Origin of the sequence: Bradyrhizobium sp. 154, from assembly GCF_023073875.1 — a bacterium.
Taxonomy (GTDB): Bacteria; Pseudomonadota; Alphaproteobacteria; order Rhizobiales; family Xanthobacteraceae; genus Bradyrhizobium.
In genome coordinates this window covers 173,014-230,684 of record NZ_JADPKG010000117.1, presented here as the reverse complement: position 1 = coordinate 230,684, position 57,671 = coordinate 173,014, and the positions used below count along the sequence as shown (strand labels likewise).

General features: G+C 64.0%; 49 protein-coding genes and 1 pseudogene (2 of these 50 only partly in view). 12 read left to right on the top strand and 38 right to left on the bottom strand.

The genetic code is table 11. The features are described from left to right. Positions 1-1,376 carry the 3' portion of a hypothetical protein gene (locus IVA92_RS32025; RefSeq protein ID WP_247278713.1) on the top strand. Its footprint begins 46 nt before the window's first position, so only the last 1,376 of its 1,422 coding nucleotides appear in the window; the start codon falls outside the window, past its left edge; it ends in the stop codon at positions 1,374-1,376. A 720-nt stretch (positions 1,377-2,096) separates the two neighbouring features. Next, a complete protein-coding gene (locus IVA92_RS32020; RefSeq protein WP_247278714.1) occupies positions 2,097-2,873 on the top strand; it encodes a Crp/Fnr family transcriptional regulator in 777 nt (258 codons plus the stop codon). Between the two features lie 132 nt (positions 2,874-3,005). On the opposite strand, the gene IVA92_RS32015 is transcribed toward IVA92_RS32020, so the two are convergent. The 4 genes from IVA92_RS32015 to IVA92_RS31995 all read right to left on the bottom strand — a co-directional run bounded on the left by IVA92_RS32015 (position 3,006) and on the right by IVA92_RS31995 (position 5,825). Continuing rightward, entirely contained in the window at positions 3,006-3,203 is a 198-nt protein-coding gene (locus tag IVA92_RS32015; protein ID WP_247278715.1) for a hypothetical protein, read from the bottom strand. Positions 3,204-3,648: 445 nt separating this feature from the next. Beyond that, complete coding sequence (locus tag IVA92_RS32005) at positions 3,649-4,116, bottom strand: phasin family protein (RefSeq protein ID WP_247278717.1); 468 nt, start codon at positions 4,114-4,116, stop codon at positions 3,649-3,651. An 822-nt stretch (positions 4,117-4,938) separates the two neighbouring features. Next, positions 4,939-5,334 carry a hypothetical protein gene (locus IVA92_RS32000; protein ID WP_247278718.1) on the bottom strand — a complete coding sequence of 132 codons (396 nt, stop codon included), beginning with the start codon at positions 5,332-5,334 and terminating at the stop codon, positions 4,939-4,941. 47 nt (positions 5,335-5,381) lie between these two features. Then, positions 5,382-5,825, bottom strand: a complete 444-nt coding sequence (locus IVA92_RS31995) for an RbsD/FucU domain-containing protein (protein ID WP_247278719.1) — start codon at positions 5,823-5,825, stop codon at positions 5,382-5,384. Positions 5,826-5,990: 165 nt separating this feature from the next. Between IVA92_RS31995 and IVA92_RS31990 the strand changes: the two genes are divergently transcribed. Then, the gene (locus tag IVA92_RS31990; protein ID WP_247278720.1) at positions 5,991-7,754 is read left to right on the top strand and encodes a caspase family protein; all 1,764 of its coding nucleotides are present in this window, start codon (positions 5,991-5,993) and stop codon (positions 7,752-7,754) included. Positions 7,755-8,043: 289 nt separating this feature from the next. On the opposite strand, the gene IVA92_RS31985 is transcribed toward IVA92_RS31990, so the two are convergent. The 4 genes from IVA92_RS31985 to thiD form a co-directional block, all read right to left on the bottom strand. Beyond that, positions 8,044-9,027, bottom strand: a complete 984-nt coding sequence (locus IVA92_RS31985; RefSeq protein WP_247278721.1) for a threonine/serine dehydratase — start codon at positions 9,025-9,027, stop codon at positions 8,044-8,046. Positions 9,028-9,091: 64 nt separating this feature from the next. Next, on the bottom strand, positions 9,092-10,135 hold the full coding sequence (locus IVA92_RS31980) for a glycosyltransferase family 1 protein (protein WP_247278722.1): 1,044 nt from the start codon (positions 10,133-10,135) through the stop codon (positions 9,092-9,094). Further along, positions 10,135-10,947: a UDP-2,3-diacylglucosamine diphosphatase gene (locus IVA92_RS31975; RefSeq protein ID WP_247278723.1), complete on the bottom strand. Its 813-nt coding sequence runs from the start codon at positions 10,945-10,947 to the stop codon at positions 10,135-10,137. Before IVA92_RS31975 ends, IVA92_RS31980 begins: the two co-directional genes overlap by 1 nt. Before the next feature lie 215 nt (positions 10,948-11,162). Next, positions 11,163-11,963 carry a bifunctional hydroxymethylpyrimidine kinase/phosphomethylpyrimidine kinase gene (gene thiD, locus IVA92_RS31970; RefSeq protein WP_247278724.1) on the bottom strand — a complete coding sequence of 267 codons (801 nt, stop codon included), beginning with the start codon at positions 11,961-11,963 and terminating at the stop codon, positions 11,163-11,165. Positions 11,964-12,405: 442 nt separating this feature from the next. Between thiD and IVA92_RS31965 the strand changes: the two genes are divergently transcribed. Next, positions 12,406-12,651, top strand: coding sequence for an Lrp/AsnC family transcriptional regulator (locus IVA92_RS31965; protein WP_061878884.1), 246 nt, complete (start codon positions 12,406-12,408; stop codon positions 12,649-12,651). Positions 12,652-12,798: 147 nt separating this feature from the next. On the opposite strand, the gene IVA92_RS31960 is transcribed toward IVA92_RS31965, so the two are convergent. After that, on the bottom strand, positions 12,799-13,725 hold the full coding sequence (locus IVA92_RS31960; protein ID WP_247278725.1) for a cytochrome c: 927 nt from the start codon (positions 13,723-13,725) through the stop codon (positions 12,799-12,801). A 154-nt stretch (positions 13,726-13,879) separates the two neighbouring features. Here IVA92_RS31960 and IVA92_RS31955 point away from each other — a divergent pair, with 154 nt between their 5' ends. Then, positions 13,880-14,296: a CHRD domain-containing protein gene (locus tag IVA92_RS31955; RefSeq protein WP_247278726.1), complete on the top strand. Its 417-nt coding sequence runs from the start codon at positions 13,880-13,882 to the stop codon at positions 14,294-14,296. 72 nt (positions 14,297-14,368) lie between these two features. Here IVA92_RS31955 and IVA92_RS31950 read toward each other — a convergent pair whose 3' ends face one another. The 8 genes from IVA92_RS31950 to IVA92_RS31915 all read right to left on the bottom strand — a co-directional run bounded on the left by IVA92_RS31950 (position 14,369) and on the right by IVA92_RS31915 (position 25,390). After that, a complete protein-coding gene (locus IVA92_RS31950) occupies positions 14,369-15,652 on the bottom strand; it encodes a cystathionine gamma-synthase family protein (RefSeq protein WP_247278727.1) in 1,284 nt (427 codons plus the stop codon). 248 nt (positions 15,653-15,900) lie between these two features. Then, positions 15,901-16,347: a cytochrome c gene (locus IVA92_RS31945; protein ID WP_247278728.1), complete on the bottom strand. Its 447-nt coding sequence runs from the start codon at positions 16,345-16,347 to the stop codon at positions 15,901-15,903. Between the two features lie 87 nt (positions 16,348-16,434). Beyond that, a complete protein-coding gene (locus IVA92_RS31940) occupies positions 16,435-18,744 on the bottom strand; it encodes a xanthine dehydrogenase family protein molybdopterin-binding subunit (RefSeq protein WP_247278729.1) in 2,310 nt (769 codons plus the stop codon). An 81-nt stretch (positions 18,745-18,825) separates the two neighbouring features. Then, the gene (gene murJ / locus IVA92_RS31935) at positions 18,826-20,355 is read right to left on the bottom strand and encodes a murein biosynthesis integral membrane protein MurJ (protein WP_247278730.1); all 1,530 of its coding nucleotides are present in this window, start codon (positions 20,353-20,355) and stop codon (positions 18,826-18,828) included. Positions 20,356-20,591: 236 nt separating this feature from the next. Next, positions 20,592-21,743, bottom strand: coding sequence for a DegT/DnrJ/EryC1/StrS family aminotransferase (locus IVA92_RS31930; protein WP_247278731.1), 1,152 nt, complete (start codon positions 21,741-21,743; stop codon positions 20,592-20,594). Positions 21,744-21,792: 49 nt separating this feature from the next. Then, the gene (locus tag IVA92_RS31925) at positions 21,793-22,797 is read right to left on the bottom strand and encodes a Gfo/Idh/MocA family oxidoreductase (RefSeq protein WP_247278732.1); all 1,005 of its coding nucleotides are present in this window, start codon (positions 22,795-22,797) and stop codon (positions 21,793-21,795) included. A gap of 183 nt (positions 22,798-22,980) precedes the next feature. After that, positions 22,981-24,393, bottom strand: coding sequence for a mannose-1-phosphate guanylyltransferase/mannose-6-phosphate isomerase (locus IVA92_RS31920; RefSeq protein WP_247278733.1), 1,413 nt, complete (start codon positions 24,391-24,393; stop codon positions 22,981-22,983). A gap of 7 nt (positions 24,394-24,400) precedes the next feature. Further along, positions 24,401-25,390, bottom strand: a complete 990-nt coding sequence (locus IVA92_RS31915; RefSeq protein WP_247278734.1) for an NAD-dependent epimerase — start codon at positions 25,388-25,390, stop codon at positions 24,401-24,403. A 222-nt stretch (positions 25,391-25,612) separates the two neighbouring features. Between IVA92_RS31915 and IVA92_RS31910 the strand changes: the two genes are divergently transcribed. Continuing rightward, positions 25,613-26,572: a lysylphosphatidylglycerol synthase transmembrane domain-containing protein gene (locus IVA92_RS31910; RefSeq protein ID WP_247278735.1), complete on the top strand. Its 960-nt coding sequence runs from the start codon at positions 25,613-25,615 to the stop codon at positions 26,570-26,572. Further along, positions 26,569-27,588 carry a glycosyltransferase family 4 protein gene (locus tag IVA92_RS31905; RefSeq protein ID WP_247278736.1) on the top strand — a complete coding sequence of 340 codons (1,020 nt, stop codon included), beginning with the start codon at positions 26,569-26,571 and terminating at the stop codon, positions 27,586-27,588. The genes IVA92_RS31910 and IVA92_RS31905 overlap by 4 nt, the downstream gene beginning before the upstream one ends. On the opposite strand, the gene IVA92_RS31900 is transcribed toward IVA92_RS31905, so the two are convergent. The 6 genes from IVA92_RS31900 to rfaD all read right to left on the bottom strand — a co-directional run bounded on the left by IVA92_RS31900 (position 27,576) and on the right by rfaD (position 35,508). Continuing rightward, the gene (locus IVA92_RS31900; RefSeq protein ID WP_247278737.1) at positions 27,576-28,523 is read right to left on the bottom strand and encodes an NAD-dependent epimerase/dehydratase family protein; all 948 of its coding nucleotides are present in this window, start codon (positions 28,521-28,523) and stop codon (positions 27,576-27,578) included. The two genes, IVA92_RS31905 and IVA92_RS31900, sit on opposite strands and share 13 nt — an antisense overlap. Positions 28,524-28,525: 2 nt before the next feature. Then, positions 28,526-29,740, bottom strand: a complete 1,215-nt coding sequence (locus tag IVA92_RS31895; RefSeq protein ID WP_247278738.1) for a glycosyltransferase family 4 protein — start codon at positions 29,738-29,740, stop codon at positions 28,526-28,528. Between the two features lie 2 nt (positions 29,741-29,742). Then, the gene (locus tag IVA92_RS31890) at positions 29,743-31,656 is read right to left on the bottom strand and encodes an SDR family NAD(P)-dependent oxidoreductase (RefSeq protein WP_247278739.1); all 1,914 of its coding nucleotides are present in this window, start codon (positions 31,654-31,656) and stop codon (positions 29,743-29,745) included. A gap of 84 nt (positions 31,657-31,740) precedes the next feature. After that, positions 31,741-33,018 carry an O-antigen ligase family protein gene (locus tag IVA92_RS31885; protein WP_247278740.1) on the bottom strand — a complete coding sequence of 426 codons (1,278 nt, stop codon included), beginning with the start codon at positions 33,016-33,018 and terminating at the stop codon, positions 31,741-31,743. Then, a complete protein-coding gene (rfaE1, locus tag IVA92_RS31880) occupies positions 33,015-34,499 on the bottom strand; it encodes a D-glycero-beta-D-manno-heptose-7-phosphate kinase (RefSeq protein WP_247278741.1) in 1,485 nt (494 codons plus the stop codon). Before rfaE1 ends, IVA92_RS31885 begins: the two co-directional genes overlap by 4 nt. Positions 34,500-34,527: 28 nt before the next feature. Then, complete coding sequence (gene rfaD, locus IVA92_RS31875; protein WP_247278742.1) at positions 34,528-35,508, bottom strand: ADP-glyceromanno-heptose 6-epimerase; 981 nt, start codon at positions 35,506-35,508, stop codon at positions 34,528-34,530. Positions 35,509-35,665: 157 nt separating this feature from the next. On the opposite strand from rfaD, the gene waaF reads away from it, so the two are divergent. Beyond that, positions 35,666-36,736: a lipopolysaccharide heptosyltransferase II gene (gene waaF, locus IVA92_RS31870; RefSeq protein WP_247278743.1), complete on the top strand. Its 1,071-nt coding sequence runs from the start codon at positions 35,666-35,668 to the stop codon at positions 36,734-36,736. Between the two features lie 72 nt (positions 36,737-36,808). On the opposite strand, the gene IVA92_RS31865 is transcribed toward waaF, so the two are convergent. Continuing rightward, positions 36,809-38,590, bottom strand: coding sequence for an IS1182 family transposase (locus IVA92_RS31865; RefSeq protein WP_247278744.1), 1,782 nt, complete (start codon positions 38,588-38,590; stop codon positions 36,809-36,811). Positions 38,591-38,602: 12 nt separating this feature from the next. Next, a complete protein-coding gene (locus tag IVA92_RS31860; protein ID WP_247278745.1) occupies positions 38,603-39,640 on the bottom strand; it encodes a glycosyltransferase family 4 protein in 1,038 nt (345 codons plus the stop codon). Positions 39,641-39,766: 126 nt separating this feature from the next. Here IVA92_RS31860 and galE point away from each other — a divergent pair, with 126 nt between their 5' ends. The 3 genes from galE (at position 39,767) to IVA92_RS31845 (ending at position 43,441) form a co-directional block, all read left to right on the top strand. Then, complete coding sequence (galE, locus tag IVA92_RS31855) at positions 39,767-40,780, top strand: UDP-glucose 4-epimerase GalE (RefSeq protein ID WP_247278746.1); 1,014 nt, start codon at positions 39,767-39,769, stop codon at positions 40,778-40,780. Between the two features lie 118 nt (positions 40,781-40,898). Further along, positions 40,899-42,701: an ABC transporter ATP-binding protein gene (locus IVA92_RS31850; RefSeq protein WP_247278747.1), complete on the top strand. Its 1,803-nt coding sequence runs from the start codon at positions 40,899-40,901 to the stop codon at positions 42,699-42,701. 38 nt (positions 42,702-42,739) lie between these two features. Beyond that, positions 42,740-43,441: a fumarylacetoacetate hydrolase family protein gene (locus tag IVA92_RS31845; protein WP_247278748.1), complete on the top strand. Its 702-nt coding sequence runs from the start codon at positions 42,740-42,742 to the stop codon at positions 43,439-43,441. A gap of 61 nt (positions 43,442-43,502) precedes the next feature. On the opposite strand, the gene IVA92_RS31840 is transcribed toward IVA92_RS31845, so the two are convergent. The 9 genes from IVA92_RS31840 to IVA92_RS31800 all read right to left on the bottom strand — a co-directional run bounded on the left by IVA92_RS31840 (position 43,503) and on the right by IVA92_RS31800 (position 53,114). After that, positions 43,503-44,843, bottom strand: coding sequence for an MFS transporter (locus IVA92_RS31840; RefSeq protein WP_247278749.1), 1,341 nt, complete (start codon positions 44,841-44,843; stop codon positions 43,503-43,505). 163 nt (positions 44,844-45,006) lie between these two features. Continuing rightward, positions 45,007-45,465 (bottom strand): nuclear transport factor 2 family protein, encoded by a 459-nt coding sequence (locus tag IVA92_RS31835; RefSeq protein WP_247278750.1) that lies wholly within the window; start codon positions 45,463-45,465, stop codon positions 45,007-45,009. A gap of 13 nt (positions 45,466-45,478) precedes the next feature. Then, complete coding sequence (locus tag IVA92_RS31830) at positions 45,479-46,408, bottom strand: aspartyl/asparaginyl beta-hydroxylase domain-containing protein (RefSeq protein ID WP_247278751.1); 930 nt, start codon at positions 46,406-46,408, stop codon at positions 45,479-45,481. 127 nt (positions 46,409-46,535) lie between these two features. Beyond that, positions 46,536-46,691 carry a hypothetical protein gene (locus IVA92_RS31825; RefSeq protein WP_007612486.1) on the bottom strand — a complete coding sequence of 52 codons (156 nt, stop codon included), beginning with the start codon at positions 46,689-46,691 and terminating at the stop codon, positions 46,536-46,538. A 159-nt stretch (positions 46,692-46,850) separates the two neighbouring features. After that, entirely contained in the window at positions 46,851-48,290 is a 1,440-nt protein-coding gene (locus IVA92_RS31820) for an NAD(P)/FAD-dependent oxidoreductase (RefSeq protein ID WP_247278881.1), read from the bottom strand. 77 nt (positions 48,291-48,367) lie between these two features. Continuing rightward, the gene (locus IVA92_RS31815) at positions 48,368-48,784 is read right to left on the bottom strand and encodes a nuclear transport factor 2 family protein (protein ID WP_247278752.1); all 417 of its coding nucleotides are present in this window, start codon (positions 48,782-48,784) and stop codon (positions 48,368-48,370) included. A 167-nt stretch (positions 48,785-48,951) separates the two neighbouring features. Beyond that, positions 48,952-50,373, bottom strand: a complete 1,422-nt coding sequence (ahcY, locus tag IVA92_RS31810; RefSeq protein WP_247278753.1) for an adenosylhomocysteinase — start codon at positions 50,371-50,373, stop codon at positions 48,952-48,954. Between the two features lie 128 nt (positions 50,374-50,501). Then, entirely contained in the window at positions 50,502-51,698 is a 1,197-nt protein-coding gene (gene metK, locus IVA92_RS31805; protein WP_247278754.1) for a methionine adenosyltransferase, read from the bottom strand. Between the two features lie 60 nt (positions 51,699-51,758). Next, positions 51,759-53,114 carry a hypothetical protein gene (locus tag IVA92_RS31800; protein WP_247278755.1) on the bottom strand — a complete coding sequence of 452 codons (1,356 nt, stop codon included), beginning with the start codon at positions 53,112-53,114 and terminating at the stop codon, positions 51,759-51,761. 175 nt (positions 53,115-53,289) lie between these two features. Between IVA92_RS31800 and IVA92_RS31795 the strand changes: the two are divergent. Continuing rightward, positions 53,290-53,767: pseudogene (locus IVA92_RS31795) on the top strand (peptidase C14, caspase catalytic subunit p20); the annotation flags it as partial. Between the two features lie 227 nt (positions 53,768-53,994). Here IVA92_RS31795 and IVA92_RS31790 read toward each other — a convergent pair. From IVA92_RS31790 to IVA92_RS31775, 4 genes are all read right to left on the bottom strand, one after another. Then, a complete protein-coding gene (locus IVA92_RS31790) occupies positions 53,995-55,113 on the bottom strand; it encodes a cobalamin-independent methionine synthase II family protein (protein ID WP_247278756.1) in 1,119 nt (372 codons plus the stop codon). A 79-nt stretch (positions 55,114-55,192) separates the two neighbouring features. After that, positions 55,193-55,909: an ABC transporter ATP-binding protein gene (locus IVA92_RS31785; RefSeq protein WP_247278757.1), complete on the bottom strand. Its 717-nt coding sequence runs from the start codon at positions 55,907-55,909 to the stop codon at positions 55,193-55,195. Next, positions 55,902-56,657, bottom strand: a complete 756-nt coding sequence (locus IVA92_RS31780; RefSeq protein WP_247278758.1) for an ABC transporter ATP-binding protein — start codon at positions 56,655-56,657, stop codon at positions 55,902-55,904. Before IVA92_RS31780 ends, IVA92_RS31785 begins: the two co-directional genes overlap by 8 nt. Next, on the bottom strand, positions 56,654-57,671 hold the 3' portion of the coding sequence (locus tag IVA92_RS31775) for a branched-chain amino acid ABC transporter permease (RefSeq protein WP_247278759.1). 11 nt of this gene lie beyond the right edge of the window; the window shows 1,018 of its 1,029 coding nt (coding positions 12-1,029); its start codon lies off the right edge, out of view — the gene reads right to left on this strand; it ends in the stop codon at positions 56,654-56,656. The genes IVA92_RS31780 and IVA92_RS31775 overlap by 4 nt, the downstream gene beginning before the upstream one ends.

The window sequence follows — 57,671 nt, the reverse complement described above, 5'->3', positions numbered from 1 at the left end:
CCGAGCCGAACGAGCAGGATTACGACGCGATCCGCGAAGCCTTCATGGAGACCGCGCGCGGCCGTTGGTTCCTCGGCGAATATGCCAAGCGCAACCGCAATGCCGACACCCGCATGGTGCTCGATGCGGTTGCGAAGATCGAAGAAACCCTTGCGGCACAGCGACAACCCGTCGTCGAGGACCGCCTGCCCGAGGCGCTGGTCGAGATCCGCCGCGCCATCCGCGAGGCCGAGACGATTGCGATCGCAGCGTTCGATCCCGCCGCGATCGAGGCGAGCCTCGCGCCGATCCCGCGCGGGGTGCGTATCATCAAGGAGATCTCCTGGCGCTGGCGCGAGATCGGCGCGGACGGGCGAATCTGCGACCTCATTGATTCGCAGCTCGCCTCGATCGAGGCGGCCTGCGGACAGATTTCGACCATCGACACCCGCGTCGAGCTCAAGGCTGCCTTCGATCTGCTGAGGGATCGGGTCGAGCAGCTCGACGGCGGCGCAACGCCGCAAGCGGCGCCTTACGAGCCGGCTCCGACGCAGGAGGCGCCGTCGTCTGCTGACGTGCCGCCTGCCGAGGTCGCACCTGGCGCGATGGCCAGCGAAGCCCCCGTGGCTTCTACGGAGGCGCCGCAGGACATCGCAGCCATTCCTGAGGTCGAAGCACCTGGCGTCACTGAGACGTCTGCCGTTGCCGAGCGGGCCATGGACGCCGCAGTCGCGCCGGAGATCGTCGCCGAAAGCCAGATCGCTCCCGAAAGCGCTGCGCTCGACAATGTCGTGCCTGATGATGCCGAGCTTGAAGGCGCCTCGTTTGAAGAGCCGGCCACTGAACCGGCCGCCTTGACGGAAGCGACCGACGCGTTCGCGCTCGATGCCGCCGCGGAAGCCGAGGACGAAGCCATCCTCGACGCCATCGCGCTGGAGATGGCGGCGCCCGACTCTGACTTCGACGAGATCATCGAGCCGGTGGAGAATGAAGCGGTCGCTCCGGAGCCGGCAGCTGCGGAGGTCGCAGCTCCCGTTGCGGCGGACTTGCCGGAGCCGATCGCGCCAGAGCCGGTCGTCGCAGCAGTCGATGAAGAGCCCGCAGACGCGCCGATCGCGATGGACTCGCTCGCGCGCCTCACCGACGCCATCGCGGAAGCTGCTGCCGAAGTGATGGAGCAGCAGGCCCCGGCCATGGCGGCCACGGCAACATTCGCCGCAGCGCCAACCGCGCCGCTGCCGATGCCCTCGCCCCTCTCCGCGTCCTTGCCGGAGCCCTCGCTCGGCGCCACCATCCTCGCCAGCGGCATCTTGCAGAAGCCCCGCGCGCCGGCGAACGACCCGCTCGCGCCCATCCGCCGCATGACCCAGGCCGAGAAGATCGCGTTCTTCTCGTAAACCTCAGCACCCCCCTCCGTGTCCCGGAAAAGCAGCAACGCCCTTTGCGTTGATGCGCAGAGCCGGGACCCAGAAGCCACGTTCCCTGCTGCTACATGGGCGCCAACTTCGCGATTTTGTACGATGTCGTCTGCCGATTGCGCGCAAGCGTCGCGTCAGGTTGCCACGGCCGTACTTGGAACAAGCCGCAATCAACGCGTCCACATCGGTCGAAGCGTAGGTAGCTCCGCGACAAACCGTTTCGCTGTTGATGAGCTCTCGGCTTGCGAGGTCAGTGCACATCTTGGCGGCAGCGCAATGCCATCTCCTGGTGCGAGGAGATTGAGCTTGTGACCATCCAGCGCGTGAGTGCGTTTGCGGCGTAGGACAGCAATTCGCAGACACATTCGATAAGTTGATCTGTTCCATCTCGAGCGAAACTGGGATTGCTCAATGCGCAACAGTAAACGAAGCATGTGGAACTCTGGGATTCCGTCTGGCCGTAGGGTTTTACCCATGCGCATTTTGCAATTGCATTGCTGCCCGCGGTGCACTTGCATCGAAATCGTGGAGTTGCGCGGTTGAGCGTTGAGATTGTTGTTGAGAGCGAAGGCGTCTGGAAAATGAATTGGATATCAGTGCGCGTAGAGAAAGCAGACTTAAACAAATGTTGAGATCGCTGTTCGGCGCCGCTTCGAATGGAGGAAGCGGTGCAAGCGTTACCGCGGCTTCGCTGTGGTAATGGCTCCCGGCGGATTTGGTAACCGCCTTCTTGCGACACTTCCGCGATCAGACTTCGATCTGCTGGCGCCCGAGCTGGAGACGGTCGTCCTCGATCACAACGCGGTGCTCTCGCGAGCGGGCGAGCAGGTCGATTACGTCTTCTTTCCTCATGCCGGCGCCATCTCGCTGATGGTCGACATGGCGGATGGCCGGACGGTCGCAACCGCAGTGATCGGGCGTGACGGGGTCGTAGGCAGTCTTTCGGTGCTGGGCCCGTCGCCTTCGGCCATTACCGCCATCGTTCGGGTGGCGGGCACCGCCTCTCGGATTTCCGCGTCGCGATTTCACGCCGCTTTTGCCCGGAGCCCTGCGATCCGCCACGCAATCCAGAGCCACGTTAGAGCGATGCTCATACAGTTTCAGCTCGGCTCGGCCTGCCATGCGCTGCATCCGGTCGAAGCCCGCATGTCGCGTTGGCTGCTTCAGTTGCGCGACTGCGTCGACCAAGACGTCCTTCCGCTCACCCAGCAGGAGCTGTCGCAAATACTCGGTGTCCGACGAACGACGGTGACGCTCTTGATGCGCAATCTGCGCGCGTCCGCTGCGATCATCTCTGATCGAAGAGGCCAGATCGAAATCGACCGGTCCCGACTGGCGGCGGCCGCCTGCGAGTGCCACGACACCATGCGGCGCGAAATCGAGGAGGTGTTCTCGATGGGGATGGGCCGATCACGCGAAACGGCCCTTTCGCGAGATCGGCGAATCCTGACCAGCGAACCTGGCGGCGCAGGGTAAGCTGCTTTCAATTGGGTCGAGACACGCCGCAACCTTGCACGATTGCCTCCTCGTCCTTCCGGGGAAGTCAGGAGGCCGCTGGTGAACTAAAAGCCAGTTGCCGGAGAGAGAAGGACGGTGCGTCGAACCTGATCACGTTCTCTCGGGTCGATCACTGTCCCCTGCAGATTTGCATTGCGCCTCGATTTTCGCAAGCTCGCGCAGCACCGCCGCCACCTCGCGCAGTTCGTTGCGCGCGGGGCCCGGCTTCAGTCGTCGTGCTTCGTCAAGAAATTCTCTGGCCTGCATCAAGAAGACGGAGCGTGCATTGGTTGTTTGCGCCCGCGCCATCGTGTCCCTCCAGATTACGATCCACGCGCTGTGGGGACGGTCAGGCCGTGTGCCACGGCTGCGGCGCTGCGCGAGCGCTCGGCTCATCCACCCAGCCTTCCTGTGCAAACCAGGCGTGATCGGCCTGACAGATCGGACAATGGGTGCGCCTGAAAAACACAATGCTGCGCAAAAAACTCTCGCGATCGGCCTTGATGCCGGTGGGGATAGCGCGGCCGCTTCGCGGGCATTTGATCATGACCATTCCCATGTGACCTCCCTTTGCACGTCAGCTTGCATTCCGAAACAAAGGCCGGCCCGTCAGATTGCGCCTCTTATTGGTGCGGCTACTTGGGGGGCATCGCGCACCTGGCCATTATCGGTCGAGCATGTGGGGGCATGTTCGTGGCGAGGCTTGTTCCGACGGGCCGGTTTCCCTCCTGAAGGACTCCTGGACGAGAGCTTTTTAGCTGGGCGGATGCAGGACCTTGGCGAAGTACTTCTTGATCGGCTCGCCGGTTTCTTTCGCAAGCTTCTCCCCAAGCCCCCACAATTCCTTGTTCTGGGCGGACGCGGTGTCGAAGGTCTTGCGCGCTTGCGCAACGGACAAGGTGAAAACATCCGGGACTGACTTGCTACCCAGGGCCTGCGCGAAGAAGTCGATCGCGGACACCGTATTCGCGTTCGACATTTCGATCAGCTTGGCCGCGTAGTCGGTTGCGCCCTTGGCATTGCTCGAATACGTCTCACGCAGCGCTTCCGCCATCTCCGCCGACGCGACCTTGATCTTCTCGCAGCCTTGCTGTGCGCTGGCGACCCCCTGCTCGGCGAAACCGCCGATCGCGCTAGGCAGCGGGATATTCGGGAACCCGAACAACGGAATTGCGTAACCATTCGTCCCGTTCAGTCCAACTTTCACTTCGCTTTCACTCACGGCACCATCCTCGTTCTCAAGCGGCATCATTTCCCGAGAGGTTGACTTGCCTCATGGGACTGGAGGCGAGGACATGTCCCCGCTTCCGTGTTCGATCAGATTCAAAGGAGCTCTTAACCCCGGCCCTGAGATGCCATCATGCGCGAAGCAAGCGGACGCTGTCGGTTCGATGTGCGACTCTCGGTGAAATTTTTCTCTCAGATGTCAAGACACGCAGTCGTCATATCTACAGGAATTGTGCTGTGCGGTGGGAGCCTCGTCAGGGGTGTGAGGCACTCCGCGCGAGCGCGCTCTGAATCGTTCCTGCGTCGGTCGCGGGGCGCCGCGCCATTTCGGAGTATGCTATCGCCGCCAAAACCGGCCAGCTCTCCGACCCAGTCCAGTTGAAGCACTGTCGCCGTAATGCAAATCGCCGTGGCGAAGGAACTAGCGGCGCGCCATTCTACCCTCGAGCACGTGTCTCGCTACGACGCGACCCGGCCTTGGCGCGACCTGACCTTTTCATAACGCGCAGGCCATCGGGGTGCGGCTCTGAGATTCGGGTCGAACTGCTCTCGCCGCCAAAGGCAAAGGCCATCCACACGCAGCCGACTGTGAACAGTAGTCCATGCGCCACGCGGAGGGGCTGCGCGCCAAAGAATTGCGGAATGTATAAAGGACATCCCGATGGCAAAAGGGCACGCCGCTTGCCTTCGGATAGCGACAGGAGCGCCAAAGCGCCGTTGCGGTCCCATCTGCATCGGCCGCGGTGCCCCGGCTCTGCAGCGCTTCGCTGAAGGAGCGCTGCGCTGCCTCCGGGGCGCGAGAGCGCCGCGCGAGCAATCACCCGCAATTCCAGATCGGGCCAATCGGCGTTCGCGTCCAGCACGGCCCGAAACTGCCGCCATTGTAGCGGCCGCCGCCGAAGCCGGGGCGGCCGAAATAGTGCCACTCGCCATCCCAACGGTAATACTGAGGAACCGGGTCGATGTACCAGTGGCGCCGGCCGGCGCGCGACAGGCGACGCATCGCGTCCTTCTGCTTGTAGAGCGGGATGCTGTTGCTGAGCGGCTGCCGATAGCCCGGCAGGAAGCCGTAGCCTTGCCAGACCGGCTTGGGCCGCTTTTGAATTGACGCAGCCGGCGCGACGGCGGGGAGCAGCGACAAGATGACAGCAACAGATAGACACACAAGGCGAGACATGAATCGACCATAGTCGGTCGGTTGCGCGGAGGCCATTCAAATTCGGGTGCAGAGTTCTGCGCCACCTTGCGCAGAATTATTCCCTAGCTGATCACGCCCTTGCGGATCAGGAAGCAGCCATAACCTCGGCTGTCGCCCACCTTCACGACGCCGAAGCCCGCCGCCGCCGCGCGATAGAAATGCGCCCGTGAGAGTTTGCCGGGAGCAACGGGGCCACCGGCCGCGCTTTCGATCTCCGCCAACACGGCGCGCTGCACCTCCGGGACTCGATCGGAATCGTCCACCGGCATCATCACGCGCACCGGATCGGGATCGAAATCATCGAGCGGATAGAGCGTCATGATGGCACGGACGGCCGTCTCCATGCGCATGCCAGGCAAATGGATCAGGCGCTGCGACGAGGTCGCCGCGGCAATGCGGGTTGCGGGATGGTTGGCGTCGACGACCACGAGATCGTCGCCGTGGCCCATCGAGGCGAGCAGCCAGAGCAGGTCCGGCGTCAGGATCGGATCGATCGATTTCAGCATGTGACGGACTGTCCTCCCAAGCGATGGCTAACCATAGCAGGTTCCAAACGTGATTCAGATCACGGAGCCTACCATCGTGATCGTGATCACGGACGTCGAACTCGAACGCGGTCAGGCTTCTTCGCAACCAATCTCGCATCGAGATGAGTGCCAAAGGAGCACGCCATGTTCCGCTTAAAGCATTTCCTGATGACTGCGGGTCTCCTGGGAAGCCTGTTCGGCTTCGCCTGCGGGCCCGCTTCCGCGCAAGTCGCCCCGGTTGCACCGGCTCCCACTGCGCTGCAAGGCCCGGAACAGCGGGTGGCGCTGGTGATCGGTAATGCGAACTACCAGAACGCGCCGCACCTTGCGAACCCCGACGATGACGCGCAATCGATGGCGCAGTTCTTGAACTCGGCCGGCTTCGAAGTAGTCGCCGCGACCGACTTGACCCAGAATGACATGCTGCGCGTCGTCCAGGACTTTTCCGCCAAGGTCGCTTCGCGCGGTCCGAACACGGTGGCGATGGTCTACTACGCCGGGCACGGCGTGCAGCTCGCCGGCGAAAATTATCTCGTTCCCGTCGACGCCAAGGTGTCGAGCCCGACCGAGCTCGTCAACAATTCGGTGCGCCTGGTCGACGTGATGTCGACGCTGGAGACGATCCCGAGCCGCATGCGCATCGTCATCCTGGATGCCTGCCGCAACAACCCCTTCCCCCAGGTCAACGACGCCGGCCGCGGCCTTGCCATTGTCGATGCGCCGAACGGCTCGATCGTCGGCTACTCGACCGCGCCGGGGGCCGAAGCGCTCGACGGCACCAACGGCCACAGCCCCTACACGCAGGCCTTCCTGAACGTCGCGCGCGAGCCCAACGTGCCGATCGAGCAGCTGTTCAAGCGCGTGCGCCTGCAAGTGAACCAGACCACCAGCGGTGCGCAGATCCCGTGGGAAAGCTCGTCGCTGACCTCGGATTTCACCTTCTTCGGCGACACCGCCGTTGCCGCCAACCGCGCGCCGGTGAAAGCGCCGGTGGTGCAGATGGCCTCCAACCTGCCGAGCCGCTCGACCCGCCAGGCCTATGACTACGTCGTGTCCGAGGGACGGTCGGAATATTATCAGGAGTTCATCCAGATGTACCCGCATGACCCGCTTTGCGACCACGTCCGCTGGCTGCTCAACAATCTCCTGATCTCGCAGGCCTGGCACAAGGCTGTGCTCGCGAATTCGCCTGTTGGCTACAAGAGCTTCCATGACAGCTTCAGCAACAGCCCCTATGCGCATGTCGCGCTGAAGCTGCAGGCGCAGCCGAAGGAGATCCCGTTGATGCAGGCGACCAAATTCCTGGCGCCGCAGAACATCGCCCCGACGCTCAAGATCGGCAATCTCGGTCAGCCCAAATACATACCGATGATGCAGCAGGGCAATGGCGGCGCGCATGTGAACGGCGACCTGCCGGTCGTGCAGAAGCCGCTCGACGGCAATGTGATCGGCAAGCTCGGCAATGGCGGCCACATCGTCAACCTGCCGGCAGGCAACAACCAGTCGAACCAGCAGAACGGCACGCCGTCACAGACCCCGGGCAAGATCGTCACCCTGCCTGCGCCGACTAACACGATGCCGAATGGCGGCAACGCCATCGGCAAACCCGGCAAGATCGTGAGCATGCCGGTGAATGTCGGCAAGGGTGGCCCGAACGTCGAGCCGAAGCCGGTCAACGTTCAGACCCAGAACCACCCGATCCGCATCAACAACGGCAACACCGGCATCGTGAAGCTCAACAACAATCCGGTGAACAAGGTGCAGGTCCAGAACAAGGTGGAGAACAATCGTCCGCAGCTCAACACGATGCCGCCCCGCATGGTCAACAGCGGCAACAACTTTCGCCAGTCGATGAACCAGGCGCCGAGCATGAATGCCGGCAACCATCGCGGCGGCTTCATGCACTGATCGCGCGGAGAAGGTGCGCGCCCTCCCCCCGCTTGCGGGGGAGGGTTGGGGAGAGGGTGCTTCCACAGTCGAGGACCCCAAGAGGAAAGAGCCCCACCCGGCGCTTCGCGCCGACCTCCCCCGCAAGCGGAAGAGGTTGCACCGAGCAAGGGGCAAGCTGAATCCGCCAAGCACAAATGCAAAAGGGGTAGAGCGGCAACGCTCTGCCCTTCTCCATGTCAGTTCTGGTCATTCCAGGTTGTGCCATGAGGCGCAGGCCGCGCTCATGCGCGCCCCGGAATGATGCTAGCTAAGCCACCAGCTCGGCGAACAGATCCGCATCGACATTGCCGCCGGAGAGCACGATGACGACGTTCTTGCCGGCGACGTCGAGACGTCCCGCCAGCAGCGCGGCAAGGCCCACGGCGCCGCCCGGCTCCACCACGAGCTTGAGCTCGCGATAGGCAAACGCCACGGCAGCACCGACTTCGGCATCGGACGCGGTGACACCGCGCGCGAGCAGCTTGCTGTTGATCGCAAACGTCATCTCGCCGGGCATCAGGGCCATCAGCGCATCGCAAATGGTGCGGCCTGCCGGCGGATGCGGCTCGCGGTGACCCGCGGTCAGCGAAATGCCGTGATCGTCGAACGCCTCGGGCTCCGCGACCACGATTTCGGCCAGCGGATAGCGCGCCTTCACGGCCGTCGCGACGCCCGCGATCAAGCCGCCGCCGGAAGCCGGTGCCACCACGATGTCGGGGGCAAGGCCGAGGCCCGCCATGTCCTCGGCGATCTCGCGGCCGGCGGTGCCCTGCCCCGCAATCACGAAGGGATCATCATACGGCTTGACCAGCGTCGCACCGCGCTTCTCGGCAATGCCGCGCGAGATCGCCTCGCGGTCGTCGCGGTCGCGATCGTACAGCACGACCTCGGCGCCGTAGGATTTGGTGCGCTCGCGCTTGGACAGCGGCGCATCCGCCGGCATCACGATGGTCGCCTGCATGTCGAGGATCTTCGCCGCGGCCGCCACGCCCTGGGCGTGGTTGCCGGAGGAGAACGCGACGACGCCGCCGGCGCGCTTGTCCTGCGGGATCGAGAATACCTTGTTGAAGGCGCCGCGGAACTTGAACGAGCCGGTGCGCTGGAGCATCTCCGGCTTCAGGAAGACCTTTGCGCCGACGCGCTCGTTGAGCACGGGGAAAGACAACAGCGGGGTGCGGATGGCGTAATGCGCGATCACGCGCGCTGCGGCGTCGATGTCGGCGGGGCCGACCGGGAGGAGCTGTTCAGTCATATCAGACCTTATCGCGGCCTGGGAGCTGCGAGCAAGACACCTCCCCGCGAGGATTTTTGGTCGATTAGGCCACGAAGCGCGGCTGTTCCGCCTCTTTCCGGCAGGGCAGCACCGCGCCCAGCGCCTCGATGCTGGCCACGAAAGCCCGGGCCGAAGCCTCCCAGGTGTAATTGGCGGCGAACGCGACGCAGCCCTGCCTGGAGATGTCGAGCGCGGCGAAGCAGGCGTTGCGCAGATCATGATCGAGCGCGCCGACCGGCGCATTGCCGATCACGTCGCGGGGCCCCTTCACCGGAAAGGCCGCCACCGGCAGGCCACTCGCGAGCGCCTCCAGCAGGACCAGGCCGAACGTGTCGGTCTTGCTCGGGAACACGAAGACGTCGGCCGCAGCATAGATTTCCGCCAGCGCCTCGCCATGCTTCTCGCCGAGGAAGATCGCATCGGGATAGGCCTCTTCGAGCGAGGCACGCGCCGGACCGTCACCGACGATCACCTTGGTGCCGGGCAGGTCGAGGTCAAGAAAGGCCTCCAGGTTCTTCTCCACCGCGACCCGGCCGACCGAAAGGAACACCGGCGCCGGCAGACAGAGGTCGATCGCGCGGGGATGGAACAAATGGGTGTCGACGCCGCGCGGCCACAGCACGACATTGTCGAAGCCGCGCTCGGCGAGCTCGCGCGCGAGCGCAGGCGTCGCTGCCATCACGGCGCGGCTGGGCGCATGAAAGCGGCGCAGCGCGCGCCAGATCAGCGAGCCCGGCACTGGCACGCGAGCCCGGACATATTCTGGAAAGCGGGTATGGAAGCTGGTCGTGAACGGTAGCTTGCGCTGGCGGCAATAGCGGCGGACGATCAGGCCGATCGGCCCCTCCGTCGCGATGTGGATGCTGTCCGGGCGTGCTTCTTCGATCAGCTTTGCAATTCGCGCCGGGCGCGGCATGGCGAGGCGCACGTCGCGATAGCTCGGCATCGCAAAGGTGCGGAACGATTGCGGCGTCAGGAACGTGAACGCGACGCCGAGCCCCTCTGCGGCGTCGGCCAGCTTGGTCAGCGTCCGAACCACACCGTTGACTTGCGGGTGCCAGGCGTCGGTCGCGACCAGGATGAGCATCAGGCAGCTCTTGCCGCGACCTGCGGGACGGTTGCCGGCTTCTGCAAATGATCCGCCCAGGTGATGATCTCGAAACGGCCGTCGTCGTGCTCGACCAGCGCGGTGCAGCTCTCGACCCAGTCGCCGCAATTCATGTAGCGAATGCCGGCCTCGTCGCGGATCACGGCGTAATGGATGTGGCCACAGATCACGCCGTGCGCGTCGTGACGTCGCGCTTCGGCGGCGAGAGCCTGTTCGAACGCGCCGATATAGTTGACGGCATTCTTGACCTTCTGCTTGGCCCATTGCGACAGCGACCAATAGGGCACGCCGAACAAGCGGCGGAAGAAGTTGACGAGGCGGTTCATCTGGATCGCGAAATCGTAGGCCTTGTCACCGAGATGAGCGAGCCAGCGCGCGTTCTGCACCACGAGGTCGAAGATGTCGCCGTGAATGACGAGATAGCGCTTGCCGTCGACGCCGGTATGAACGGTGTTCTCGACCACGTCGATGCCGCCGAAATGCGTGCCGTAATAGTTGCGCAGGAACTCGTCGTGATTGCCGGGAATGTAGATGACCTTGGCGCCCTTGCGCGCCTTGCGCAGCAGCTTCTGGACGAGGTCGTTATGGGATTGCGGCCAGTGCCAGCTCGATTTCAGCGCCCAGCCGTCGACGATGTCGCCGACGAGATAGATGGTGTCGGCATCGTGGTAGCGCAGGAAGTCCAGCAGAAGATCGGCTTGAGAACCGCGGGCTCCGAGATGGACGTCGGAGATGAACAACGTGCGAAAGCGCCGCTCCGGGCTCTCGTCACTCACATCGTAACTTCCCATGCGCCAGCCTGTAACAATGTCCCGTGACAGGGGGATGACCGATTGAACTTTTGAGGCACCTTCCGATACGAATCACGCCTTGCCTCGCCTGCCCTGCGAATATCAGTCGCATGCGACAATCAGGCGACATGGCGCGCAGCGCCTCGTCCAGGATCAGGTTCGCACTGGAAGCACGGAGGGCAGGCCGCTCCCTCTCCCGCTTGAGCTAGCGGTCGTCAGTAGAACTTGTGGAAATGATGGATCGGCCCGTGGCCGTGGCCGACGCTGAAGCGGTCGGCGGCGCCAATCGCAGCGCTGATCCAGGCCTTGGCGCTGCGGACCGCCTGCTCGAGCGCCTCGCCTCTGGCGAGACCCGCCGCGACGGCCGAGGACAGCGAGCAGCCGGTACCATGGGTGTTCTTGGTGGCAAGGCGGGGCGCCGCGAGCGCGATGGCGTTGTCGGCATCAACCAGATAGTCGACGCTCTCCGCGCCCTCGCCGTGTCCTCCCTTGATCAGGACCGCGCGGCAGCCGAGCGCCAGCAGACGGCGCCCCTGGCTTTCGATCTCGGCCTGGTTGGCCGCGACCGGTGCATCGAGCAGCGCAGCGGCCTCGGGCAGGTTCGGCGTGATCACCGAGGCCAGCGGTATCAGTCTCGTGCGCAACGCCTTGACGGCGTCGGAGGCCAGCAGCCGGTCGCCGGATGTTGCCACCATCACGGGATCGAGCACCACGTGCCGGGGCGCCCAGCGCGACAGCGCGGCCGCGATCGCGTCAATGCTGGCGGCCTGGGCCACCATGCCGATTTTCACAGCGCCGACATCGAAATCGGAAAACACCGCATCGATCTGCGCGGTGACGAACTCGGCCGGCACCGCATGAATACCCGTGACGCCGCGCGTGTTCTGCGCCGTCAACGCCGTGATGGCGGAGGCGCCATAGACGCCGAGCGCGGCAAAAGTCTTCAGGTCCGCCTGGATGCCGGCGCCCCCGCTCGAATCGGAGCCGGCGATAGTGAGCGCCACGGGCGTCGTCATCGCCGGAGACATCTGCTTGATCCGGACACAGCCATGGCCTGTCCTAGCGCGACCGTGGAACACCAGCAAGCGCGACCAGCGGCAAGCCACGCCGATTCGCGACACAGCCGTGCTCCAGCTAAGGCCCGCCCGGACCCGAAAAGCCATTTGGCGGGAGCCTTGCGCGCAAATGTCGAGATCAGGACGAGCTCGGGCTCCGGCATGATCATGGCCTTTGCGGATCGCGCCCAGCTTGAATCCGGGCCGCGTGCATGCGCAAGCGATCGTGCTGACCAAGCCGTATCGCAAGATCGAGCTCGCGCAGCGGCTCAGGGATGCATTCGCCGCCGTGGCCGTCACCTGCTGAGCGCCGGACCCGCATCTGGCGGCAGGCAAGTTCGCTTGCTAAATCCGGCCGGTTTTGGCCTATTAGCCGGCTAGATGTGCTTTCGGAGTGACCGCGATGGTTCCCTTTTTCGTCCAGATCAAATGCAAGCTCGGCCAGTCCTATGTGGTCGCCAATGCGCTCGCCGAAGCCGAGATCGCCTCTGAGATCTACTCCACGGCCGGTCAATACGACCTCCTGGTGAAGTTCTACGTCGACAAGGACACCGACATCGGCCATTTCGTCAACGAGAAGGTGCAAGTGCTGCCAGGCATCCAGGACACCCTCACCATCATCACCTTCAAGGCGTTCGGCACCGGCTAACGGTGCGTCATCGATGCGGGATAAGTTTGGTTTATATCGTACGAGCCAACGGTTCACCTCTCTCGAAGGGAGAGGTCGGATCGCATCGATAGATGCGATCCGGGTGAGGGGTTACAGTCTCACGATCGAGCTAACCTTCATCACGCACTAGCTGCCCTGCTTGCGCTTGGGCGGCGTCGGGCCGTCCACCGGCGGCAGCGATTTGACGTAGTCCGCCATGGCCGCGAGATCCGCTTCCGGCAGTTGCGAGGTGTTCTTGATCACACGCGTCATCGCGCCGCCGACGCTGTCGCCATCGGGCAGTTCGCCAGTCTTGAGGAAATAGGCGATGTCCTTCGCGCTCCATTCGCCAAGGCGCTTCTGGGTGATGTTGGGGACCCAGCCCTCGCCTTCCGGATTGGGCCCGCCGGCAAACCGCTCGCTCCCGATGATGCCGCCAAGCGCGTTGCGCGGGCTGTGGCATTCGGCGCAATGGCCCAAACTGTTCACGAGATAGGCGCCGCGATTCCATGCCGGCGACTTCGCGCCGTCGGCGACGAACGGCTTGCCGTCCAGAAACAAGAACTTCCAGATGCCGACATTGCGCCGGATGTTGAAGGGAAAACTGACATCATGGTCGCGCACCTTGCCCGCAACAGGCGGTAGCGTTTTCAGATAGGCGAAGAGGTCGAGCACATCCTCACGCCCGGCGTGCCGATAGGACGTATACGGAAACGCCGGAAAATAGTGCTGCCCGGCCGGCGAGACCCCGTGCATCACGGCGTTGACGAAATCGGCGTCGGTCCATTTGCCGATGCCGTCATTGGGATCGGGCGAGATGTTCGGCGCGTGAAACGTTCCGAACGGCGACTTGATCGCGACGCCGCCACCGAGCCTGAGACGATCAGGCTGATTGGGAACGGCATGGCAGGACGCGCAGCCGCCAGCGTTGAACATCACCTCGCCATTGGCAAGATCAGGCGCGTGCGGCGGCGTGGTGCTCGCGGCTGCCACTACGGGCGCGCTGAGCCACCAATAGACGCCACCTGCGGCAAGCGCAGCGAGCAGCGCCACGAGAATTGTTCGTTGCAACATGCACGTCCATTCGTTCTGGCGGCGAACCTACGACCGATCTGCGCGCGGCTCCAGCCACGAAGAATTTAGCCTGCCCCGGCTGGAGACGGGAATAAACTGAAACATCGGCTGTTGGAAGTTTAGCAGCCCAAACGGGTTCAGCAGGGAGAATGTTATGAACAAGACCGTCATCGCCGTGTCAGTGCTCGCGGCCGCTGCTTTCGCAGGGCCGGCCAGCGCCGAAAAGCTGAAAGCAACGCTCGATGCCAAGTCCGAGGTGCCGGCAACGACCAGCAGCGGCACCGGAACGGCCGATCTGGACTACGATGCCGCCAGCAAGAAATTGTCCTGGACTGTCACCTATTCCGGGCTCTCTGGCCCTGCCACAGCCGCTCATTTTCATGGCCCGGCCGAAGCGGGCAAGAACGCCGGCGTTGCGGTCGCGATCCCGAATGCGACATCGAGCCCGGTCAAAGGCGAAGCGACGCTCACCGAGGCGCAGGCCGCCGATCTGCTCGGCGGCAAGTACTACATCAACATCCACACGGCGGCGAACCCCGGCGGCGAGATCCGCGGCCAAGTGACGAAGTAAGCGCAAACGCTGCGTCGTCGCGGAAGGGCCGGGCGCAGGAGGGGCGCCCGGCCTGTTCGATTCTCGCCACGCTCAAGCCGCGTTCAGTGCCTGCGTGAGATCTGCGATCAGGTCCGACGGATGTTCGATGCCGATCGACAGCCGGATCGTGGAATCGAGGACACCGATTTTCCGGCGGATGTCGGCGGGAACGCCGGAATGGGTCATCGTCGCGGGGAGGCTGGCAAGCGATTCCGTTCCGCCGAGGCTCACCGCGAGCTTGAAGATCTGGAGCGCGTCGAGAAATTTGACCGCCGCGTCCTTGCCGCCGACGATGTCGAACGAGAACGTGGAGCCGGCCCCCGAGCATTGCTGTGCGAACACGCGTCCGGCCGGCGACGTATCCTCGTGGTGACCGAGATAATGGACCTTCGCCACCTTGGCGTGACCGCGCAAAAAGTCGGCCACGAGGCGCGCATTCGCATCGGCCTTCTCCATGCGCAGGCTCAGCGTCTCCAGCGACCGGTTGATCATCCAGCAGGAATGCGGATCGAGCTGGGTACCGATAGCGCCGCGCAGCGCCTTGATGCCCTTCATGATTGCTTTGGAGCCGAGCGCGGCGCCGGCGATCAGGTCGGAATGACCGCCGACATATTTCGTCAGCGAGTACAAGGAAATGTCCGCGCCATGCTCGATCGGCCGCTGAAACACCGGTCCGAGCAGCGTGTTGTCGCAGGCGATGATGGGTGTGTGCCCCTGGCTCTTCCCGATGGCCTCGGCGACACGGCGCATCATCGCAATATCGACCAGCCCGTTGGTGGGGTTGGCGGGAGTTTCGATCAGAATCATGGACACCCGGCCCTTACGCATCGCCTCCTCCGAGGCCTGGCTGACCGCAGCTTCGTCAACGCCATCGGCGAAGCCGACGGCGCCGATCGACAGACGCGCAAGCGTGTTCGTCAGCAGGGTTTCCGTCCCGCCATAGAGCGGCTGCGAGTGCAGAATGACGTCGCCGGGGCGGACGAAGGCAAGGATCGTCGTCGCGATGGCCGCCATGCCGGATGAGAACAGGGCGCAGCTCTCGGTGCGTTCGTAGATCGAGAGCCGGTCTTCGACGATCTCGCTGTTGGGGTGATTGAAGCGCGAATAGACCAGGCCCGCGCCCATCCCTTCCGGCGGCTCGCGCCGGCCGGCGACAAAATCGAAGAAGTCCTGGCCGTCATCGGCCGTCTTGAAGACGAAGGTCGAGGTCAGGAACACCGGCGGCTTGATGGCGCCTTCCGACAGTTGCGGATCATAGCCATAGGTCAGCATCAAGGTTTCCGGATGCAGCATATGGTTGCCTATGTGCGTCTTCGACGGGAACGGTTTTGCCATGGCCTGTCTCGCTGTTGCTTCAGTTCCTCGCCGGGCGTTGGAACCCTGATGTCATGAGGCAGTCAGGCGCGAGATGCGCCAGCATGCAACAGCTCACATCAATGCCGCCGCGGCTGGAGCAAAGATAACCGCTCTCACGGCGATCCGTCAGGCCTTGCGGACGGGATTTCCTGCTGGGCGGTGCGCCAACGCAAAAAAGGCGGCTGCTTGCCAACCGCCCTTTTCCCGTACCCCGGATGATGTTGGCGTCAGCCGTTCTTTACGCGGTAGGTCTCGTGGCAGCCGCCGCATTCCTTGCCGATTGCAGGCATCGTCGCCTTGAGCGAGTCGAGGTCCTTGATCTTGGCCTTGGCCTCGCCGACGAGCTTGGCAAAGTTCGCGACCTTCGCGTCGAAGCCGGCCTTGTCCTCCCAGACCTTCGGCGAGATGCTATAGTCGCCGTCGAGCTTCACACCCTTGGCGCTGGCCGGAAACAGGGTCGGCAGCTTCTTGGCGGTATCCTCGAACTGCGCCAGCGCGCTGTTCACCGTAGCCTGATCATAGGGCTTCTCGCCCTTGACCATCGCCGACATCGCGCCGGCGTTCTTGCCGTTGCCCTTCATGAGGGTTTGGACTTCCTTGGCGGAGTCCTGCTGCGCCCAAACCGCGCCCATACCGAACAGGAACGCGCCCCCGACAACCAACGCTCGCTTCATTTCGCAAAGTCCTTTTTCCATGATGCAGGATCGTGCCGACCCTCCTGAGGCCAACACCGGTCGGCAGGGTTCATTCCATCGCGTGAATCACAGGCTGTGGCGCCGGTGGTGCTCGTTGATCGCGATCCACACCCGCTCGGGCGTTGCCGGCATGTCGATATGGTCGATCTTGTATTCGCGCCAGAGCGCATCGACGATGGCGTTGACGACGGCCGGACAAGAGCCGATCGCGCCGGCCTCGCCGGCACCCTTGACGCCCAGCGGGTTGGTCTTGCAGGGGACGTTGTTGGTCTCGAACACGAAGGCCGGCCCGTCCGCCGCGCGCGGCACCGCGTAGTCCATGAAGGTCGCGGTGATGAGCTGGCCGTCGCCCGCGCCATAGACCACCTGCTCCATCAAGGCCTGGCCGATGCCCTGCATGGCGCCGCCATGCACCTGCCCCGCCAAGAGCAGCGGATTGAGCGTCTTGCCGAAATCGTCGACGATCACATAGTTGACGATTCTGATGATGCCGGTGGCCGGATCGATCTCGACCTCCGCCAGATGCGTGCCGTTGGGATAGGTGCCGTCGGCGCTGGCAAAGGTCGCGCTGCCGTTCAAGTTCGACGGATCGGCGCCGGGCCGCTTGGCGAGGTCGGCGAAGGAGATCGAGCGGTCGGTGCCGGCAATCCGGATCACGCCGTCGGTAATCTCGAGATCGCCCGCGCTCGCTTCCAGCGCCTGCGCTGCGAACTCCTTCAGCTTCTTGCCCAGCTCGCCCGCAGCACGCTCCACGCAGACGCCGCCGGTGGGTATCGAGGCTGAACCGCCGGTGCCGAGACCTGTCGCGATCTCGTCGGTGTCGCCCTGGCGGATGTGCACACGCTCCGGCGGCAGGCCGAACTGTTCGGCGACGATCTGCGCATAGGCCGTCTGATGGCCCTGCCCGCTCGATTGCGTGCCGATCAGGACGGTGACGTCGCCATTGGGATCGAGACGGACATTGGCGGTCTCCTCGCCCATCACGCCACAGATCTCGACATAGCTGGCAAGCCCGATGCCGCGGATCAGCCCCTGCTTCTTGGCCGCCTTGGCGCGCTTTCCGAACTCCTTCCATTCCGCGATCTCCATCGCGCGCTTGAGATGCGCGGCGAAGTCGCCGGAATCGTAGATCTTGCCGGTCGCGGTCTTGTAGGGCAGCGCTTTCGGCGGGATGAAATTCTTGCGGCGGACGGCGTCCGGCGTCATGTCAAGCTTTCGCGCGCAAGCGTCGACGAGACGTTCGATGACATAGGCCGCCTCCGGACGCCCGGCGCCGCGATAGGCATCGACCGGCACGCTGTGGGTGAAGATGGTGCGCACCCGGCAGTGGAAGGCCTGGATGTCGTAGAGGCCAGGCAGCATGCCGGCCCCGCCATGCGGGATGTAGGGCCCGAAGGTCGACAGATACGCCCCCATGTCGCCCATCAGGTCGCAATCCATCGCAAGGAACTTGCCGTCCTCGGCCAGCGCCATCTTCGCGGTGGTGACGTTGTCGCGGCCCTGCGCGTCGCCCATGAAATGCTCGGTGCGGTCGGCCGCCCACTTCACCGCCTTCTTCAGCTGTCGCGCGGCGACTGCCATCAGGGCGTATTCCCGATAGGGAAACAGTTTTGTGCCGAAGCCGCCGCCGACGTCGGGGCAGATCACCCGCATCTTGTCGGTGGGAATATTGAGCACGTTCTGGCAGAGGATGTCGCGCAGGCGATGGCTGCCCTGGCTGCCGACGGTGAGCGTCAGATGATCGCGCTTGGCGTCGTATTCGCACACGGCGGCGCGCGTCTCCATGAAGCTCGCGACCACGCGCGGATTGACGATGGAGATTTCGGCGACTGCATGCGCCTTGGCGAAGGCGGCTTCGGTCGCTTTCTTGTCGCCGATCGAGACGTCGAACAGCACGTTGCCGGGCTTGTCCGGCCAAACCTGCGGGGCCCCGGGCTTCACGGCGTTCACGACACCGGTCACCGCCGGCAGCGGGCTCCATTTGACCCCGATCGCCTCGATCGCGTCGCGAGCCTGGTCGATGGTCTCGGCGACGACGAAGGCGACGGCATCGCCGACATGGCGCACCTCATCCTTGGCCAGGATCGGGTAAGGCGGGCCGGTGAAGGGATCCGTCTCGAGGTTGAACAGGCAGGGCAGATTGCCGAGATCCGCAACGTCATCTGCGGTCAGGATGAGCGCGACGCCCGGCAAGCCGCGGGCGCGGCTCACGTCGATCGTGTATTTGGCATGCGCATGCGGCGAGCGCAGCATCAAGCAGCGGAGCGCGGCCTGCGGCGCGTAATCGTCGGTGTAGCGGCCCTTGCCGCGGATGAGTGCGTCATCCTCTTTGCGCAGCACGCTTTGGCCAACGCCGAACTTGATGGGAGCCGCCATTTTATCTTCCCGTTCTCATGGTTGTTTTGCCGGCATATTGCCGTGGAAAAACTGGCAAGGCAAACGGGTTAGCGATAAAAACTAGTTGCGCACCAGCGACACCAGCCACCTGCGGCCAAACAACGCGAGGATCGCGATCGCGTAGACGATTGCGCCCCCGACGACCAACAGGATCAGCGTCAATTCGTCCCGGAACGCCTGCGTGGAGGGAAAAGTCGTCGCGCTGAAGCGCGCGATCAGCCAGAAGGCAGCGGCCAGGATGAGGCCGGTCAGCAGGAATTTGCCGAGCGACATCAGCCAGGCGCGGTCCAGCACGAGAAAGCCTCGCCGCACGGCGAAGAACAGCACCAGCAGCAAATTGGTCCAGACACCGACGGCTGTCGCGAGCGCGAGGCCAATCTGGGCGAGCGATCCCATCAGGGCAACCTTCAGGGCGACATTGACCGCGATGCCGGTCAGCGACGCCCGCACCGGCGTTGCCGTATCCTTGCGCGCATAGAAAGTCGCGACCGCGCTGCGGATCAGCACGAAGGGGATCAGGCCGACCGCGTAGGCCGCGAGCGTTGCACCTGCCGCGGCCGCATCGGCCTTCGAGAACGCCCCGCGGGCGAACAGCGCGCGCATGATCGCGTCAGGCACGGTGATAAAGGCCGCGACGAACGGCACTGAGAACAGCAGCGTGAAGTCGAAGGCACGGCGTTGCGCCTTCATCGCACCGTCGTGGTCGTTGGCGGTGATCCGCCGCGACATCTCTGGCAACAGCACCGTGCCGATGGCGATGCCGATCACACCGATCGGCAGCTGGTTGAGGCGGTCGGCGTAATAGAGCGCCGACAGCGCGCCGACGGGCAGGAACGTCGCGATGATGGTGTCGGCGAACAGCGCGACTTGCGTGCCCATCGAGCCCAGCGTCGCCGGGCCTAGCGCTTTGAAGAAGCCACGGACGTCTTCATCGAGCCTGAGCGGTGCGAAGCGCGGCAGGCCGCCGTGGCGGGCCAGATCGCCGGCGAGCAGGACATATTGCAGGAAGCCGGAGATCAGCACGCCCCACGCCGCCGCGTGCCCTGCGGTCGGAAACCAGGCGGCGACCGCCAACGTCATCATCATCGAGATGTTAAGAAAGATCGACGCCGCCGCGGCGCTGGCAAAGCGCTGCATCACATTGAGGATGCCGCCATAGAGCGTCACCAGCGTGATCAGCAGGAGATAGGGAAACGTGATCCGGGTCAGCTCGATCGCGAGCTTGCGCTGCTCGGCATCCTCGGAAAAGCCCGGTGCAAGTATGCTCATGGCTTGCGGCATGAACAGCCAGGCGACGATCAGCAGCACGATTTGCGAGGCCAGCAGCAGCGTGAAGATGCGGTCGGCAAACAGTCGCGCCGCCCCCTCCCCGCGCTCGCCGTGAACGTGGGCATAAGCCGGCACCCAGGCCGCATTGAAGGCGCCCTCGGCGAAGATCGCGCGGAAATGATTGGGCAGCCGCAGCGCCACGAAGAAGGCGTCGGCCACGGGGCCGGCGCCGAGAATCGCCGCGAGCATGATGTCGCGGGCAAATCCCGTCACCCGCGAGAGCAGCGTGTAACCACCAACCGTGAAGATGCGTCCGAGCATGCGGACCGTTCTAGAGGCTTATCGGGCGGAGGTCGATTGCATCTTGCGATGCGCATTACTGCGCCCTCTCCCCTTGTGGGAGAGGGCTGCTCCGCGGGTAGACACAAGCTCATTGGGGTGAGGGGTTTCTCTCCCAGCTTTCGTTGCGGAGAGAGACCTCTCACCCGTCTCGCCGCTTACGCGGCGAGCCACCCTTTCCCACAAGGGCAGAGGGAACGAAGAGCTAAACCCAGAACTCAGCCCGCCAGCGCACCGCGCACCGCGGCGATGACCCGCTCTTGGTCCGCTTCAGTCAAATAAGCGTGCATCGGCAGGCTGATGACGTCCTGCGACAGGCTCTCGCAAGCGGGCAGACCGCCTTCTGCGACCGGATAGTGCCTGTAGGCGGTCTGCTGATGCATCGACTTGCCGTAATAGATCGCGGTCGGCACGCCCTGGGCCTTCAGCGCGGCGGCAAAACCGTCGCGGTCGGTGCCTTCAGGCAGGCGGACGGTGTACTGCGCCCACACCGATGTGCTGCCGGGGCTAAGACGCGGCACGGTGACGACATTGGACAGGCCAAGCGCGTAACGTTCCGCAACCCTGTTGCGGGCGGCGATCTCGTCGTCGAAAATCTTCAGCTTCTCGATCAGGATCGCGGCCTGCATGGTGTCCAGCCGGCCGGTCAGGCCGAGGCGAACGTTGTCGTATTTGTCGACGCCCTGCCCGTGCACGCGGATGCTGCGCAGCGTCGCGGCAAGCTCGTCGTCATCGGTGAAGATCGCGCCGCCGTCGCCGAAACAGCCGAGCGGTTTTGCCGGAAAGAAGCTCGTCGCGGTGGCGAGCGCGAGCGTGCCGAGCTTGCGGCCTTTGTAGCTCGCGCCGAACGCTTGCGCGGCGTCGTCGAGCACGAACAGCCCTTCGGCCTTGGCGATTTCGGCGATTGAATCGTGATCGGCAGGCTGGCCGAACAGGTCGACCGGAATGACCGCGACGGGCTTGAGCCCCGCCTTGCGCGCAGTCACGATGCCGCGCTTCAGCGATTCCGGGCTCATGTTGAAGGTCGCCTCGTCGACGTCGACATAGACCGGCGTCGCGCCGGTCCGCGCCACCGGCGACGCCGTCGCGATGAAGGTGAAGGACGGACACAACACGGCGTCGCCGGGCCCGACATTCTTCGCCATCATCACCATCAGGATCGCGTCGGTCCCGCTGCCGCAGCCGATCACGTGCTTGGCGCCGCAATAGGCCGCAAGCTGCTTCTCGAGCTCGAAGACCTCAGGGCCGTTGACGAACTGGCAATGGTCGAGAACCCGCTTCACGGCGGCATCGAGCGAGGCGCCGAGCCGGCGGCGCTGCGCGCCGACATCGATGAAGGGAATGGGATCGGAACGCAGATGCTGGTTCATGGCGCTTTGCTGGTTTTCTCGCGAAGTTGAGAAGTCGAGATGGATAGAATTAGCCGGCGACACGGCGCGGGGCCTTGCGGGCAGGCGCCGTGGCCGCGGGCCGCGATGGCGTCTCCAGGCACCGCGTCGCGATCTCGAGGCTGGCGACGCCTTCGTCGCCGGTCACCGCCGGCGTCTCGCCGTTAGCCACTGCCTTCAAGAACGCGATCAGCTCGGCGCGCAGCGGCTCGTCATGGCCGACCGGCAGATGCCGCATCGAATAGCTGCCGTCAGGCTTGAAGCCGAAGCATTCGGTGACCTGGCGCGTCAACAGATCACCCATCACGTATTTGCCGCGCGTCGCAACCGTGACGCTGCGCGCCTTGAACGGCGTCAGCCAGTTGGTGTTGATGTGGGCGAGCACGCCGCTCTCCGTGCGGAACTGCAACAGCGCAATGTCCTCGCGCTCGGCGACCGCGCTCGACAGCTGCGGCTGCACCTCAACGATGTCGGACTCGGTGAACCAGCGGATCAAATCGATGTCGTGCACGGCAAGGTCGATGACGACGCCGACATTGGACATGCGCGGCGGGAACGGGCCGACGCGGGTAATCGCGATCGACAGGATGTCCTCGCCCGCGATCGCCTGCTTGACCGCGGCAACCGCCGGATTGAAGCGCTCGACATGACCGATCATCAGCGTGACGCCGGACTTTTGCGCAGCGGCGACGATCTCACGGCCCTCTTCGACCGTAGATGCGATCGGCTTCTCGACAAGCACGTGGATGTTCTTGGCGATGCAGGCGAGCGCGATCTCGTGATGCAGATGGGTCGGCGCCGCGATGGTGACGGCATCGGGGCCTACGGCGAGGAGCTGGTCGAGCGTCTCGAAGCCCGGGCAGCTCGCAAGCTCGATGGTGCGCGTCCGGTGCACCGGCGAAGGATCGACGATGCCGACCAGACTGACGCCGGGAAGGCCGCTAAGCACGCGCGCGTGGTTACTGCCCATCACGCCTGCGCCAATGACGCCGACACGCAGGCCGGCCTTTGCCGGTGCAGACCCTTTGGAACTCATTGATAGAACCCCGATTCAACCCAAATCCCCGGCGCCGCTTCTAGCACGGGCGCCACATTTGTGGCGAACGCCGCGCTAGCCAGCCGGACACGATTTGATTCAAAAAATTACACGTTCCCCGGGTCTTGAACCGGAGCAGATACCGCTCTTTCGACCCGGGCCGCGTGATTCGGAGCTTGGTGGTTACGACCTTTGATAGTCGTCTTCAATCCGGATGATGTCGTCTTCCCCGAGATAGCTTCCGGTCTGGACCTCGATCAGCTCCAGCATGATTTTACCGGGGTTCTCCATCCGGTGAACGGCGCCCATCGGAATGTAGATCGACTCGTTCTCGTGCACCGCTTTCACGGTGTCGTTGACCGTCACCTGTGCCGTGCCCCGCACCACGATCCAGTGCTCGGCACGATGGTGATGCTTCTGCAGCGACAGGCGGCCGCCCGGCTTCACCACGATGCGCTTGACCTGGTGGCGCGCGCCGTTGTCGACGGACTGGTAGCTGCCCCAGGGCCGGTGCACCTTGAGATGCTCCTCGGTGACCTTCGGCGCGACCGCCTTCAGCTTGGCCACCAGACGCTTCAAGCCGTTGGCGTCCTTCTGGCGCGAGACCAGCACCGCGTCCGCAGTCGCGACCACCACGAGATCGTCGACGCCTTCGAGCGCGACCAGCGCGGAATCCGTCGTGACGTTGCAGTTGCGGGAATCTTCGAACACCGCGGTGCCGTGCGCGGCGTTGCCTTGCGCGTCCTTCTCCGACAGCTCCCACACCGCGAGCCAGGAGCCGACATCGGACCAGCCGCAGGACACCGGCACGACTGCTGCACGCGAGGTCTTTTCCATCACCGCATAGTCGATAGAGATCGCCTTCGCCGCGCCGAAGGCCTCGGGCTCCAGCGTCACGAAGCCGAGATCGCGGCCGGCATTGATGACGGCGCTCGTAACCGTCTCGATGCTCGCCGCATCGACCCTGCGATATTCGTCGAGCAGCACGCCGGCCGGGAACATGAAGTTGCCGCTGTTCCAGAGATAGCCGGAATTGACGTAGTCCGATGCCTTCACCGCATCCGGCTTCTCGACGAAACGCGCGACCGCATGCACCTCGCCTGATATCACCTCGCCCGGGTTGATATAGCCGTATTCGGTCGCCGGCCGCTCCGGCTTGACGCCGAACGTGACGATGCGCCCGGCATTCGCAGCCGCAAGGCCTTCGCGGCAGGCGGCGACGAAAGCAGCATTGTCCCGCACCACGTGGTCGGCGGCGAGCGCGAGCACGATCGCCTCGTTAGCGCGGTTCTGCGCGAACACCGCACCCGCAGCGATCGCAGGTCCCGAATCGCGCCGCATCGGCTCGAGGATCACGTCGGCCTCGATCCCGATCTCGGTGAGCTGCTCCAGCACCATGAAGCGATAGACCGCATTGGTGATGACGATCGGCCGGTCGAACAGCGAGGGATCCGAGACGCGCAGTAGCGTGTCCTGGAAGGTCGAGCGGGTGCCGAACAGCGGCAGGAATTGCTTGGGCCGCACCTCGCGCGAAGCTGGCCACAGCCGCGTGCCGGCGCCGCCGCACATGATCAGGGGGATTATGCGTTTGTCCATCGTCATCTCAAACCTTGAAATAGTCCCGATACCAGGTGACAAAGTTACGGACCCCATGCTCGATCGGCGTTGACGGCGCAAAGCCGGTGTCGCGCATCAGATCCTCGACATCCGCGAACGTTTCCAGCACATCTCCCGGCTGCATCGGCAGCAATTCTTTGATCGCCGTCCGGCCCAGCTCCCGCTCCAGAAGACCGACGACGTGCATCAATTCCTCCGGATGGTGATTGCCGACATTGTAGAGCTTTGACGGCGCATTTGCGGCAGCCTGATCGTCCGCAGGCACAAGATCGATCAGCCTGGATACTACACGGCTCACATCATCAATATAGGTGAAGTCGCGGCGCATCCTGCCATGGTTAAAGAGCCGGATCGGCCTGCCCGCCATAATGGCATCTACAAAGAGAAACATGGCCATATCAGGCCGTCCCCACGGCCCGTAGATGGTAAAGAAGCGCAGGCCCGCGACCGGCAGCCGGTAGAGATGACTGTAGGACTGCGCCATCACTTCGTTCGCTTTCTTGGTCGCGGCGTAGAAGCTCACGGGATGGTCAGTGCGGTCCTGCACGGCGAATGGCATTTTTGTGTTGGCGCCATAAATGGAGGATGACGATGCGTAGACGAGGTGACGACAGCCATTGTTGCGGCACCCTTCGAGCACGTTGAGAAAGCCCTGGAGATTGGAATCGGCGTAGGCATGCGGCTGCTCGATCGAGTAGCGCACGCCGGCCTGGGCCGCGAGATGCGCGACCTTGGCAAATTGATGTCGCGCAAACAGCGCCGCGATCGTGTCACGGTCGGCGAGGTCGGCCTCGACGAAGGAGAAACCGCGCTCCTTCTTGAGCAGTGCAAGGCGCGCTCGCTTCAGCGCGGGATCGTAATAGCTGTTGAGATTGTCGAGCCCGACGACGGGCCGGCCTTCGGCCAAAAGCTGGCGGGCAACGTGAAAGCCGATGAAGCCGGCAGCGCCCGTGACCAAAATCGCCTGATCCGTCATCCTGTTCCCCAGGGATCCCTTGCCCGCAGAGCCTGTTTAGCCGCCGCATCGTGGAGGTCGCAATAGGCCTGCCGCTCCTCATGCAGGCCCTTCAAACGCCGCTGCACAGTGCTTTACACACGGCTATTGCAAGATCGGCGCCAAAACCATACCAAAGCGGCCGAATTCGGCGCCTCGCGTCGGGTTGCCTCCAATCTTCGCAAACCTGTTCAAGCGGGCGAGATGCGCCGAATCCTGTTTTCCGCGGCCAAGATCCTGATTTCCGCGGCGCTGCTGTATCTGGCGCTGCGCAATGTGGACCTGTCCGAACTGTTCTCGCGCTTCACGGTGTCCAGCCTGTTCTGGATCGGCGTGGCGATCGCGGTCGCGTTCCTGCAAATCTTCGTCGGCGTGCTGCGCTGGCGCGAGATCAGCGCCGCGTGCGGCGCGCCGCTCGAGCTCGGCCGTGCCATGCGTTACAACGTGATCGGTGCCTTCTTCAACCAGACCCTGCCGTCGGCGATCGGCGGCGATGCGGTCCGGCTGTGGCTGGTCGCGCGCGCCGGCGCCGGCTGGCGCGCGGCGACCTACTCGATCTTCGTCGATCGCGCGATCGGCTTGATCGCGCTCGCGGTGCTCATCGTCGCAAGCCTGCCCTGGAGCTATACCCTCATCACCGATCCGCACGGGCGCTCGGCGCTGCTGCTCATCGATTTCGCGGCACTGGCGGGCGGCCTCGGTTTCCTGATCTTTGGCGCGTTGAAATGGCGCTGGCTGAAGACCTGGTGGGCGACGCATCACATCCACGCCTGTGCCGTGATCGCCAATCGCGTGATCTTCAGCCGCAGCCGCGGACCGATCATCGCGGTCCTGTCGGTCCTCATTCACGTGCTTGCCGTCGTCGTCGCCTGGTGCGTCGTGCAGGCGATCGCCGCGCCGATCAGCTTCGGCCAGATATTCCTGCTCGTCCCGCCGGTGATGCTGATCACCATGATGCCGATCTCGATCGCGGGCTGGGGCGTGCGTGAAGCCACGATGGGCCTCGCATTCGGCTTCGCCGGACTCGCCGCAAACGAAGGTGTCAACGTCTCGCTGCTGTTTGGCGCCGTGTTCTTCATCGTCGGCGCGATCGGCGGCCTGGTCTGGATCCTCAGCGCGGAGAAGGCCGCGCAAGGGTCGGTCCCGATCGGAGTGCCCCAGTGAGCTCGGCCGCCGACGCCCTCGCTGCCGTCCCGTCGCTCGTTGCCGTCGCAATCGCCGCGCTGGTGTCGGCGCTCATCACCTGGACCAGCCGTCCCCTGCTCCAGCGCTACGCGCTGGCACGGCCGAACGCGCGGTCCTCGCATCGCATTCCGACCCCGCAGGGTGCGGGCATCGCCGTGATCACGGCGACGCTCATCGTCGCCTCGCTCTTTGCGAGTGTCGCGAACGCCGCGATCCCGCTCGCGCTGGTCGGTGCGACGGTCTTGATCGCGCTGGTCGGATTTGCCGACGACATCGTATCGCTCCCGGTGCTGGTGCGGCTGGTGCTGCAGGCCGCGGCCGTCGGCGCCGTGGTGTTCACTGCGCCCGAGACTGCGCGCATCGTTCCGGCGCTGCCGCTTGCGCTGGAGCGCGGCCTCATCCTGCTCGCAGGGGTCTGGTTCGTGAACCTCGTCAACTTCATGGACGGGCTCGACCTGATGACGGCCGCGGAAGTGGTGCCGGTCACTGCGGCGCTGCTGCTGCTGGGGTGGCTGGGCGAGCTGCCATGGCCGGCCGCGCTCGTCGCGGCGACGCTGTGCGGCGGCATGCTCGGCTTTGCACCGTTCAACCGTCCGGTGGCAAAAGTCTTCCTGGGCGATGTCGGCAGCCTGCCGATCGGCCTTTTGCTTGGCTGGTGCCTGCTCGAGCTCGCTTTTCGCGGGCAGACGGCCGCGGCACTGCTGCTGCCGGCCTATTATCTCGCCGATTCCACCATCACGCTGTCTCGGCGGATCGCGCGGCGCGAGCCGTTCTGGTCGGCGCACCGTACGCATTTTTATCAGCGCGCAATCGACAACGGGTTCACGGTGAAGCGGGTGGTCGGCGAGGCATTCGCGCTCAATTTCCTGCTGGCGTTGCTCGCCATTGCCACCGTTCGTGCCGGTTCAACGGCGATCACGTCATTTGCGCTTGTCGCTGGCGCAATCGCGATCGGATTGGTCCTGCGGCGCTTCTCCCGCCCTCAGGCGTCCTGAGCTGACAGCGCGAGCCGCAAACCCTCATCGAGGGAGACCTGCGGCTGCCAGCCGGTTGCGATCGCCTTGGAGACGTTGAGCTCGAGCGAGCCGAGCAGGCTGTCACGCATGTCCCGCCCGCCGATCACGCCGAGAAGCGTGCTGAGCAGCGCAGGCGACGTGCGGAAGAGCCGCGGGTGTTTGCCGGATGCCCTGGCCAGACGTTCAATAAATTCGGGCGTTGAGACTTGCTCCCTGTCAGCCACGAGAAATACCTCGAAATTGCTCGCACGATCGGGATGAGCGAGCCGATGCAGAATGAATGAGGTAAGATTCTGTATGGCAAGAAAGGCACGCTGATTGCGGATCGCGCCAAAAGGCAGCGGAAGCCCTAGATTCACCGCACGACTCAGCAGCGCAAAATTACCCTTAGCCCCCGCGCCGTAGACCAACGGCGGTCTGATCGCCGAGATCCTCATGTCGCCATTGGACGCCAACGTCCTCAACCCCGCTTCGGCCTCGACCTTGGACATGCCGTAGATGCCGCGCGGCGTAAGGATGTCGTCCTCGCAGAATGGAGCACGTCCTTCATTGCTGCGACCATGGACGAGAACGGTGCTGACGAAGATGAACTGGCGCGCGCCGGCCTTCGACGCACTTCGAGCCAAGCGCAGTGTGCCGGCGACGTTGACGTTGCGATACAGCTCGGCTGCGTGCTCCTCGCGCTTGTGATGAACGCGGGCGGCGAGATGGACGACGGCGTCTATTCCTTCGAGCGCAGCCTGCCAATTGGTATCCGGACCGATCGATTCGATGATGACTTCGTCGCCGATGCCCTCCGAGCTGCGGACCGCCCGTCGGACCGACCATCCCTCGCTCGCCAGTGCGGGGGCCACATGACGGCCGACGAAGCCGCTCGCTCCCGTCACCAGCACGACCGGTTTGCTCTCGCTCATCGTTATTCCGCCAGGTCCGGATTGTTCAAGAGTTCGTCGATCAGATCGGCATATGCGTTCATCGCGATGGTCCGGTCGAATCGCGATGCCGCGTTCACCGCGCGCTCCGCCATTGCCGACGTGTCGGAGCGGGACGCTGCACGGATCGCTTCAATGAGCCGATCGGCGCGGCCCGGCGTCACGACCCAGCCGAGTCCGTTCTCCACCACGGTCAACGCGGCCTCGGCGTCCGGCTCGGAGACCAGCACCACGGGACGGCCGACCGCAAGCAGATTGTAGAACCGACTCGGCACCGACACCCCAGCAACGTCCTTCCGGTACGGAATGATCCAGAGATTGGCGGATGCCAGAAATGCCTCGAGCTCGGCATCCTCGACACGCGCCACGAAGGAGACATTGGACAGGTTCGCGGCCGCCTGCAACTGCTTCAGCCGTTCGAAGCCGATGCCCCAGCCGGACAGCAGGAAGTGAATGTCCGCCTCGTCCTTCAGAAGTCGCGCCGCCTCGAACACGATCTCTGGATCATGGGTGAAGCCGAGATTGCCCGACAGACCGACGATGAAGCGCGCGGAGAGCGCTTTGCGGAACGGGTTGTCCGGCATGAGCGGCCGCGGAGCGGGCACGAGCGTTGCCCAGTTCGGGATGAAGCGGATCTTGCTCCGCGTCATTCCGGGATAGCTCAGCAGCGGCCGCTCCGCGTCGCGGCCGATGGTGATGACGGCATTGAGCGCGCGGAACATCAGGCCGTTGGCGGCGCGCATCGTCCGCGTCAACAACGAGCCAGGCTTCAGCAAGCCTGCCATCACCAGCACGTCCGGAAAGAGGTCGTGCATGATTAGGGCCGAGCGCGCGCCCTTCAATCTGGCTGCCGCTGCCACCGCATAGGGCAGCATGAAGGGCGCAGTGACCGTGAGCACGACGTCCCCTTGCCTCAGTTCCCGCACCAGTGCGAAGAACGCGCGCGTCGCGAACAAGAGCTCGGAGACGCCACGCCGCACCAGCGCCGCTTTGTCTGCCATGCGGTTCCTGATCGCGACGACGCGCGGCTTGCCCGGGCCAGTCTGCGCGGCCGGCAATGCGCCCGGCGAGCCCGACAGCACAACGACTTCGTGGTCGGCGGCGAGACCGCAGGCGATCTCGGCCATGATCGCCGCTGTCGTGCTCGGATCGGGCGGGTAATGCTGGCTCGCGACTACTATCTTGCCTCGAGGCTCCATGGTCAGGCCGCGGTCGACCCGAATTCGGGAACTGCATCTTTAAGGATGGTCCTGATGGTGGCGCGATCGTCGCGCGCGATCGCCTGCTCCAGGGCCGCGATCCATTTGCGCAGGGTCTGCATCGGCGGCTCGTTCGGCTGCGCCGCCATGATGCCGGCAAGGCCGATTTCGCGGGTCGGCTCCTCCGAGGCAAACAGGATTTCTTGCAAGCGTTCACCAGGCCGCATGCCAGTAAACACGATTTCGATGTCGTACCCGGGTTGCAGCCCGGAGAGGCGGATCATGCGCTCAGCCAGATCGACGATCTTCACCGGCTGCCCCATATTGAGCACGTAGACCGAGACATCCGGCCGCGCCGGTCCGAGCGCGTGCGTCGCTGCCGTGATGACGAGATCACAAGCTTCACGAATGGTCATGAAGTAACGGACCATTTCGGGATGGGTGACGGTGACAGGGCCGCCGGCCTCGATCTGGGCCTTGAACTTCGGCACCACCGAACCGTTCGAGGCCAGCACATTGCCGAATCGCACCGAGATCAGCCGCATCGGCGGCCTGGCCGCGCCGGTCGCTGCTGTAAGATCGTGGTCGAGCGCTTGGCAATACATCTCGGCGAAGCGCTTGGTCAGACCGAGCATCGATACCGGCTCGATCGCCTTGTCGGTCGAGATCATCACCATCGCTTCGGCGCCGGCGGCAAGTGCCGCATCGGCGACGTTGATCGAGCCGAAGATGTTTGTCTTGACCCCCTCGCTCCAGTCGCGCTCGAGGATCGGCACGTGCTTGAGCGCTGCGGCATGGAACACGATGTCCGGCTTGAACTCCGCCATCAGGCGCATGATGCGCTCGCGATCGCGGATGTCGGCAATTCGCCCTTCGATCGCAGCACCGGAGCCGTGCGCAGCGAGCGTCTCTGTGACTGCGTAGAGCGCCGGCTCGGAATTCTCCAGAATCAGCAGGCGCGCCGCACCAAAGGCGACCACGCGCTCGCATATCTCGGATCCTATCGAGCCGCCGCCGCCGGTGACGATCACTGCCTTGCCCTTGATCAGCGCTTCCAGTCGCGCATAGTCGATCTTCTCGCTCGGCCGCAACAGAAGGTCCTCGACCGCGATCGCGGTGAGTCGCGGCGGCTCGCCGCTCTCCAGCGAGGGCATGCGGCTCACGATCACGCCCAACTTGCGTGCCCGCATCAGGATCGATTCTGGATGGGCTTCCGGCTCGAACGCCGAAGGCGTCATCACGAGACGGGCGATCGCATTGTTGCGCTTGGCAAAATCAGTAATGACATCCTCGACGTCATCGATGCCACCCAGCACCGGCACGTTGCGGATGAGCTGACCCAGATCGGCGCGCGAGGGCGACAATATGCCGAGCGGCCAAATCCGCTTGATCGCTCCGCTCTCGATGCCGCGGAGCAACACGTCGGCATCCGCAGTCCGCCCGATGAGCAGCGTCGGGGCTGCGTGATCGGAGCGGGCATGACGCCGCACCCGGGTGTAGCGGAAGTAGCGGTAAGTCATCCGCAGCGCGCTGAGGAAGGCGATCTCCAGGAACCAGTAGAGGACGATGGTCACCTTGCCCACGAAGAAGCTGCCACGGACGTTGGGCGCAACGAAGATGTAGTCCAGCACGAGCAGAGCAACCGTGAGCACGGTCGCCGCGCGAATGATGTTCAGGGCATCCGGCAGCGAGGTGAAGCGCCATTTCGTCGTGGTCAGGTTTAAGACGAAGAACACGATCACGCTGAAGGCGAGAAAGTAGGGCAGGATCTGGAACAGCAGCGGCAAGCGATCGAAGAAGCCTTCGCCACCCTCGAATCGCAGATAGAACGCGGCAAAAAGCGCGGCCGTGGTTGCCAGCAAGTCGTGGAGCGCGATCAGGAAATTGCGCAAGGTAAGATGCGAAAGACGCGTCATCCGCCGACCGATGAAATCCCAGTTAGATGCAACTGCCCGCGCTGATAGCCCATCTCGGCTGGGGTTGCCAGCCGCGCGGGCCGTTCAGGAACCGGCATCCCCCATCTTCGCCTGTTGTGCCCGGATCACCATGCCGCCGGCAACGCCGACGCCGATGACGTACATCCAGCCCTCATGGAAGTCGAACAGATGGGAATTAAACAGCGAGGTGAAGACGTTCTGGATCACGACCAGGAGCCCGACCCAGTTGGCGAGCCCGTCACCGCGGAACACTAGCAGATGCAGGATCCAGATCGCGTCGAGGACGGCGATGCCGATGAGGCCCCATTGCACAGCGACATTCAGCGTCTGGTTATGCGGGTTGCCGATCACCTCGGCCGAGGCCTTGTAGCCGCTGCCCGTCGCGACCTGCTCGAACAATCTGCGCGTCGAGCCGGTGCCGTGGCCCTTGAACGGCGCCTCCGCGAAGAAGCCGAGGGATTTCCGCCAGAATTCGAGCCGCAGGCCCAGTGAGGTCGGCTCGCCCTTCTCCACGTACCGCGTATAGTCGCTGGCAAAGGTGTCCGCGGTCTTTCGCAATTGCGGCGAGGCCTGCCAGCCAATCGCGCCGGCGCCGAGTAAGCCTGTGGCGATGATCGCGATGCTGCGCCATTTGAGATGAAGCAGCGCGAACACGCCGAACATGATCGGAATGGTAACGAGCGCCGTGCGCGATACCACCACAAAGGCCATGTTGACGAAGAAGCTGAGCGCCAGCGCCGTGAGCAGCCCGGCGAGCCAGTAACGCTTCTCACGCAGCAGCCTCACGATCGGATAAGCGAGCGCGACCGCGCAAAGCGTGAATTCCTGGCTCTGGTCGATGTAGTTCTTGACGAAGATGCCGCGTTCGGGCGGATCGGTCTTGAGCGCGAGGTTGGGATAGAACGCGACCAGCCACGACATCACCGACAACAGCGCACAGGACACCAGGAAGGCGACGAGCACCCAATGCCCGCGCTGCGAGCGCTCGAAATGATAGAGCAGGACGGGCAGCACGAGCAGCTTGACGGTCGGATTGACCGCATACAGGCGCGCGCCCCAGGACGCATCCGACCACAGCGTCCCGAGTAGCGCGAGAACGACCAGCGCGATCGGCGCCGCGCAGATCGGACGCGTCAGCGATTGCAGGAACGCGCGGAGGTCGAGAAACGGCACCATGCAGAGCAGCATCAGGGCGTTGAAGATGCCCGCAAGCGACGTCGACCATGGCAGCGAAGCCGCGGTCAGCACCGCGAAAATGTCGACGGTCTCGCGCCAGGCCGCCGGGCTGCGCAGGCGCCGCCCGAGCATCTGGCCGGCCGTCTCGCGGGCGAGCGCCGTCACTTGCTCCCTCCCCGTGCGCGATGCACCAGCGCGGTGGTGCTGAAGCCCTGAAGGATATCGACCAGCACGACCATCCCTCCCGCGGCCTCGACGACCTCGTGGCCCACGACCTGCTCGCGGGTGTAGTCGCCGCCCTTGACCAGCACGGCGGGCTTGATCTTGGTGATCAGGTCGATTGGCGTGTCCTGCTCGAAGATGACGACGAGATCGACGGCCTCCAGCGCAGCCAGCACCTCCGCGCGCGCGCGCTCGTCCTGGACCGGGCGATCGGCGCCCTTCAGCCGCCGCACCGAGTCGTCGCTATTGAGACCCACGATCAGGCGGTCACAGGCGGCGCGCGCCGCGGTCAGCACCTTGACATGGCCGGGATGGAGGATGTCGAAACAGCCATTGGTGAAGCCGACGCGCTGGCCCTGTGTCTTCCATTCGGCGAGTTGCGCGTCGAGCGCGCCCGGCTCGAGCACGATCTTCTCCTCGGCGGCAAGATAGGCATGTGGCAGGATCTTTCGCCGCAGCTCGGCCGCGCTCACGGTGGCGGTGCCCTGCTTGCCGACGGCGACGGCGGCGGCAGCATTGGCCATGCGCAGCGCCGTGTCCCAGTCCGCGCCCGCTGCGAGCGACACCGCAAGCGCGGCGGCGACGGTGTCGCCGGCGCCGGAGACGTCGCGCACCTTCACCGGAAAAGCCGGAACATGGACGACCTCGCCGCTGCGCGGCACCAGCGTCATGCCGTGCTCGCCCAGCGTGACCAGGATCGCCTCGCAATCGGCAAGCCGCATCACGTCCTCCCCGGCATCGACGATGCTCTGCGTGGTGTCGGCGCGGCTCCGCGTCGCCTCCGAAAACTCCTTGCGGTTGGGCGTGAGCAGCGTGGCGCCACGATAGATCGCCCAGTTCAGGCTCTTGGGGTCGACGATGACAGGCTTGCCGAGCTTTCGCGCGGCGTCGATGGTGTGGCGGATCACGCGTGCGGTCAGCACGCCCTTGGCGTAGTCGGACAGCAGCACGATGTCGGCGCGCGCGATTTGCGGCAGGATCGCCTCGATCAGCTTCGTCTCGGTCGCATCGGAGGCAGGCCCCGCCTGCTCCCAATCCGCACGCAACATATGCGTGGAAAAATGCTCGGAAACAAAGCGGACTTTTCGCGTGGTCGGGCGCGAGGCGTCGCTCACCAGAACGCTGTCGATGCCGGCGTACTCCGCCAGCGCCGAGGCGAGCCGCCTGCCCGCATCGTCCTCGCCGATGAGCCCGACGAAGATGCAGCGCGCGCCGAGGGAGGCGACATTGCGCGCGACGTTGCCGGCGCCGCCGATATGGATCTCGCTGCGCTGTGCCGAGATCACCGGCGCGGGCGCTTCCGGCGAGATTCGCGACACCTCGCCATAGACGAACTCGTCCAGCATGATGTCGCCGATGCACAGCACCGTGCGGCCGCTGATGGCTTGTGCGAGAGCATCGAAATCGAGGATGGGTGTCGGCATGATCTTTGGGCCTCAGGTCCTTGGGGCCTCAGCGGAAGCGGTCGGGCCGGTCGAGGTAATCCCCGACATAGGCCTTGACCGCGTCCTCAAGCGTCGTGAAGCCACCGTTATAGCCGGCGCGGTGGAGACGATCGACCTTGCTCTGGGTGAAGTATTGATAGCTGCCCCGGATCGCCTCGGGCATGTCGATGTATTCGATGTTGGGGCTTCTGCCGAGGGCTGCATAGGCTGCCAGCATCAGGTCCTTGAAACTGCGCGCCTTGCCGGTCCCGACGTTGAAGAGGCCGGAGACCGACGGCGTCGCCAGCAGCCACATGACGACACGCACGACGTCGTCGACATAGATGAAATCGCGGCGCTGGTCGCCGTCGGCAATACCTTCGCGATGCGACTTGAACAATTGCACGACGCGGCCCGCTTTCACGTCATCGAAGCGGCGCGCCAGCACGCTCATCATCGAGCCCTTGTGGTATTCGTTGGGGCCGAACACGTTGAAGAATTTCAGGCCCGCCCATTGCGGCGGGAGCCGGTCGCCCCTCGCTACGCGCTCGGCAACAGCGAGGTCGAACAGGTGCTTGCTCCAGCCGTACAGATTCATCGGCCGCAGCTTTTTCAGCGCCGGCAGCGAGGAATCGTCGTCAAAGCCATCCGCGCCATCGCCATAGGTCGCGGCCGATGAGGCATAGATGAACGGCACCGCATTCGCCGTGCACCAGTCCAACAGGCACATCGAGAGGCGGAAATTGGTCTCGATCACGAGATCGCCGTCGGTCGCGGTGGTCTCGGAAATCGCACCAAGATGGATCATTGCGTCGAGCTTGCGGCCCTTCAGCCAGCCCTCCAGTTCGGCCGGCCGGACGATATCCACAAGCTGCCGCTTGGCGAGGTTGCGCCATTTGCCGTCAGAGCCGAGGAGATCGCAGACCACGACGTCGCTGCGGCCGGCCTGGTTCAGCGCGGCGACGACGTTCGATCCGATAAAACCGGCCCCGCCGGTCACCAGCAACATTCCACCTACCTGCCCAATTTTCTGAATGCCCGGTCCTGCCGTAGCGCATGATCTGCCAAAGTGTAAGCGGTTTTGGGATCGTTCCTCAGCCGGCTTTACCTGCTGGCTGGGAGCGGCTAACCGAGCGTCCATATCAGATCGCCCGATCGCATTAACAATGAATCAAAATTCGCAACTTGGTGAACATGCAGACCGGGACGACACGCGCCCGATTCTGATCATTCCCTACATGTGGATCGGCGATTTCGTCCGGAATCACACCGTCGTGCGGGTCCTAAATCAGCGATGGCCAAACCGGCCGGTCGATCTCCTGACCACCTCCCTGTGCGCCCCGCTGCTCGATTACATGCCCGGTGTGCGTGCTGGCGTCGTTTGGGACCTGCCGCGCGGCCGGCTCGCAATTGGCCGCCAGTTCAGCCTGGCAAAACGCCTGCGCGAGCGGAACTACGGCACCGCCCTGGTGCTGCCCCGGACCTGGAAGGCGGCCATCGCGCCCGCGCTGGCGGGCATTCCCGAGCGGGTCGGCTTCGTCGGCGAGTTCCGGTTCGGCCTGCTCAACCGCTGGCGCTGGGGCGAGAAGAAGCTGCCGCGCTTCATCGACAAGAACGCCGCCCTCGCCCAGCCCGGCGGCGCGCCGCTGCCTGCGGAATGGCCCGTGCCGCAATTGCGGGTCCCGGCCGAGGAGATCGCCCGCTGGCGGCAGGCCAATGGCCTCAGCGCCGGCGCAGCCGTGGCGCTGGCGCCCGGCTCGGTCGGGGTGTCCAAACGCTGGACCTACTATCCCGAGGCCGCCCGGTTGCTGGTCCGGCGCGGCCTGGAGGTCTGGGTGGTCGGCGGCCCCGCCGAGAAAGGCCTCGCCCAGGAGATCGTCGCGGCCGGCGGCGCGGGGGTGCGAGACCTCACCGGCAACGATCTGCGCAACGGTGTGCTGGCCATGGCCGCGGCCGGCGTCGCGATCTCCAACGATTCCGGCCTGATGCACATCGCAGCCGCGCTGGGCACGCCCACCATGGGCATCTTCGGCCCAACCGACCCCTATCTCTGGGCCCCGCTCAACGGCCTTGCCGCCACCGTGGTCCAGAACAAGAGCTTGCTGTCCTGCCAGCCGTGCCAGAGCACGATCTGCAAGATGAACGATCACCGCTGCATGCGCGACATCGCGGCGAGCGAGGTGGTCGCGATTGCGCAGCGGGTGTTGAGTGAAGCGGAAGCGCGGGCGACGACGTGAGGCGATCTGGTAATTGCCGACGATGACATCCTGCCAGTGTTTTGCCCGACGAGGCTGGGCAAGAATTACTCGTTAGCGGAGCGAGGCGGGTGCGTGCCGGCCGATTGCGAGCGGAGGCTGTATATTTGTCCAGAAGGCCCCTAGGGCAACGTGGATGCCCTGCAGGAGAGCTGCGAGGGTGCATCGGCAAGGAGCAAGCGACTTTGCGAGCGCGGCCAGAAACGCGTCGAAGCCAAGGATGTTGAGCACCCGGGTAAAGCTGTAGCAGAGCGCCATCAGGCTCCACTCGCCGCGGACCTTGTCGAAGCCGCGGACCAGGAAATGACGATAGCCGGCACGGCATTTGAGCGTGCCAAACGGATGCTCGACGATGGCAAAACGACGGCGCATCAGTTCGCCCGCGCCCTGCATCCGCTCGCGATGACGTTCAAGAACGTCTTCATGCTCCCAGCGCCCGATCGTCCGGTAGGCGGCGTTCGACGAGAGACAACGAACCTTGAGCGGGCAGGTCCTGCAGATCGCTCCGCGCGCCGCGTAGCGGATCTCGATGCGGCCACTGGTGTTCTTCTGCCTGCTCTTCATCGGATGGAGCAGTTGGCCGGCGGGACAATGGTAGGTGTCGGATGCGCCATCATAGTTGAAGTCCTTGAGGGCAAAGCGGCCTTGCTTCTCGAGCCGGGCGTTGCCCTTCGGCACCGGCACATAGGCCGTGATGCCATCGTCCTCACAGGCCTTCAGTTCGTGACTGCTGTAATAACCCTCATCTGCCAGCGCCTGCAGGGCCTTGACCTCAAGGGCCTCTTTTGCCGCCATGGCCATCGCATGTAGCTGGCCGACATCGCTGCTGTCGTTCACCACCTCGCTGGCGACAATGAGCTTGTGCTTGTCGTCGACGGCGGTCTGCACATTATAGCCTGCGAGCCCCTGGCCGCTCTTGACCAGAAGCCGGGCATCCGGATCGGTCAGGGACAGCTGTGTCTCGCCATTCTCTTCCAGCCGAGCAAGATCGGCTTGGGCGCGCGAGCGCTTCGCCATCAGCGCCGCAACCTTCGCGCCGATGTCGCCGCCATCTCCGCCGCCATCGGGCCCATCCTTGCCCCGGTTCTTGGCTTCTGCGGCATCATTGTCCTCAAGGGACTTGCCGTAAGCCTCGATCTCCTGGTCCAGCTTTGTGATCTGGTCGGCGAGCCTCTTGCGCGTAAAGATGCTGGCCTTGCTGGCGTCGCCATGGAAGAACGAGCCATCAATCGCAACAACGCTGCCGCCGACAAGGCCGAGCTCGCGCATCAGCAGCACGAAGCTGCGGTTGGCCGCCTTCAGAGCCGCCCAGTTCTCCTTGCGGAAGTTGCCGATCGTGCGATAACCCGGCTTCAGATTCCTCAGCAGCCAGATCAGTTCCAGATTACGGCAGGCCTCCCGCTCCAACCGACGCGACGACCTGATTTGGTTGATGTAGCCGTAAAGGTAGAGCTTCAGCAGATCGGCCGGATCGTACGGCGGCTGGCCGACCTCCTCAGCCTTGCGACCCGCATGGCGAAAGCCGAATTTGGCAAGGTCGAGGACACGAACGAAGCTCTCGATCGCCCGGACTGCGTTACCCGGACCGACATAGTCCTCAATCCGAGCAGGAAGCAGGCTGGCCTGGTCGCGGCTCTCGCCGGTCTTGAATGTGCGATTCGTCATGAACAAAAGCGTACACCGACCAACGAAAATGCCCGAGTTTCTTGCCCAGCCTCGACGAGTCAAACGCGATTCGAAAAATCCGCACAAGATCGTGCCAGCGGCCAACCCATTGATTTTGCTGCTCCCGGCCACGGTGCATGGGGTTGTTTTCGCACTTTTGTTTGGCGTCATGAAAAAACCGCTTCAGAGCAGCGGCCGATAGACCTCGCCGATCCGCGCCGCCTCCGCATCCAGGCTGAACGTTGCGAGCACCCGCGCCCGCCCGCGCGCGCCCATCGCGGTCGCGGCGTCCACATCTCGCATCAGCGGCTCCAGCGCGGCGACCAGCGCATCGACATCGCCCGGCGGTACCAGCACGCCGCTCACGCCATCCTCGACCGCGAGTTCGGCGGCACCGGCGCGTGCGGCGACGAGGGCGCTGCCGGCTGCCATCGCTTCGATCAGCGTCAGGCCAAAACCTTCGTTGCGTGAGGTGAAGGCGTAGATCGTCAAGCGTTGATACCAGCGCTGCACCGCTTCGATCGGCAATTCGCCTGTGATGACGATGCGCGATTGCAGGCCGGCTGTCTCGATGCGCTGCTTGAGGTCGTTGGCAAAGGGCGTCTGCTCGGGCGTGACCTGGCCGACGATCACAGCAGTGAAATCCGGATGTCGCGGCAGCAGCCGGCACATCGCATCGACGAATACGTCGGTGCCCTTCTGGGCGCGCACGCGGCCGAAGCAGCCGATTGCGTAGCGGCCGGGCAGCGCGGCTTCGGCGAAGGCCGCGGCGCGATCTGTCGGCGGTGCGTAGACGTCGGTGTCGACACCATGCGGGATCACGGTTGCCTTCACTTTCAGGAAGGATGCCGAGATGTCGCTCGTTGCGATGATCGCATCCATGCGCCGGATCAGCCAGCGCGTGATCCAGCTGTGATGCCGCTGCGCCGCCGAAGTGAACACGAGCTTCAGGGGCCAGCCGAGCGCTCGCAACGCGACGCCGGCGATCATCTCGTTGTTGCGCCGCGCATGCCAGATCAGCGGCGCCTTGCGCCGCCATAGCTTCGGAAAATCCGCAGCGCTCAGGCGGCCGATCCCCGCCGGCGCATCGGAGCCGAACCAGGCCGCGCGAAACAGTCTTGCCAGTCGCGGCGCCACCATCCGATTGGTCGCGGTGACCCCGGAATAGCGCCTGTGCAGATTTGGCACGATCACTTCGAGATCGCCGGGGAAATTCGCCACGTCATGCTCCGTTTCGAAAGATCCCTATACGCAACATTAAGCATAGTGACCAGTTCAGCCGCGCCGATACCCCCTCTTCACCACGCGGGCGGTAGTTTTGCGCGTTGATCGAAGACGGGTGAGATCATGACTGTGCTAGTCACCGGCGGCGCCGGCTATATCGGAAGTCACACGGTCCTGGCGCTGGCGGAAGCCGGCGAGGACGTCGTCGTGATCGACGATCTCTCCACGGGTTTCTCCACCAATCTGCCGGAAGGCGTGCCGCTGTTCATCGGCGATGCCGGCGACGAGAACCTGCTCGAAGGCGTGATCGCGCAGCACGACATCGAGAGCATCATCCATTTCGCGGGCTCGGTCGTCGTGCCGGATTCGATGCGAGATCCGCTCGGCTATTATCGCAACAACTTCATGACCGCGCGCAATCTGCTCAACGTCGCGGTCAAGCGCGGCATCAGCCGCTTCATCTTCTCCTCGACCGCCGCCGTCTACGGCGATCCTGACCAGGTGCCGGTGCCCGAGCATGCGCCGACGCGACCGCTGTCGCCTTACGGCTCGTCGAAGCTGATGACCGAAATCATGCTGCATGACGTCGCCGCCGCCTACGGCATGCAATATGTGACCTTGCGCTACTTCAACGTCGCCGGCGCCGATCCGCAGGCGCGCATCGGCCTTGCCACCGCCGGCGCCACGCATCTGCTCAAGATCGCAGTTGAAGCCGCCACCGGCCAGCGCGCCAAGATCGACGTGTTCGGCACGGACTATCCAACCCCGGACGGCAGCTGCATCCGCGATTTCATCCACGTCACCGACCTCTCGCAGGCGCATCGCTCGGCGCTGGCCTATTTGCGCAATGGCGGCGCCTCGACGACGCTCAATTGCGGCTATGGCCGTGGCTATTCGGTGCTGGAGACCATCGACGCGGTGCGGCGGGTTTCGGGCCGCAGCTTCGCCGTGCAATACGCTGCGCGCCGGCCTGGCGACATCATGACCATGGTCGCCGACACCAGCCGCATCCGCGGCCTGCTCGACTGGCACCCACAGTATGATGACCTCGAGACCATCGCCGCGCACGCCCTGGCCTGGGAGGACAAGCTGTTCCGCGAGCGCCATGGCGAGCTCCGCCACGCCGTCTCGGCCTAGAATCAACCCGAGCGCAAGCCCTTAATTGGGCTTGAAAAACTGTAGCCGAGCGGGCACAGAGGCCCATCGATCCCTGACGCACGGGCAGGCTTTGTCCCGCGCCGTCAATGGACACCGGATGGCCCAGTTCCCAAAGAAAATCACTGACGACCCCTATGCAGCAGCGGTGTTGATTCGCCGCCTGGTCTTGGAACAAGGGGTCGTTTACTGGAGGCGCTACCTCGTCGCCTTCGCGCTGATGGCGCTCGCCGCCGGCGCGACCGCAGGCGCGACCTACGTGCTCGGCCAGGTCATCAACCAAGCCTATGTCGACAAGAACATTCCAGGCATCGCGATGTTTTCGGGCATCACGGTGGCGCTGCTGTTCATCAAGGGCGTCGCGACCTACGGCCACATGGTGATCCTGACCAAGATCTCCAACGCCATCCTTGCCACCAATCAGCGTCAGCTCTTCGCCAAGCTGATGCGCGAAAGCGTCGGCTTCTTCTCCGAGCGGCATTCGTCCGAATTTCTGGCGCGGCTGACCGCCGGCGCCAAGTCCATCACCGACGTGCTCAACATGCTGGTCAACGCCGTCGGGCGTGACCTGTTGATGCTGCTTGCTATGATCGGCGTGATGGTATGGCAGGACCCGATGATGTCGTTCATCGGCCTCGTCGCGGTACCGCCTGCGATGCTGGTGCTGCGCAAGCTGGTCAAGCGCATCAAGGGCCTCGCCTACAACCAGTTCACCGGCACCGCCGACATCATGGAAACCATGCAGGAATCGCTGCAGGGCATCCGCACCGTGAAGGCGTTCACGCTCGAAGATACCATGCAGAAGCGCATCGACGAGAACATCGCGATCGTCGAGCGCAATGCCAACAAGATGGCCCGCGTCGCCAACCGCTCCAATCCGCTGATGGAGATGCTGGGCGGATTCGCCGTTGCCGGCTGCCTGCTCTATGGCGGCTACAGCGTGGTCGCGCTCAATGCGACGCCCGGCGCGTTCTTCTCTTTCATGACGGCATTCCTGATGGCGACCGAGCCGGCCAAGCGGCTGGCGCGGCTCAACATCGACCTCAACAGCCAGCTGGTCGGCGCGCGCATGCTGCTCGAGGTCGTCGACAGTCCGGCGAGCGAGCAGTCCGACGACGACAAGCCGGCGCTGAAGCTGTCAGATGCCCGCATCGAGCTGCGCGACGTCAGCTTCTCCTATCGCTCAGGCGAGACCGTGCTCAACCGCATGAGCTTCGTCGCCGAGCCGGGCAAGGTTACCGCGCTGGTCGGCCCGTCCGGCGGCGGCAAGTCGACCGTGCTGGCGCTGCTCTTGCGCTTCCACGAGGTGACACAAGGCGAGATCGTGATCGACGGGCAGTCGATCTCGTCGGTCTCGCGAAAATCGCTTCGAGCGCAGACCGCCTATGTCGGCCAGGACGTCTATCTGTTCCGCGACACCATCCGCAGCAACATCGCCTTCGGAAGGCCGGGCGCGAGCGAACAGGAAATCGTCGAGGCCGCGAAGGCGGCCTGCGCACATGATTTCATCATGGGTTTCCCGCTCGGCTATGACACGCCCGTCGGCGAGCACGGCACGCAGCTGTCGGGCGGCCAGCGCCAGCGCATCGCGGTGGCGCGCGCGTTGATCAAGAACGCGCCGATCATCCTCTTGGACGAAGCCACCGCCGCGCTCGATTCCGAGTCCGAGCGGCAGGTGCAGGAGGCGATCGAGCATCTCTGCCAGAACCGCACCACCATCGTGATCGCGCACCGCCTGCACACCATCATGCACGCAGACCGCATCCTGGTGGTCGAGGGCGGCGAAATCGTCGAGCACGGCCGGCACGACGATCTGCTGCGCCGCGGCGGGCGCTATGCGTCGTTCTTCCGCCTGCAGCATCACCATTCCGGCGCTCTGGCGCCGATCAGCGCAACCGCATAGAGTTCCTTATCAACCTCAAGAGCCGCGAGATCCGCTCCATGAACGCCGCCTCCTACGTCATTCCGCTTCCGCCCCAGGCTTCGCTTCCCGTCGTCGGCGAGAGCGGCCGGTATCCGGTGCGCCGCATCTGGTGCGTCGGTCGCAATTATCTCGAGCACATCCGCGAGATGGGCAATGACGAGCGCGCCCCGCCGTTCTTCTTCGCCAAGCACGCCGACATGCTGGTGCCTGATGGCGCCACCATTCCCTTTCCGCCGCTGACCAAGGATCTGCATCACGAGGTCGAGCTGGTCGTCGCGATGAAGAGCGGCGGGCTGAACATCCCCGCCGACAAGGCGCTCGACCACGTCTACGGCTACGCAGTCGGCATCGACCTCACCCGCCGCGACCTCCAGATCGCCTCGCGCAAGAAGGAGCGGCCGTGGGAGATCGGCAAGTCGTTCGACGGCTCCGCCCCGTGCTCCGCGATTCAACCGGCATCGAAGATCGGCCATCCCGCCAAGGGCAAGATCTGGCTCACGGTCAACGGCAAGGAAGCGCAGAAGGGCGATCTCACCGAGCTGATCTGGAACGTGCCCGAAATCATCTGGCAGCTCTCGCAGCAGGTGAAGCTCGCCGCCGGCGACATCATCATGACGGGCACGCCGGCCGGCGTGTCGCAGCTCCAGGTAGGCGACAAGCTCGAATGCGGCGTCGACGGCATCGGCACGTTGAAGGTCGCGATCGGCCAGCCAGAATAGGCTGAGCTCAAATCAAGGAAAACGCAAAGCCCCGGACGTCGCGTCCGGGGCTTTTACGCGCTCAAGTTCGCCGCTCATGCGCGCCGGCCACGTTGATATCCTTCCCGGTGTAATCGGTCATCATCGCGGTCGCGGCCAGCGTCACGACAGCGCAAATCGCGATGTAGATTGCGATCGCGGTCGCCGAGTGGAACGTGCCGAACAGCCAGGTTGCGATCAGCGGCGCCGGACCGCCGGCGATCACGGAAGCGAGTTGATAGCCGAGCGAGGAGCCGCTGTAGCGCAGGCGTCCGGTAAAGCTCTCGGCGATCAAGGCGGCTTGCGGGCCGTACTGCATGTCATGCGGAATCAGCGACAGGATGATCGCGACGAAGATGATGGTTGGCGATCCGGTGTCGAGCATCGCGAAATAGACGAAGCCGAATATGCCCGTCACGGCAGCGCCGATCATGTACATGTTCTTGCGGCCGATCTGATCGGAGATATGTCCGCACAGCGGGATCGAGACGAACGACAGCACCGAGGCCGAGAGCACCGCGGTCAGCAGGAAGTCGCGCGAGACATGCAAGGTGCCGATGCCATAGGAAAAGACGAAGGCTGTGAAGATGTAGAACGGCGCCTGCTCCGACATGCGCGCAAAGGCGGACAGCAGAATCTCCTTCGGATACTCCCGGATCACGGTCAGCATCGGCGTGCGGTCCACCTGACGTTCGGCCACGAGCTTTGAGAACACCGGCGTTTCGAGGATGCCGAGCCGGATATAAAGGCCGACGCCGACCAGGATGATGCTGAGCGCGAACGGAATGCGCCAGCCCCACGCCAGGAACTGATCGCCCGCCATCTGGCTGAACGCCAGCACGGCGAGATTAGCGAGGAACAGACCGCAGGGCACGCCGAATTGCGGCCATGACGCGATCAATCCTCGGGATCGGTCGCTGCGGGCCCATTCCATCGACATCAGCACCGAGCCGCCCCACTCGCCGCCAACGCCGACGCCCTGAATGAATCGCAGCACGGTCAGGATCACGGCGCCCCAGATGCCGATGCTCGCATAGGTCGGCACCACGGCCACCGCGGCGGTCGCCAGTCCCATCAAGAGCAGCGTCGCGATCAGCGTCGACTTGCGGCCGATGCGGTCGCCATAGTGACCAAAGATTGCCGCGCCGATCGGGCGCGCGATGAAGCCGACTGCGTAGATCGCAAACGCCTCCAGCGTGCCAACCCAGGGGTCGGACTGCGGAAAGAACAGCTTTGCGAAAACCAGACCGGTGACGGTGCTGTAGAGAAAGAAATCATACCATTCGATCGCGGTCCCTACCGTGGACGCGATCACCGCGCGACGAAGCTGGCGCTGATGCTCGGATGGAGTAAGTCGGGTGGCGTCAAGGCCGAGTGTTGCCATGGGAGCGTTTCCCTCGGACAGCCCCCGGTTGCGTATTTTTCACCGGTTGTTCCTTGAGGAACAAACGAGATCAGGTTCCAAGGGTTCCGGCCGAGGTGGAACGAGAGTGTAAAACTTTAGTCGGCCAATAAAGCCGCGGCGCACGCTGCCGGATGGCTTGGCGCTACCAAGCCTTCACAGGCCGATTGGCGTGGCTTGCCTGCGGCACACCGCGATTGAGCGACATGTGGGAATGCACGCACAGCCACGTTTCGCCATTCCTGGCAAACACCATCGTCGCCCGGCCGGGGCGTGGGAAGGGGCTGCCATCGGGATGATAACCCGTGCTCGCCCATGGCGCGATCACAGTCGCCATCGTGCCATCGGCTGATGCCAGAACGGAGATCTGCTCGAGGACGAAACGGAAATCGGTCGTCTTGGGCCAGACGTTATTCCACTGCGTCGAGACCCACTGATCAAGACCAGGGATGACGTCGTTATGCGTGCCGAAGGCAAGCACGTCCGGATGGAAGAGCGGCCGCGCCGAAGCGTAATCAACCTCCCGGACATAGCCGGCAAAACTTTCCAGCCAGTGGCGGAAGAACTGCACGATCTCCGTATTCGCGACCGGCAAGGGGCTCATCGCGACGCCCTGATCACCGCAGAGCCGACAGCACGATGAGGCCGAGGATCAGCGCCGTCAGCGAATATTTCAGCGTGTAGTAGACGTTGCGGTTCCATTCCTTGACCTTGCGGCTGGCGAGGTGGATCTCGTAGAGCTTGCCGAACAACTTGTTGAGCACGCCGACATTCTCGCCGTCGACGTTCTGGGTCGCCGACGCCTTGACGATGTGGTGGCTGACCCAGCGGTTGATGGCGGTCATGAAGCCGAACTTCATCGGCCGCTCGACATCGCAGAACAGGATGATGCGGTTGACGTCGGTCGCATTCTCGGCGCTGTGGATGAAGGTCTCGTCGAACATAAAGGCTTCCCCGTCGCGCCAGACGCATTCGACACCGTCGACCAGGATGCGGCACTTGTTCGAGTTCGGCGTGACGAGGCCGAGGTGATAGCGCAGCGAGCCCGCGAACGGATCGCGATGGGCGCCGAGCTTGCCGCCCGGCGGCAGCATCGCGAACATCGCGCCGTGCACGCTCGGGATCGCGTTGAGCAGCTCCACCGTCTTCGGGCAGAGCGTGCGCGCCGACGGCAGGAAATCGTCGTACCATTTCAGGTAGAACCGCTTCCAGCCGCTCTTGAAGAAAGAGTAGAAGCCCCAGTCGTTGTTGTTGGCGGCCGCGCGAATAAAACCTTCGTCGAACAGGCGCACCGCCTCGTCGCGGATGATCTCCCAGTTCTCGCTCAGCAGCTTCAGCTCGGGAAACTGATCGACCGAGATCACCGGCTTGTTGGGTACGGCCGAGCCGACATACATCAACACATTGTAGGGCGCGAGATAGGTCGAGTGGTCGCCGAGCTGGCGCGCGAAGCGCAGCCGCTGCTTGCCGCGGAAGTGGACGTAAATCGTCGAGACGACCAGCACATAAAGGATAACAAGTTGCGGCGCAAAAAGCTGTTTCAGCATATCCCCGTTCCCCAGTGACCCAGCCGGGGACGTCATCTATCCCGACCCGACCGGGGCGGCAAGATATTCACCGCTGGGTTGCACTCACACTGGCGCGAGCGGGAGCATGGAACCTGACGGAGAGCGGTCACGCCCGCGATAGCGCCTGGAGCCCTTTGAAGGTCAGGCGTTTGGGATCGGTGACGCCGGCGAGATAGAGACGGCGGATGAAGGCGATGACGGCATCGCGGTCGCAATCGGTCAGCGCGACGACGGCGTCGACCGCAATTCTCTGGGCTTCCATTGGGCTCACCTCGGCCTTGCGAGTAACCCCGGCCGAGACAGGCTAGGACTCAATCGGTTAAGCCGGCGTTAACCGTGCGGTCTGCGCCAGGCTCAACCCGGCGGCGATCGCGCCACCGCGCTCACCTCGAAAGGGACACCCGCCGCAGCAGCGGCAGGGTCAGGAATATCGCATCACGCCGTCGTCGATCCGCCCGAAGCGCAGCGAGACGATGTCGAGTGCGTAGTTCTGATACAGCCGCCACGGCCGCTTCGAGCCTTGCTTCGGCATCCTGGCGACCGAGCGCTGCACATAACCCGAGCTGAAATCGAGTGACAGCTGGGCGCTGATCGTGGCATCGTCATTGTGCGGCATGCACTGACGGAAATTGTGCCGGTCCATGTAGTTGATCAGCCGGCAGACATATTCGCAGGTGAGATCGCATTTCAGCGTCCACGACGCGTTGGTGTAACCGAACGCCGAGGCCATGTTCGGCACGTCGGCATACATCATGCCCTTGTAAGTCAGCGTGTTGGCGAAATCGACGGCGTGGCCGTCGACGCTGATCTCGAGCCCGCCGACGACCTGGAGCACCAAGCCAGTCGCCGTCACGATGATGTCGGCAGCAAGTTCGCGGCCGTCCTTCAGGCGGATGCCCTCGCGCGTGAAGGTATCGATCTCATTGGTGACGACGGAGGCGCGCTGCTCGCGGATCGCCTTGAACAAGTCGCCGTCCGGCACGAGACACAGCCGCTGGTCCCAGGGATTGTAGCGCGGCGTGAAATGGGTCGCGACATCGTAGTCGGGCCCGAGCGCATTTCTGACGCCCTTGAGGATGAGGTCCTTCACTTTCGCGGGCCGGCGCCGGCTGAGCTGGAAGAAGAACATCCCCCACATCACATTGCGCCAGCGGATCAGGTGATAAGCGAGCCGCGCCGGCAAATTGCGACGCAGCTTGTTGGCGAAGCGATCGTGCGCGGGACGCGACACCACATAGGTCGGCGAGCGCTGCAGCATGGTGACCTGCGCCGCTCTCTTGGCGAGCTCCGGCACCAGCGTCACCGCCGTCGCGCCCGAGCCTATCACGACGACGCGTTTGCCCGAATAGTCGATGTCCTCAGTCCATTTCTGCGGATGCACGATGCGGCCCTGGAAATCCGCCGTGCCATTGAACTCCGGGGTGTAGCCCGCCTCGTATTTGTAATAGCCTGAGCACATGAACAGGAAATTGCAGGTGAAGCGCACGAGCTCGGTTGCGCCCTCGCCTGTTGTGCGCTCGGCCTCGATGGTCCAGCGCGCCTCCGGCGTCGACCACGATGCGCGCTTGACGCGATGACGGAAGCGGATGTGCTTCTCGATGCCGTTCCCGGCGGCGGTCTCGCGCACATAGTTCAGGATCTGCGGCCCGTCAGCGATCGCCTTGGGATCGGTCCACGGCTTGAAGGAATAGCCCAGCGTGAACATGTCGCTGTCGGATCGGATGCCGGGATAGCGAAACAGGTCCCAGGTGCCGCCGATGCAGTCGCGTCCCTCCAGGATGACGTAGCTCTTGGTCGGGCACTTGGTCTGCAAATGATAGCCCGCGCCAATGCCGGACAGGCCGGCACCGACGATCAGCATGTCGAAATGTTCTTTGGCTTCGGCCACGGCGGTTCTCCCCGCTCAGAGGATGGCAGCGCCACGGCAAATTGCAACCGTCAGGTCGCAGCAGCGGCCACGCAGGCGGTATCGAAGAACTCGTGGTACTCGACCGCCTTGCCGTCCTTGAAGCGCCAGAAATCGACCTTGGGCGTCTGCGCGACCTTTCCGGTCTTCTTGTTCGTCCATGCGCATTCGCCGCGCGCAACGACGGCATCGCCCTGCGCAACGTATTCGTTCATCGTGTAGTACTCCATGCTCCAGTCAGCAAGCAGGCCGTCGAAATAGCTTCGCAGCTCGGTCCGGTCGTCATAACGCCTGGCGAAAGGTATCGGCTCGGCTCCCCGCGGAATCGAATCGAACTTGATCTGCGGGCCGATGACGTTGTCGAACCAATAGTCGACGCTTTGGCCCTTGCTGTCGTTCCACTGGCGATAGGCTTCCTTCAACAGCTGAACGTTGGCTTCGCTTGACATCGCATTCCCTCCATATGCATTTTGACAATGAACATCGGAAAAAGGCCCGCCCGCTGCAAAAAGTGGCGGGCTTGTTGTGGCTCTACCTGCGAGCGTATCACAGAGGCGGTCAACAAAAAATAGGCCCCGGATCGCTCCGGGGCCCTGGTGTCGCAATCGCCATCGGATCAGTACCGGTAGTGGTCCGACTTGTACGGGCCTTCCGGCTTCACGCCGATGTAGTCGGCCTGGTCCTTGCGCAGCTCGGTGAGCTTGACGCCGATCTTGGCGAGGTGCAGGCGCGCGACCTTCTCGTCGAGCGTCTTGGGCAGCACGTAGACCTTCTTCTCGTACTTGCCGTCCTTGTTATTGGCGAACAGCTCGATCTGCGCCAGCGTCTGGTTGGTGAACGACGCCGACATCACGAAGGACGGATGGCCCATCGCATTGCCGAGGTTCACGAGGCGGCCCTCCGACAGCAGGATGATGCGGTGCTTGTCGGGGAATTCGATCTCGTCGACCTGCGGCTTGATGTTGGTCCATTTCAGGTTACGCAGCGACGCGATCTGGATCTCGTTGTCGAAGTGGCCGATGTTGCAGACGATGGCGCGATCCTTCATCGCGCGCATATGCTCGATCGTGATGATGTCCTTGTTGCCGGTGGCGGTGACGAAGATGTCGGCGCGGGGTGCGGCGTCTTCCATGGTCACGACCTCGTAGCCTTCCATCGCGGCCTGCAGCGCGCAGATCGGATCGACTTCGGAAACCATCACGCGGCAGCCGGCCTGGCGGAGCGAAGCGGCCGAGCCCTTGCCGACGTCGCCGAAGCCCGCAACCATGGCGACCTTGCCCGACAGCATCACGTCGGTGCCGCGGCGGATGCCGTCGACCAGCGATTCACGGCAGCCATAGAGGTTGTCGAACTTCGACTTGGTGACGCTGTCGTTGACGTTGATCGCCGGGAACAGCAGCGTGCCCTTGTTGGCCATCTCGTAGAGGCGATGCACGCCCGTCGTCGTCTCTTCCGAAACGCCCTTGATGTTCTTGGCGATCTCGCCGAAGTAGCCCTTGGGCTTTTCCTTCAGCAGGCGCTTGACCAGCGCATAGAAGATCTCCTCTTCCTCGGAAGCAGGCTTGTCGAGGAAGGCGGTGTCGCCGTTCTCAGCGCGGACGCCGGCATGCACCAGCATGGTGGCGTCGCCGCCGTCATCGAGGATCATGTTGGGCGTGCCGCCGCCATGCCAGTCGAACAATTTTGCGGTGTAGTCCCAGTACTCGGTCAGCGTCTCGCCCTTGACGGCGAAGACGGGAATGCCGGCGGCCGCGATCGCGGCGGCGGCGTGGTCCTGGGTCGAATAGATGTTGCAGGAGACCCAGCGGATGTCGGCGCCGAGCGCGGCCAGCGTCTCGATCAGCACCGCGGTCTGGATCGTCATGTGCAAGGAGCCTGCGATGCGCGCGCCCTTGAGCGGCTGCTTCGGGCCGTACTCCTCGCGGGTGGCCATCAGGCCGGGCATCTCGGTCTCGGCGAGCGAGATTTCCTTGCGGCCGAAATCGGCCAGCGAAATGTCCTTGACGATGTAATCGGTGAAGCCGGGCTTCGCGTTCATTGCGAGTGTCCTGTTTGTTGAACTCGTCATTCCGGGTCGCCCAAAGAGGCGGACCCGGCATCTCGATGTGATGGATAAGGTTCCCGGCTTCGCTCGCGTTGCGGGCGCGCCCAGGATGAGGCGTAAAACTAGAGCGCGCGCTTGAGCGGCTCGACGAGGTCGGTCTTCTCCCAGGAGAAGCCGCCCTCATTGTCGGGCGTGCGGCCGAAATGGCCGTAGGCCGAGGTGCGCGCGTAGATCGGGCGGTTGAGGTCGAGATGGCTGCGGATGCCGCGCGGCGTGAGATCCATCGCTTTAGCGACGGCCTTCTCGAGCTGGTCCTCCGACACCTTACCGGTGCCGTGGGTGTCGATGTAGATCGACAGCGGACGTGCCACGCCGATGGCATAGGCGAGCTGGAGCGTGCAGCGGTCGGCAAGACCGGCGGCAACGACGTTCTTGGCGACATAGCGCGCGGCATAGGCCGCGGAGCGGTCGACCTTGGTCGGATCCTTGCCGGAGAACGCGCCGCCGCCATGCGGGGCCGCGCCGCCATAGGTGTCGACGATGATCTTGCGGCCGGTCAGGCCGGAGTCGCCGTCGGGGCCGCCGATGTAGAACTTGCCGGTCGGGTTGATGTGCCAGATCGTCTTCGGCGTGATCCAGTCCTTCGGCAGCGCCTCGCGCACATAGGGCTCGACGATGTCGCGCACCTGCTTGGAGGTGAGATCCTCGACCAGATGCTGGTGCGACACCACGATCTCGCGCACGCCGACCGGCTTGCCGTTCTCGTATTGCACGGTGACCTGGCTCTTGGAATCCGGGCCCAGCACCTTCTCGCGGCCGGAGTGGCGCGCTTCGGAGATGAGGCGGAGGATCTTGTGGGCGTAGAAGATCGGCGCCGGCATCAGGTCGGGCGTCTCGTTGGTGGCGTAGCCGAACATGATGCCCTGGTCGCCCGCGCCTTCTTCCTTGACCTCGCCCGGCTGCAGCGCGTCGACGCCCTGCGCGATGTCGGCCGATTGCGGATGCAAGAGGATCTCGATGTCGCAGGTCTTCCAGTGGAAGCCGTCCTGCTCGTAGCCGATGTCCTTGATCGCGCCGCGGACGACGCTCTCGATCTGCTCGTTTGTCACCGACTTCGGACCGCGGGTCTCGCCGGCGATCACCACCTTGTTGGTGGTGGCTAGCGTCTCGCAGGCGGCGCGAATCTGCCAGGGGTCGATGCCCGCCTTCGGCCCTTCACGATAGAACAGGTCGACAATCTCATCGGAGATCCGGTCGCAGACCTTGTCCGGATGACCCTCGGACACGGACTCACTGGTGAAGAGATAGGACGCGCGCATCAGTAACCCCTTGTTCCGCCATTAGCCGGCGGGCGTTTGCGATGTTTACTTTTGATGATGTCAATCACGCCGACGCGAGATGACGTAGGATTCGTCGAGAAACCAGAGCCCATTGTACTTTCGCAGCACGTCCCTGGCGGCATCCAGAGTGCGGCCGTTTTGAGTCATTTCAGTCAACCGGTCGTCCTCAATCTGAGCGACATACACCGCCGCATTCCACGCTGCAAAGGCCGTCGAGGTGCCGATGGTGCCGGTGACCTCGTTGGGCAGCGCTTCCATATCATACCTGAAGATCGAACGGTTATCCGCATAGGCATTAAAATTTAAGTCGCGGCCCACCGATCCAAGTTCATACTTAACTGCACGCAGTAGCTCATGACGGCTGACTGAGAAAGGATTTTCTCCAGGCCAGATCGCCTGGATCATTTCCATGCCCGGATCCTGGCCGTGGGAGTGAATTCCGATCAGCCGGCCGCCAGGCCGGAGCGCCCGCGCCAGCGGTGCAATGATCCGCTTGGCCCTGAAATTGACCGAGGACAGGGCCCGGTAGGGCTGAGATGCGATGACGAGGTCGAAATTGGCCTCGGCCTGTCCCGGCCGCGGAATGGTCGAATCCAACAGGAACCTATGGTCCTCGCGATAGAGCACGAGGACGACGGGTCGCTCATAGAGCGGCATAGCCGTGCGCGGGCTAATCGCAGCGCGCCAATTCTGCTCCAAAAACGGCCTCAGCTCCGCGATCTGCTGCTCGAACTCGCCCGATGAAGCGCCGCGGAGCGGCACTTCGTGCCAGACGGTGGCCGCCGCCGCCGCAGGCGATGCCGGCGTGAGCCAGGGCGCCTCGGCGTAGAACATGTTGGTGAAGACGAACACCGACGCCGGATGCTCGAAAATGCGGTCCGGCACCTTCTCCAGCGTCAGGCGCAGGTCCTCGAGGCTGAGCTCCTTGCCCGCGACATAGAACGGCATGTGCGGAAAGCGCTGGTGCGTTGCGCGCAGCACCCGCGCCAGCACCGTGCCGTCGCCGACGCCGGCGTCGAACAGGCGCAGCGCCGGCGGGCGCGGGTGGATGGAGCTTAGCTCCAGGGCAACCCTGTCTGCGATCACCCGCTTCTCGCTGCAGGTGTGGACGAACAGCAGGTATTTCTGGCGATTCTCGAAGAAACGGAAATTGCCGCGCGGGTCGCGTTTTTCCGGCGGCACCTGAAGTCCCCGCGGCGGCGGCACGCCGCCGGCCATCGATGCGGCCATATAGGCCTGGATCCGCTCCAGCGTGTCGATGGTGATGCGCTTGCCCTCGCGCAGGCGGTGCACCAGCTTCCCATCGTTCACCGCGCGGCGGCCGAAGGTCGATTCCGCCATATCCGCCTTGCGGCAGAACTCGGTGATTTGGCTCAAGATTTCGTCGTTTTTCATCAGTGGGAAAGCGTTGGGCAGACGGGATGGGTCACACGTCCTAGCAAATTCTGCCCACTCATGGAATAGCGGATCGAGCCGCCGCGGTTTGCCGGGTGCGCCAGGGCGGAAGCCGTGAACCCCTGCGCCACGCCGGAAAACAAACCAGCGCTTCTCCTCTTACGAGATCATCGCCATGCGCCGCCTGCTCGTCGCGCTCTGCCTGGTCACACGTGCGCCGTGGTCCGCGCCCGCCTTCGGGCAGGCGCGCAATCAGCTCGGTCCACTCTGCACGACCGTGACGACGCCGGCAGACCAGACGGTCGACGCCCGCACCAGGATCATCGCGCTGAAAGTCTTCAGGGGCAAAACTTCTGGCGTGCTGCCGCGTGAACAAGAAGGGCGACTACGCCAAGTTCGTCGCCGACGCCACGGAAGCGATCGGCTCCAGCCGGCCAGGCGATCTACAGCTTGCGGACGGGCCTATTACGACAAAGGCGAGTACGAGGTCGCGATCGCGGATTTCGGCCACGCGCTGAAGCTCGGCCCGCCCAACGGCATCATCTTCCAAAATCGCGGCAGGCAATGCCTGGCGCGGCAAGCGTGACTATGCCAAGGCCATTGCCGATTACGACAGGTCAATCAGGGTCGACCCGAAGTCGGCGTTCTCGTTCGGGCCGAGGTGGTCTCGATCACGAAGAACAAGCAGGTGCCGTCGTCGAATTCCTCGTCTGCTGGTCGAGGTCGACCTGGCGGCGAAGTGACGAGCTATCGCCCAACTCAGCTGTCATCGCCCGGCCTTGACCGGCCGATCCAGTATTGCAGAGACAGCGAGAGATACGGAGAAGCCGCGGCGTACTGAATTCCCCGCCTTCGGGGAATGACAGCGGAGCTAATGGGGTTACTGGCCCCACACTTCCTTGGCGATCTCGACCGCGAGGCTGAGCTTGGCCCATTGCTCTTCCTCGGAGAGGATGTTGCCCTCCTCGGTCGAGGCGAAGCCGCATTGCGGCGACAGCGCGAGCTGCTCCAGCGGGGCGAACTTGGCGGCTTCTTCCAGGCGGCGCTTGATGTCGTCCTTCTTCTCGAGCTCGCCGAACTTCGAGGTGATGACACCGACCACGACGACCTTGTCGCCCTTGGGCAGGAAGCGCAGCGGCTCGAAGCCGCCGGCGCGGTCACTGTCGTATTCGAGGAAATAGCCGTCGTAATTGGTACCGGCGAGCATGGTCTCGGCAACCGGCTCGTAGCCGCCCGAGGAGATCCAGGTCGAGCGGAAATTGCCGCGGCAGACATGCGTCGTCACCACCATGTCGGCGGGCTTCTCGGCCAGCGCGTAGTTGATGATACGGGCATAGATCTGCTGGAGGCCGTCCGGATTGTCGCCGCGCTCGCGCGCCTTCTGCAGTTCGTCCTGCGAGCAGAGATAGGCCCAGACGGTGTCGTCGAACTGGAGATAGCGGCAGCCGGCGTCGTAGAACGCCTTCACCGCCTTGCGGTAGGTCTTGCCGAGGTCCTCGTAGAAGGCGTCGAGATCGGGATAGACCTCCTTGGAGATCGACTTGCGGCCGCCGCGGAAATGCAGCACCGCCGGCGACGGGATCGTCATCTTGGCGGTGACGTGGGCCTGGTCGGCATACTTCTTCAGGAAGCGGAAATGATCCAGCATCGGGTGGTTGTCGGGGAAGTCGAGCTTGCCGACCACACGAACCGCATCATGGCGCGTCTCCACGCCCGCAAACTGGATGCCGGTGTCGGGGTGGAACAGCTCGCAGCCGGTGAGCTTGGCCAGGAAGTCGAAATGCCACCAGGAGCGGCGGAATTCGCCGTCGGTCGCGAGCTTGAGCCCGATCGAAGCCTGCTTGTGCACGACCTTCTCGATCTCCATGTCCTCGATCTTGCGCAGATCGTCGGCCGAGATCTCGCCCTTCTCGAGACGGCTGCGTGCTTCCTTGATCTTGGCCGGACGCAGAAGGCTGCCGACCTCGTCGGCGCGGAAGGGGGCTTTGGTTCGCTGCATTTGTTACTCCCGGATATTTTCTATCGCGTTTTCAAGCGAAGTGGCTACCGGTTCACGTTAAGAAAACGCGTCGGACAAGTTAGTGGGCCGCCGCCCCGGCGACGCCGAGGTGACGCTCCAGGACCGAGGGGTCGGCCTTCAGCGCGGCGCTCGGGGCGTCGTGGACGATCGTTCCGCGCTCCAATATCACAACGCGGTCGGCCAGCCCCAGAATCTTTTGCGCATTCTGCTCGACGATGATCGAGCAGATGCCGCCCGCCCGGGTGATGGTGCCGATCGCCTTGAGCAGCTCCTCGACGATGATGGGGGCGAGGCCCTCGGTCGGTTCGTCCAGCAGCAGGACTTTCGGATTGAGGGTCAGCGCGCGGCCGATCGCCAGCATCTGCTGCTCGCCGCCGGAGAGCTGGTTGCCAAAATTGCTGCGCCGCTCCTTCAGCCGCGGGAACATCTCGTAAACCTTCTCGACCGTCCATGGGCCGGGTTGCGCCACCGCGGTCATGTTCTCCTCGACCGTGAGCGAGCGGAAGATATTGCGCTCCTGTGGCACCCAGCCAATCCCGGCGCGCGCGCGCTGGTCCGGCCGCATGGCCGTGACGTCGACCCCGGCGAGCGCGATCGAGCCGGAGAAGCGGCGGGTGACGCCGACGATGGAATTGATCAGCGTGGTCTTGCCGGTGCCGTTGCGGCCGAGCAGCGCCAGCACCTGCCCCTCGGCGAGGCGCAAGGACATGTTGGGCAGCACCACGGCTTCGCCATAGCCGGCGCGAAGCGCGTCGATCGCGAGCAGGTCAGACATTGACCGCCTCCTCGCCGAGATAGACTGCCTTGACCTGCGGATCGCGCGCGACCTGTTCGGGCGGCCCCTCCGTGAGCAGCGCGCCCGAGACCAGCACCGAGATACGGTCGGCAAAGGAGAACACGAGGTCCATGTCGTGCTCGATCAAGAGTACAGTGACGTCGCGCGGCAGCGCGCCGACGACCGCCAGAATGTCGTGGCGCTCGCTCTCGGGCACGCCGGCGGCAGGCTCGTCCAGCAGCAGCACGCGCGGCTTGGCCGCGATTGCGACTGCAATCTCGAGCAGGCGCTGCTTGCCGTAAGGCAGTGTCACGGTCTGCTCGTTCATGACGTCAAGCAGATGGAAGCGCGTGAGCAGATCGGCTATCTCGCCATTGACGTCGCTGCGAGTGCCCATCCGCCGCCACCAGTCGCCGCCATGGCCAAGGCGCTCGGAGACGGCAAGGCCGATGGTTTCGAGCGGGGTCAGGTCGGGATAGAGCTGATTGATCTGGAAGGTGCGCGACAGGCCGCGCAGCACGCGCTTGTGCACGGGCAGATCCGTGACGTCCTGGCCTTCGAGCAGGATGCGACCCGAGTTCGGCTTGAGCACGCCGGTGAGCTGGTTGATGACGGTGGTCTTGCCCGCGCCATTGGGGCCGATCAGCGCGTGACGGGCGCCCTGCTCGACCTTGAGCGACAGGTCGCGGGTGACCCGCAGACCGCCGAACTGCTTTTCGAGATTCTTCGTTTCGAGCGCGATAGTCATGCGTCGCTCTCCGGCACAGCAACAACGGCCTTGCGCCCGGCCACCTGCTTGATGATCAGGTTCGGCACATAAAGTACCCAGCGGTGCAGGCGCTGGCGGCCGATCAGCACGATCACGACCAGCACGAGGCCGATCCAGAACTGCCAATATTGCGGGGTGATGGTCGAGAACAATTCCTGGAGCATGCGGAACACGACCGCGCCGATCAGCCCGCCATAGAGATAGCCGGTGCCGCCGATCACGAGCACCAGCATCAGATCGGCGGAGCGCTCGAACGCAAACACGTCGAGCGAGGCGATCGCGGTGGTCTGGGTGAACAGTGCGCCTGCGATGCCGGCATAGAACGCCGCCAACGTGTAGATCGCGATCAGGCGACGGTTGACCGGAATGCCGATCGCGGCGGCCCGCAGCGGATTGTTCTTGATCGCACGTAGCGACAGGCCGAACGGCGAATGCACGACGCGGCGCGCGAACAGGAACAGGAGGAACAGCACAGCCAGTGAGTAGAAGAAGCCGGCTTTGCCGAACATGTCGAACGGGATCTCGCCGAAGATCGGCTGCATCTCGATGCCTTGCAGGCCGTCGGTGCCACCCGTGATATTGGAGAAGCGCTCGGCCAGTGCTTCCAGCAGCAGGGCGATGCCGAGCGTCACCATCAGTCGGGTCAGGTCGACGCCGCGGATCACCAGGAAGCTGGTGGCAAAGCCGAGCACCATCGCGGCAAGGCCGGACGCGACGAGCGCCAGCACGGGCTCTTTGATGATGCCGTGCAGCGCGAGGAGCCCCGCGGCATAGGCGCCAACGCCGAAGAATGCGGCATGGCCGAGCGAGACGATACCGGCATAGCCGAGGATGAGATCGAGCGACATCGTGAACAGCGCCAGCCGCAGGATGTCAGTCATGATCAGATAGCGCGTGGGGAAGGCGAAGCCGCAGGCCAGCACGATGAGCCAGAAGGCGATTTCGCCAAAGTGCCAGCGCGCCTGGCGCTGGGCGTGATAACCGACGTCGGAG

Coding starts and splice junctions, on each gene's coding strand:
- IVA92_RS31900 (WP_247278737.1), bottom strand. CDS start 28,523: ATGAGCGAGAGCAAACCGGTCGTGCTGGTGACGGGAGCGAGCGGCTTC.
- IVA92_RS31785 (WP_247278757.1), bottom strand. CDS start 55,909: ATGTCTGACCTGCTCGCGATCGACGCGCTTCGCGCCGGCTATGGCGAA.
- IVA92_RS31835 (WP_247278750.1), bottom strand. CDS start 45,465: ATGAGCCCCTTGCCGGTCGCGAATACGGAGATCGTGCAGTTCTTCCGC.
- IVA92_RS31925 (WP_247278732.1), bottom strand. CDS start 22,797: ATGAGTTCCAAAGGGTCTGCACCGGCAAAGGCCGGCCTGCGTGTCGGC.
- IVA92_RS31780 (WP_247278758.1), bottom strand. CDS start 56,657: ATGACTATCGCGCTCGAAACGAAGAATCTCGAAAAGCAGTTCGGCGGT.
- IVA92_RS31965 (WP_061878884.1), top strand. CDS start 12,406: ATGGTTCCCTTTTTCGTCCAGATCAAATGCAAGCTCGGCCAGTCCTAT.
- IVA92_RS32020 (WP_247278714.1), top strand. CDS start 2,097: ATGGCTCCCGGCGGATTTGGTAACCGCCTTCTTGCGACACTTCCGCGA.
- IVA92_RS31955 (WP_247278726.1), top strand. CDS start 13,880: ATGAACAAGACCGTCATCGCCGTGTCAGTGCTCGCGGCCGCTGCTTTC.
- IVA92_RS31890 (WP_247278739.1), bottom strand. CDS start 31,656: ATGACGCGTCTTTCGCATCTTACCTTGCGCAATTTCCTGATCGCGCTC.
- IVA92_RS31930 (WP_247278731.1), bottom strand. CDS start 21,743: ATGAACCAGCATCTGCGTTCCGATCCCATTCCCTTCATCGATGTCGGC.
- IVA92_RS31910 (WP_247278735.1), top strand. CDS start 25,613: ATGCGCCGAATCCTGTTTTCCGCGGCCAAGATCCTGATTTCCGCGGCG.
- metK (WP_247278754.1), bottom strand. CDS start 51,698: ATGCGCGCGTCCTATCTCTTCACCAGTGAGTCCGTGTCCGAGGGTCAT.
- IVA92_RS31850 (WP_247278747.1), top strand. CDS start 40,899: ATGGCCCAGTTCCCAAAGAAAATCACTGACGACCCCTATGCAGCAGCG.
- IVA92_RS31960 (WP_247278725.1), bottom strand. CDS start 13,725: ATGTTGCAACGAACAATTCTCGTGGCGCTGCTCGCTGCGCTTGCCGCA.
- IVA92_RS31920 (WP_247278733.1), bottom strand. CDS start 24,393: ATGGACAAACGCATAATCCCCCTGATCATGTGCGGCGGCGCCGGCACG.
- galE (WP_247278746.1), top strand. CDS start 39,767: ATGACTGTGCTAGTCACCGGCGGCGCCGGCTATATCGGAAGTCACACG.
- rfaD (WP_247278742.1), bottom strand. CDS start 35,508: ATGTTGCTGGTGACCGGCGGGGCCGGTTTTATCGGATCGAACGTCGTC.
- rfaE1 (WP_247278741.1), bottom strand. CDS start 34,499: ATGCCGACACCCATCCTCGATTTCGATGCTCTCGCACAAGCCATCAGC.
- murJ (WP_247278730.1), bottom strand. CDS start 20,355: ATGCTCGGACGCATCTTCACGGTTGGTGGTTACACGCTGCTCTCGCGG.
- IVA92_RS31815 (WP_247278752.1), bottom strand. CDS start 48,784: ATGTCAAGCGAAGCCAACGTTCAGCTGTTGAAGGAAGCCTATCGCCAG.
- IVA92_RS31825 (WP_007612486.1), bottom strand. CDS start 46,691: ATGGAAGCCCAGAGAATTGCGGTCGACGCCGTCGTCGCGCTGACCGAT.
- IVA92_RS31790 (WP_247278756.1), bottom strand. CDS start 55,113: ATGCAGCGAACCAAAGCCCCCTTCCGCGCCGACGAGGTCGGCAGCCTT.
- waaF (WP_247278743.1), top strand. CDS start 35,666: ATGAATCAAAATTCGCAACTTGGTGAACATGCAGACCGGGACGACACG.
- IVA92_RS31990 (WP_247278720.1), top strand. CDS start 5,991: ATGTTCCGCTTAAAGCATTTCCTGATGACTGCGGGTCTCCTGGGAAGC.
- IVA92_RS31865 (WP_247278744.1), bottom strand. CDS start 38,590: ATGACGCCAAACAAAAGTGCGAAAACAACCCCATGCACCGTGGCCGGG.
- IVA92_RS31820 (WP_247278881.1), bottom strand. CDS start 48,290: ATGCTGATCGTCGGTGCCGGCCTGTCCGGCATTGGCGCGGGCTATCAT.
- IVA92_RS31845 (WP_247278748.1), top strand. CDS start 42,740: ATGAACGCCGCCTCCTACGTCATTCCGCTTCCGCCCCAGGCTTCGCTT.
- IVA92_RS31895 (WP_247278738.1), bottom strand. CDS start 29,740: ATGGAGCCTCGAGGCAAGATAGTAGTCGCGAGCCAGCATTACCCGCCC.
- IVA92_RS31945 (WP_247278728.1), bottom strand. CDS start 16,347: ATGAAGCGAGCGTTGGTTGTCGGGGGCGCGTTCCTGTTCGGTATGGGC.
- IVA92_RS32015 (WP_247278715.1), bottom strand. CDS start 3,203: ATGGCGCGGGCGCAAACAACCAATGCACGCTCCGTCTTCTTGATGCAG.
- IVA92_RS31950 (WP_247278727.1), bottom strand. CDS start 15,652: ATGGCAAAACCGTTCCCGTCGAAGACGCACATAGGCAACCATATGCTG.
- IVA92_RS31985 (WP_247278721.1), bottom strand. CDS start 9,027: ATGACTGAACAGCTCCTCCCGGTCGGCCCCGCCGACATCGACGCCGCA.
- IVA92_RS31975 (WP_247278723.1), bottom strand. CDS start 10,947: ATGGGAAGTTACGATGTGAGTGACGAGAGCCCGGAGCGGCGCTTTCGC.
- IVA92_RS32000 (WP_247278718.1), bottom strand. CDS start 5,334: ATGGCCTCCGCGCAACCGACCGACTATGGTCGATTCATGTCTCGCCTT.
- thiD (WP_247278724.1), bottom strand. CDS start 11,963: ATGACGACGCCCGTGGCGCTCACTATCGCCGGCTCCGATTCGAGCGGG.
- IVA92_RS31995 (WP_247278719.1), bottom strand. CDS start 5,825: ATGCTGAAATCGATCGATCCGATCCTGACGCCGGACCTGCTCTGGCTG.
- IVA92_RS31940 (WP_247278729.1), bottom strand. CDS start 18,744: ATGGCGGCTCCCATCAAGTTCGGCGTTGGCCAAAGCGTGCTGCGCAAA.
- IVA92_RS31800 (WP_247278755.1), bottom strand. CDS start 53,114: ATGAAAAACGACGAAATCTTGAGCCAAATCACCGAGTTCTGCCGCAAG.
- IVA92_RS31980 (WP_247278722.1), bottom strand. CDS start 10,135: ATGCTCATCCTGGTCGCGACCGACGCCTGGCACCCGCAAGTCAACGGT.
- IVA92_RS31840 (WP_247278749.1), bottom strand. CDS start 44,843: ATGGCAACACTCGGCCTTGACGCCACCCGACTTACTCCATCCGAGCAT.
- IVA92_RS31830 (WP_247278751.1), bottom strand. CDS start 46,408: ATGCTGAAACAGCTTTTTGCGCCGCAACTTGTTATCCTTTATGTGCTG.
- ahcY (WP_247278753.1), bottom strand. CDS start 50,373: ATGAACGCGAAGCCCGGCTTCACCGATTACATCGTCAAGGACATTTCG.
- IVA92_RS31915 (WP_247278734.1), bottom strand. CDS start 25,390: ATGACGGATCAGGCGATTTTGGTCACGGGCGCTGCCGGCTTCATCGGC.